This is a genomic window from Pontibacter sp. H249, assembly GCF_037892465.1.
Lineage (GTDB): Bacteria > Bacteroidota > Bacteroidia > Cytophagales > Hymenobacteraceae > Pontibacter.
Genome location: NZ_JBBKTR010000010.1, coordinates 115,343 through 172,436 on the forward strand (window position 1 = coordinate 115,343; position 57,094 = coordinate 172,436).

The 57,094-nt window shown below is 44.9% G+C and carries 51 protein-coding genes and 1 pseudogene (1 of these 52 only partly in view); 21 read left to right on the forward strand and 31 right to left on the reverse strand.

Features of this window, described 5'->3' with window-relative positions; genetic code table 11:
* Window positions 1–747 carry the 5' portion of an MFS transporter gene (locus WG943_RS13405; protein WP_340409718.1) on the reverse strand. Its footprint begins 453 nt before the window's first position, so the window shows 747 of its 1,200 coding nt (coding positions 1–747); it begins with the start codon at window positions 745–747; its stop codon lies beyond the left edge, outside the window.
* Window positions 748–857: 110 nt separating this feature from the next.
* Window positions 858–1,352, reverse strand: a complete 495-nt coding sequence (locus WG943_RS13410) for a hypothetical protein (protein ID WP_340409720.1) — start codon at window positions 1,350–1,352, stop codon at window positions 858–860.
* Window positions 1,353–1,697: 345 nt separating this feature from the next.
* Between WG943_RS13410 and WG943_RS13415 the strand changes: the two genes are divergently transcribed.
* Window positions 1,698–3,638 carry a peptidylprolyl isomerase gene (locus WG943_RS13415; protein ID WP_340409721.1) on the forward strand — a complete coding sequence of 647 codons (1,941 nt, stop codon included), beginning with the start codon at window positions 1,698–1,700 and terminating at the stop codon, window positions 3,636–3,638.
* 264 nt (window positions 3,639–3,902) lie between these two features.
* Here the strand turns inward: WG943_RS13415 and WG943_RS13420 are convergent, their stop codons facing one another.
* Window positions 3,903–4,562 carry a thioredoxin family protein gene (locus tag WG943_RS13420; protein WP_340409723.1) on the reverse strand — a complete coding sequence of 220 codons (660 nt, stop codon included), beginning with the start codon at window positions 4,560–4,562 and terminating at the stop codon, window positions 3,903–3,905.
* 569 nt (window positions 4,563–5,131) lie between these two features.
* On the opposite strand from WG943_RS13420, the gene WG943_RS13425 reads away from it, so the two are divergent.
* The 4 genes from WG943_RS13425 to WG943_RS13440 all read left to right on the forward strand — a co-directional run bounded on the left by WG943_RS13425 (window position 5,132) and on the right by WG943_RS13440 (window position 8,557).
* Window positions 5,132–5,371, forward strand: coding sequence for an ArsR family transcriptional regulator (locus tag WG943_RS13425; protein WP_340409812.1), 240 nt, complete (start codon window positions 5,132–5,134; stop codon window positions 5,369–5,371).
* Between the two features lie 153 nt (window positions 5,372–5,524).
* A complete protein-coding gene (locus WG943_RS13430; RefSeq protein ID WP_340409724.1) occupies window positions 5,525–6,934 on the forward strand; it encodes an alpha/beta hydrolase family protein in 1,410 nt (469 codons plus the stop codon).
* A gap of 135 nt (window positions 6,935–7,069) precedes the next feature.
* On the forward strand, window positions 7,070–8,113 hold the full coding sequence (locus WG943_RS13435) for an alpha/beta hydrolase (protein ID WP_340409725.1): 1,044 nt from the start codon (window positions 7,070–7,072) through the stop codon (window positions 8,111–8,113).
* A 102-nt stretch (window positions 8,114–8,215) separates the two neighbouring features.
* The gene (locus WG943_RS13440; RefSeq protein WP_340409726.1) at window positions 8,216–8,557 is read left to right on the forward strand and encodes a zinc ribbon domain-containing protein YjdM; all 342 of its coding nucleotides are present in this window, start codon (window positions 8,216–8,218) and stop codon (window positions 8,555–8,557) included.
* A 173-nt stretch (window positions 8,558–8,730) separates the two neighbouring features.
* Here the strand turns inward: WG943_RS13440 and WG943_RS13445 are convergent, their stop codons facing one another.
* The 3 genes from WG943_RS13445 to yidD form a co-directional block, all read right to left on the reverse strand.
* Window positions 8,731–9,426 (reverse strand): ABC transporter ATP-binding protein, encoded by a 696-nt coding sequence (locus WG943_RS13445; protein WP_340409727.1) that lies wholly within the window; start codon window positions 9,424–9,426, stop codon window positions 8,731–8,733.
* 29 nt (window positions 9,427–9,455) lie between these two features.
* Window positions 9,456–10,934 carry a DUF5687 family protein gene (locus WG943_RS13450; protein WP_340409729.1) on the reverse strand — a complete coding sequence of 493 codons (1,479 nt, stop codon included), beginning with the start codon at window positions 10,932–10,934 and terminating at the stop codon, window positions 9,456–9,458.
* A gap of 152 nt (window positions 10,935–11,086) precedes the next feature.
* Window positions 11,087–11,308, reverse strand: a complete 222-nt coding sequence (yidD, locus tag WG943_RS13455) for a membrane protein insertion efficiency factor YidD (protein ID WP_340409731.1) — start codon at window positions 11,306–11,308, stop codon at window positions 11,087–11,089.
* Between the two features lie 99 nt (window positions 11,309–11,407).
* Here yidD and WG943_RS13460 point away from each other — a divergent pair, with 99 nt between their 5' ends.
* Window positions 11,408–13,738, forward strand: coding sequence for a S46 family peptidase (locus WG943_RS13460; protein WP_340409733.1), 2,331 nt, complete (start codon window positions 11,408–11,410; stop codon window positions 13,736–13,738).
* A 10-nt stretch (window positions 13,739–13,748) separates the two neighbouring features.
* On the opposite strand, the gene WG943_RS13465 is transcribed toward WG943_RS13460, so the two are convergent.
* On the reverse strand, window positions 13,749–13,991 hold the full coding sequence (locus WG943_RS13465; RefSeq protein ID WP_340409735.1) for a hypothetical protein: 243 nt from the start codon (window positions 13,989–13,991) through the stop codon (window positions 13,749–13,751).
* Between the two features lie 243 nt (window positions 13,992–14,234).
* Between WG943_RS13465 and WG943_RS13470 the strand changes: the two genes are divergently transcribed.
* A complete protein-coding gene (locus WG943_RS13470; protein ID WP_340409737.1) occupies window positions 14,235–15,074 on the forward strand; it encodes a hypothetical protein in 840 nt (279 codons plus the stop codon).
* Here the strand turns inward: WG943_RS13470 and WG943_RS13475 are convergent.
* Window positions 15,071–16,318, reverse strand: coding sequence for a cation:proton antiporter (locus tag WG943_RS13475; protein WP_340409739.1), 1,248 nt, complete (start codon window positions 16,316–16,318; stop codon window positions 15,071–15,073). The genes WG943_RS13470 and WG943_RS13475 overlap by 4 nt on opposite strands.
* A gap of 83 nt (window positions 16,319–16,401) precedes the next feature.
* Here WG943_RS13475 and WG943_RS13480 point away from each other — a divergent pair, with 83 nt between their 5' ends.
* Complete coding sequence (locus WG943_RS13480) at window positions 16,402–18,492, forward strand: hypothetical protein (RefSeq protein WP_340409741.1); 2,091 nt, start codon at window positions 16,402–16,404, stop codon at window positions 18,490–18,492.
* Window positions 18,493–18,521: 29 nt separating this feature from the next.
* On the opposite strand, the gene sigZ is transcribed toward WG943_RS13480, so the two are convergent.
* The 4 genes from sigZ to WG943_RS13500 all read right to left on the reverse strand — a co-directional run bounded on the left by sigZ (window position 18,522) and on the right by WG943_RS13500 (window position 23,727).
* Window positions 18,522–19,136 carry an RNA polymerase sigma factor SigZ gene (gene sigZ, locus WG943_RS13485; protein ID WP_340409743.1) on the reverse strand — a complete coding sequence of 205 codons (615 nt, stop codon included), beginning with the start codon at window positions 19,134–19,136 and terminating at the stop codon, window positions 18,522–18,524.
* Between the two features lie 91 nt (window positions 19,137–19,227).
* The gene (locus WG943_RS13490) at window positions 19,228–19,650 is read right to left on the reverse strand and encodes an ArsI/CadI family heavy metal resistance metalloenzyme (protein WP_340409744.1); all 423 of its coding nucleotides are present in this window, start codon (window positions 19,648–19,650) and stop codon (window positions 19,228–19,230) included.
* A 134-nt stretch (window positions 19,651–19,784) separates the two neighbouring features.
* The gene (locus tag WG943_RS13495; protein ID WP_340409746.1) at window positions 19,785–21,638 is read right to left on the reverse strand and encodes a DUF3857 domain-containing protein; all 1,854 of its coding nucleotides are present in this window, start codon (window positions 21,636–21,638) and stop codon (window positions 19,785–19,787) included.
* 136 nt (window positions 21,639–21,774) lie between these two features.
* Window positions 21,775–23,727 carry a DUF3857 domain-containing protein gene (locus WG943_RS13500; protein WP_340409748.1) on the reverse strand — a complete coding sequence of 651 codons (1,953 nt, stop codon included), beginning with the start codon at window positions 23,725–23,727 and terminating at the stop codon, window positions 21,775–21,777.
* 223 nt (window positions 23,728–23,950) lie between these two features.
* On the opposite strand from WG943_RS13500, the gene WG943_RS13505 reads away from it, so the two are divergent.
* Entirely contained in the window at window positions 23,951–24,655 is a 705-nt protein-coding gene (locus WG943_RS13505; RefSeq protein WP_340409750.1) for a hypothetical protein, read from the forward strand.
* A gap of 56 nt (window positions 24,656–24,711) precedes the next feature.
* Here WG943_RS13505 and WG943_RS13510 read toward each other — a convergent pair whose 3' ends face one another.
* The 4 genes from WG943_RS13510 to WG943_RS13525 all read right to left on the reverse strand — a co-directional run bounded on the left by WG943_RS13510 (window position 24,712) and on the right by WG943_RS13525 (window position 27,540).
* Window positions 24,712–25,080 (reverse strand): hypothetical protein, encoded by a 369-nt coding sequence (locus WG943_RS13510; protein ID WP_340409752.1) that lies wholly within the window; start codon window positions 25,078–25,080, stop codon window positions 24,712–24,714.
* Window positions 25,081–25,258: 178 nt separating this feature from the next.
* A complete protein-coding gene (locus WG943_RS13515; protein ID WP_340409754.1) occupies window positions 25,259–26,035 on the reverse strand; it encodes a TIGR03915 family putative DNA repair protein in 777 nt (258 codons plus the stop codon).
* A 7-nt stretch (window positions 26,036–26,042) separates the two neighbouring features.
* The gene (locus tag WG943_RS13520; protein WP_340409755.1) at window positions 26,043–26,258 is read right to left on the reverse strand and encodes a hypothetical protein; all 216 of its coding nucleotides are present in this window, start codon (window positions 26,256–26,258) and stop codon (window positions 26,043–26,045) included.
* A 16-nt stretch (window positions 26,259–26,274) separates the two neighbouring features.
* Window positions 26,275–27,540 (reverse strand): putative DNA modification/repair radical SAM protein, encoded by a 1,266-nt coding sequence (locus WG943_RS13525; RefSeq protein WP_340409757.1) that lies wholly within the window; start codon window positions 27,538–27,540, stop codon window positions 26,275–26,277.
* 233 nt (window positions 27,541–27,773) lie between these two features.
* Here WG943_RS13525 and WG943_RS13530 point away from each other — a divergent pair, with 233 nt between their 5' ends.
* The 7 genes from WG943_RS13530 (at window position 27,774) to WG943_RS13560 (ending at window position 36,189) form a co-directional block, all read left to right on the forward strand.
* On the forward strand, window positions 27,774–29,672 hold the full coding sequence (locus WG943_RS13530) for a hypothetical protein (protein WP_340409759.1): 1,899 nt from the start codon (window positions 27,774–27,776) through the stop codon (window positions 29,670–29,672).
* Between the two features lie 78 nt (window positions 29,673–29,750).
* Window positions 29,751–30,389, forward strand: coding sequence for a Dps family protein (locus tag WG943_RS13535; protein ID WP_340409761.1), 639 nt, complete (start codon window positions 29,751–29,753; stop codon window positions 30,387–30,389).
* Between the two features lie 271 nt (window positions 30,390–30,660).
* Entirely contained in the window at window positions 30,661–31,503 is an 843-nt protein-coding gene (locus tag WG943_RS13540; RefSeq protein ID WP_340409763.1) for a CvfB family protein, read from the forward strand.
* Window positions 31,504–31,570: 67 nt separating this feature from the next.
* Window positions 31,571–34,072: a DUF5916 domain-containing protein gene (locus tag WG943_RS13545; RefSeq protein ID WP_340409765.1), complete on the forward strand. Its 2,502-nt coding sequence runs from the start codon at window positions 31,571–31,573 to the stop codon at window positions 34,070–34,072.
* Between the two features lie 10 nt (window positions 34,073–34,082).
* Complete coding sequence (locus tag WG943_RS13550; RefSeq protein WP_340409767.1) at window positions 34,083–34,754, forward strand: oxidoreductase; 672 nt, start codon at window positions 34,083–34,085, stop codon at window positions 34,752–34,754.
* A gap of 41 nt (window positions 34,755–34,795) precedes the next feature.
* Window positions 34,796–35,581, forward strand: coding sequence for a methyltransferase domain-containing protein (locus WG943_RS13555; protein WP_340409769.1), 786 nt, complete (start codon window positions 34,796–34,798; stop codon window positions 35,579–35,581).
* Between the two features lie 113 nt (window positions 35,582–35,694).
* A complete protein-coding gene (locus WG943_RS13560) occupies window positions 35,695–36,189 on the forward strand; it encodes a hypothetical protein (protein ID WP_340409771.1) in 495 nt (164 codons plus the stop codon).
* Between the two features lie 582 nt (window positions 36,190–36,771).
* Here the strand turns inward: WG943_RS13560 and WG943_RS13565 are convergent.
* From WG943_RS13565 to cmk, 7 genes are all read right to left on the reverse strand, one after another.
* Window positions 36,772–37,713 carry a succinylglutamate desuccinylase/aspartoacylase family protein gene (locus WG943_RS13565; protein ID WP_340409772.1) on the reverse strand — a complete coding sequence of 314 codons (942 nt, stop codon included), beginning with the start codon at window positions 37,711–37,713 and terminating at the stop codon, window positions 36,772–36,774.
* Between the two features lies 1 nt (window position 37,714).
* Complete coding sequence (rimK, locus tag WG943_RS13570) at window positions 37,715–38,617, reverse strand: 30S ribosomal protein S6--L-glutamate ligase (protein WP_340409774.1); 903 nt, start codon at window positions 38,615–38,617, stop codon at window positions 37,715–37,717.
* 7 nt (window positions 38,618–38,624) lie between these two features.
* Window positions 38,625–39,098, reverse strand: a complete 474-nt coding sequence (locus WG943_RS13575; protein WP_340409776.1) for an ATP-dependent zinc protease family protein — start codon at window positions 39,096–39,098, stop codon at window positions 38,625–38,627.
* Between the two features lie 132 nt (window positions 39,099–39,230).
* The gene (locus WG943_RS13580) at window positions 39,231–40,046 is read right to left on the reverse strand and encodes an alpha/beta fold hydrolase (protein WP_340409778.1); all 816 of its coding nucleotides are present in this window, start codon (window positions 40,044–40,046) and stop codon (window positions 39,231–39,233) included.
* A 157-nt stretch (window positions 40,047–40,203) separates the two neighbouring features.
* Window positions 40,204–40,746: a DUF502 domain-containing protein gene (locus WG943_RS13585; RefSeq protein ID WP_340409779.1), complete on the reverse strand. Its 543-nt coding sequence runs from the start codon at window positions 40,744–40,746 to the stop codon at window positions 40,204–40,206.
* Between the two features lie 80 nt (window positions 40,747–40,826).
* Complete coding sequence (locus WG943_RS13590; protein WP_340409781.1) at window positions 40,827–41,717, reverse strand: 4-hydroxy-3-methylbut-2-enyl diphosphate reductase; 891 nt, start codon at window positions 41,715–41,717, stop codon at window positions 40,827–40,829.
* Window positions 41,714–42,436, reverse strand: coding sequence for a (d)CMP kinase (gene cmk / locus WG943_RS13595; RefSeq protein WP_340409782.1), 723 nt, complete (start codon window positions 42,434–42,436; stop codon window positions 41,714–41,716). Before cmk ends, WG943_RS13590 begins: the two co-directional genes overlap by 4 nt.
* Window positions 42,437–42,699: 263 nt before the next feature.
* Here cmk and ade point away from each other — a divergent pair, with 263 nt between their 5' ends.
* On the forward strand, window positions 42,700–44,334 hold the full coding sequence (ade, locus tag WG943_RS13600; protein ID WP_340409783.1) for an adenine deaminase: 1,635 nt from the start codon (window positions 42,700–42,702) through the stop codon (window positions 44,332–44,334).
* Window positions 44,335–44,381: 47 nt separating this feature from the next.
* The gene (locus tag WG943_RS13605) at window positions 44,382–45,230 is read left to right on the forward strand and encodes a sulfite exporter TauE/SafE family protein (protein ID WP_340409784.1); all 849 of its coding nucleotides are present in this window, start codon (window positions 44,382–44,384) and stop codon (window positions 45,228–45,230) included.
* Window positions 45,231–45,329: 99 nt separating this feature from the next.
* Here WG943_RS13605 and WG943_RS13610 read toward each other — a convergent pair whose 3' ends face one another.
* On the reverse strand, window positions 45,330–45,752 hold the full coding sequence (locus WG943_RS13610) for a response regulator (RefSeq protein ID WP_340409786.1): 423 nt from the start codon (window positions 45,750–45,752) through the stop codon (window positions 45,330–45,332).
* Between the two features lie 201 nt (window positions 45,753–45,953).
* Window positions 45,954–46,937 (reverse strand): annotated as a pseudogene (locus WG943_RS13615) (PLP-dependent cysteine synthase family protein); the annotation flags it as partial.
* Between the two features lie 329 nt (window positions 46,938–47,266).
* On the opposite strand from WG943_RS13615, the gene sucD reads away from it, so the two are divergent.
* Window positions 47,267–48,157, forward strand: a complete 891-nt coding sequence (sucD, locus tag WG943_RS13620) for a succinate--CoA ligase subunit alpha (RefSeq protein ID WP_340409788.1) — start codon at window positions 47,267–47,269, stop codon at window positions 48,155–48,157.
* A 105-nt stretch (window positions 48,158–48,262) separates the two neighbouring features.
* Here the strand turns inward: sucD and WG943_RS13625 are convergent, their stop codons facing one another.
* Window positions 48,263–48,736, reverse strand: coding sequence for a Dps family protein (locus WG943_RS13625; RefSeq protein WP_340409790.1), 474 nt, complete (start codon window positions 48,734–48,736; stop codon window positions 48,263–48,265).
* A gap of 160 nt (window positions 48,737–48,896) precedes the next feature.
* Here WG943_RS13625 and WG943_RS13630 point away from each other — a divergent pair, with 160 nt between their 5' ends.
* Window positions 48,897–49,838 carry a hydrogen peroxide-inducible genes activator gene (locus tag WG943_RS13630; protein WP_340409791.1) on the forward strand — a complete coding sequence of 314 codons (942 nt, stop codon included), beginning with the start codon at window positions 48,897–48,899 and terminating at the stop codon, window positions 49,836–49,838.
* Between the two features lie 141 nt (window positions 49,839–49,979).
* Here WG943_RS13630 and rny read toward each other — a convergent pair whose 3' ends face one another.
* From rny to WG943_RS13655, 5 genes are all read right to left on the reverse strand, one after another.
* Window positions 49,980–51,545: a ribonuclease Y gene (rny, locus tag WG943_RS13635; RefSeq protein ID WP_340409793.1), complete on the reverse strand. Its 1,566-nt coding sequence runs from the start codon at window positions 51,543–51,545 to the stop codon at window positions 49,980–49,982.
* 120 nt (window positions 51,546–51,665) lie between these two features.
* Entirely contained in the window at window positions 51,666–51,953 is a 288-nt protein-coding gene (locus WG943_RS13640) for a cell division protein ZapA (protein ID WP_340409794.1), read from the reverse strand.
* Between the two features lie 78 nt (window positions 51,954–52,031).
* On the reverse strand, window positions 52,032–52,328 hold the full coding sequence (locus WG943_RS13645; protein ID WP_340409796.1) for a hypothetical protein: 297 nt from the start codon (window positions 52,326–52,328) through the stop codon (window positions 52,032–52,034).
* Window positions 52,329–52,332: 4 nt separating this feature from the next.
* Window positions 52,333–54,750: a phenylalanine--tRNA ligase subunit beta gene (gene pheT / locus WG943_RS13650; protein ID WP_340409798.1), complete on the reverse strand. Its 2,418-nt coding sequence runs from the start codon at window positions 54,748–54,750 to the stop codon at window positions 52,333–52,335.
* Window positions 54,751–55,741: 991 nt separating this feature from the next.
* Window positions 55,742–56,362, reverse strand: a complete 621-nt coding sequence (locus WG943_RS13655) for a DUF1684 domain-containing protein (RefSeq protein WP_340409799.1) — start codon at window positions 56,360–56,362, stop codon at window positions 55,742–55,744.
* A gap of 146 nt (window positions 56,363–56,508) precedes the next feature.
* Between WG943_RS13655 and WG943_RS13660 the strand changes: the two genes are divergently transcribed.
* Window positions 56,509–57,094: hypothetical protein (locus tag WG943_RS13660; protein WP_340409801.1), on the forward strand; the 586-nt coding region annotated here is incomplete at its 3' end.

Below are 57,094 nucleotides of genomic sequence, written 5' to 3' on the forward strand. Positions count from 1 at the left end.
GGTGAAGAAAAGCCCCTTGTTTTTTATACCCAGGTAAGCACTAAAGTCGGGGATAATGGTAAGTATAGTGCCAAAGGCGAAAGTTGAGAAGAGCATCACAAAAGATGGCCCCCAAACCCGTGGCTCAAAAATCTCTTTCCGGGAAATGCGCAACAGGCCCATCCTGAAGCGGTGCGGGTTGTCCAGTGTTTCGTGCATACGCACCAGCACTGCCACCGACAGAAAAGCAGCCACCGAAGAGGAATAAAACATGGTATTAACAGAAAACTGATTGGCAATGGCACCACCTAAAGCAGGACCTGCAGCCATGCCCAAACTCCCAGATAAACCAATTAAGCCCATCGCCTCTCCCCGCCGCTCTACAGGCACCACATCAGCAACGTAGGCAGAGGTACCCGTAGGCGTAAATCCAGTTGAAAAACCATGCAGGAAACGCAGCAAAAGAAAGGCTGCTACAGAACCAGTTACCGGGTAAATAAAGCCTGCCAGTACACATACAGCCCCGCCAACCATCATCACCGGAATCCGCCCTATCTTATCGGCAAGCTTCCCGCTAAAAGGCCTTGATAGGCCAGCCGTTAATGTAAATAGAGAAATAATAAGGCCTTTATACTCTTCGCCGCCCAGGCTGGTAAGATAATCCGGGAGCTCCGGAATAATCATGTTGAAACTGGCAAAAAACAGGAAAGAACTCAGGCACAACAACCCGAACTGAAGCCCATAAACCCGCGTGATCTGCTCTGCCATACTTTACCTTTCAGGGTGCAAAGGTGGGAAAGCTTAGGCTTTGATGCCAACAAAAGCTAGATTAAAGTATAAATGAGGAGGCAAGGCACCCGGAGCAGGCAACGCTATACTTATGCTACAGAATTGTGTTTTGCAGTTTGAACACCATTTATAACAATGCCTTTTTCCAAAGCAGCCAAATGTATGCTTCTTGATACGTGCAAGGCCACCTCATCGTGCTGAATATGACCCAAACGCATTTTGATGTTCCTCCCGGATGTAAGATTATAAATTACAGCATGAGCAGATATCTCCAGTGCCTCTACGTCTTTCCAGAAAATAACCTGCTCCCTTGCAAGCAGCGCAAGCCTGTACTTTATACACTCAGGACTCATCGAAAAGTATGCTTCTCGTATGATATGGCGATTAGATCCGATTACAAAGCACGCAAAACCAGCAAGTAAAATCACCAGACCACTTATAGCCCAGCCCACTCGTAAAGAGTCTGATAGCAGTAATTCTCTGATGAGTGCATAAACTCCTCCTGCTGTTAAGAACATGCCTAGTAGCCCTACAAATTTTACACTTTTCTGAAGCTGCTTATGTGGATATAGATTGACGTACATGGTATATAAATTTTACATGTTTGCCAGCCATTACTTTTATTAAGTACCGTTGGCAACTATAGTGTCTTATTGTGCTAAAACTGAAAATGGAATTTAGCTGCCATATAGCGTCGGCAGACATAAATTAAGATAAACAATAATCGCGAATTTTTTATTAATCCGCCTTAACTTTTTGATTTAACTTAGAAGGTAGAATTCCATATGAGCAATTCCTGAAATCTATATTATGTGCTATACTTTATGAAATACACAAAGGTTTAAATATTTATATTTATTTTTGCATTTATCTTATAAATATAAGATCGCCTATAAATTGACTATATTGAGGTGCAAAATAGCTAATTCATGAAAAAGTATATTATAGTTGCCACTATGTTTATGACTACGGCTGCCTGTCAGCAGGTACCGCAGCAAAGCACAGAGGTTTCGGTCAACAAATTCTCAGACACCAATTTACAAAAAATATATACCCTGCAAGATAAGCGTAACACAGCTGAGTTACTACCTTTCTTACACCATAGCAAAGCTACTTACCGAAAAGAGGCTGCCCTAGCCTTTGCATCAGTACAAGATACCCTGGCCATACCTGACCTGTTAGGCCTGCTTACTGATACGACCACGGCTGTACGTAAGGCAGCGGCCTACTCGTTAGGACAAATTGGGCACAGCAAAGCAGAAAGCAGCATAATAAAACACATGCCACAAGAAGGCAAACCCGAAGTACAGGCAGAGCTGCTAGAGGCTTTAGGTAAAATAGCGACTACAGCAGGTGTAGAATTTCTCACAGATTATAACGCTACGAACGAGGTCTCGCAGGCAGGACAAACCTGGGGCTTATACAGAGCAGGACTAAGGCAGCAACACACACCTAAGGGAGTAGAACTGGTTGTTAAATCTTTGGCATCGGTAAGGCCCTACGAGGTAAGGTTAGCTGCAGCTCACTTTCTGGCCCGCACCCCACGGCTAGACCTCACCAACTACCGCCAGGCATTGCTTACAGCTGCCACCTCTGATCAGGCTCCGGAAGTACGCATGGCTGTAACCCAGGCTTTAGGCAAAGTAAGGGCAATGGACAAGGCGCAGTTTCTGTCTAACATAGCGCAAAGCGATCCGGATTACCGGGTAAGGTTAAGTGCAGTTCGTGCTATGTCGGGTTTAGAGTTTAGCCAGATAAAACCGGCCATACTTGCCGCCCTTCAGGATAAAAACATCAACACCGCTGTTGCTGCCTCTGAATTTATACAGGCTAACCCCGCTGGTGTAGAAATTGATACGCTGCTACAACTGCTGCCACAGCTACAGGATGCACGCGTACGAAGCGGTGTGATTTGGGTAACGCTGCGCAACAGCCAGCCCCACAACCGGGCGCTGCTAAACCTCCGCTACAAACAGCAGTACCAGAACCTGCGCAACCCTTACGAGAAGGCATATTTGTTAAAAGCATTGTCCGGCGACGTGGAAAACTACAAGTACATAGCTGAGCAAATGTTCTTGGCAGAGCAGCCTATTCTTGCTACCACAGGCATGGATGCACTTATTAGCATGCGCCAGCAAAGCGATTTCCCAAGAAAATTTGAGACTGAGTTTGCAGATATCTTTAAAAAGGCTGTTGGCACCGGCGATGTAGCATTGGTAGGCATGGCAGCTGCTGCCATACGCGATCCGAAACTTAACCTGCGCAGCCAGTACAAAGAGCATAGCTTTTTAGCGCAGGCACAACAAAAACTACAGCTGCCCCGCGATATGGAGACTAATATAGAGCTGCAGCGCACTATTGATTACCTGAATGGCAAACGCGAAAGTATAACTCCTGAGAACCCCTTCACCCACCCCATTGACTGGACCTTAGTAAAGCGAATACCGGAGGGGCAGCAGGTGCTGCTAAGAACAGATAAGGGCACTATTGTGATGCAATTGTTTTTAGAAGATGCGCCTGGTTCGGTGGCTAACTTTGTAGAGCTTGTAGAGAAGCGGTTTTTTGATGATCTATACTTTCACAGGGTAGTGCCAAACTTTGTGGTACAGGGTGGTGATAAGCGCGGAGATGGTTGGGGTAGTTCTGATTACTCCATCCGCTCAGAGTTCGCACCATTAAATTACCGCGAAGGATATGTAGGTATGGCATCGGCTGGTAAAGATACCGAGAGCAACCAATGGTTTATTACCCACTCCCCTGCCCCACACCTGGATGGCAAGTATACTATTTTTGCCAAAGTAATAGACGGCATGGATGTAGTGCACCAGCTGGAGGTAGGCGATAAGATATTAGAAGTAAGCCTGAAGTAATATACATGAAGTATGGCCAGTTGATTTATAGGTGGTTCAGGTACAAAATACCTGGCCAATAGATATACTTCAGGAAACAGGATGCTTTTACTTGCAGGATATCAGGCTCAAAATGTTAGGTTCTTTTAAAAGCTATAATATCTATGACGGGGAAACTCTGATAGCTAGCGCGTAGTGTTGATGCCTACAATAGGTATAAACTAAAAAGAGGCTGCACTGGGTGCAGCCTCTTTTTGTATAAAGTATACTTTTAGGCTAAAAAGTTTACGAGCAACGCTCTACCAGTTGTTCTTCCGGAGCTACCAGCATACCTAACTCTGGAATTAGCTGTACAAACTCCTGCTGCAGGGCACGGCTACGGTCTTTGGCATACCAGCCGTGCAATTTCTCAGCCATCTCCTTAAAAGGCATGTTGCTTTCTTTCGCCTGCATCACCAGTTTTTGTGCAGCTGCAGGTCGCGGCCCCCAAGTGCCAAGCACTTCTAAGGTTTCTGCATGCAGTGCAATAAGCTTTGGTATAGAGCGGCCACCGTTTGTAAGGTAAGCATCCATTATAGCAGGGTGTTCGTCGCGGAGCAGCAGTTTTACTTCTACAACCGGAGAAGCATCCGCAATTTTAACAATGGCCGGAATATTCTGTGCCGCATCGCCGCACCAGGCCTCGGTAAGTATAACCCACACCATAGGTGTTTGCAGGCTAAGCATTTTCTGCACCAGTTCGTCCTGCAATACTGTGGTTTTCTCTACCCTTCTCATGCGTTGCATGTTCATACGGGTATACTCTACCATGCTATCAGAGTGGTCGGTGCCGGTAGTTTTGTTTTCGGCCAGCAGCTTGTCTATTATTTCACGGTACTGCGTGTAGCTGATGGCGTTGTTTAAAATGTCTCGGGTAATCAATGTATTTGCTTTTGTATCTATCATAATCAGATTTTGGTTTTAGGACTTAGGTGTTTGTGGCAAGTATAGCACCACTTATATATTACAAATACAGCATATAAATAGTTCCTCTGCTCCTGCTTTTGCTGCAGCCTGATGATAAGCCAACTCGTCTTTATAAGTTGTTTTATAACTGAATTACAAACAATTAGCTACTACTCTACTAAACCAGACGAGCATAAATTTTTCCTTAAAGCAGACTCCTGAAAGACAAGCTTCCTTGCATTATCGCATAAAAAATCATAGAGCAGCAAATGCGTTATTGCAGGAACAAGTGCTGCAGCAACATGCTAGCAAGCAAACCTGAAGAAACTGCCTCTCCGGTAGCTGCAGTTTAACAATAACACAGTACTTAGGGCAGTAGGAGGACTTGCGGAAAATATACTTACACTTCAGTATTATCCTAAAGATAGCTCTTAATTTGCACTTTTACAACTTTCGCAATTTCTGAAGCTACATTTTTGAAGCCTGCACTTAAACTTTATAAAGTTATAGTTGCATAATTCATAATTATTTAGACATTTGCCTAAATACTTAACAGTACCGTGAACAAAGTGTTTAAAGCCTTAAATGACCTCATTCGACGAAACACTCTGGATCTGCTGAAGGAGAGATATTTGACTGCTGTGGAGATAATAAGGGCTTTCAAAATTACCAAACCAAGCATTTCGTACCACTTCGACATACTAAGCCAAGCCGACTTGGTTAACTCGCAGAAGCAGTTTGTGATCTATTCGCTAAACACAAGGGCGCTTGATGCAATATTAACTTTGATGAAAGCCCTTATGAGATAGCACGATGAAAAACAGAAACGACCAGACTATACACCTAATCGTTTCCTTGGCCGCAACAATGGTAGCGCCGATAGATCACTCTTTTATAGGGCATCGCAAAGAACGCCATCAGACAACTTATTAAAAGTATAAAACACGAAAACATACCCATCTATGAAGCGATACCTACTTTCCTTCACCCTGCTGCTTGCCATCAGTTGCAGTCTGTTTGCACAGCAAAAAAGCGATGTTACTGGCAGTTGGAACGGTGCCTTGAACGTTGGCGGGGCAAAGCTACGGCTGGTTTTTAACATCAGCGCTACCCCAGACGGTAGCCTTACCGCTACCATGGACAGCCCTGACCAGGGCGCCAAAGGTATACCGGTTACATCGGTAAAGCTGGTGCAGGATAGTTTATACTTGAACATACAGGCCATACAAGGCTCGTACGCAGGTAAGCTAACCGGTCCCGAAAGTATAGACGGTTATTTGAAACAGGCTGGCCAGCGTATGCATATACCGCTTACCAAAGGCGAGGCCGAAACAGCTAAACGTCCACAGCTGCCTTTAAAGCCTTACCCCTACCAGGAAACTGAAGTAACCATAGCCAATAAGGCGGCAGGCATCCAGTTGGTAGGCACTCTTACTTTGCCGAAAGATAACCCAAAGGCCCCTGCAGTTATACTTTTTACCGGCTCCGGCCCCCAAGACCGCGACCAGACCATTATGGGGCACAAGCCGTTCCTGGTGCTAGCCGATTACCTTACCCGCCAAGGCTTTGCCGTGCTTCGTTTAGATGATCGTGGTGTGGGTAAATCGGGAGGTAACTTTACTACTGCCACCACCGAAGATTTTACCTCCGACGCCGAGGCTGCTTATACTTACCTGAAGAACTTTAATGGTGTTAACAATAAAAAGATTGGCTTGATTGGGCACAGCGAAGGAGCCCTAGTAGCTGCCAAGGTAGCTGCCAAACACCCTGATGTAGCTTTTGTTATGTTGATGGCAGGCAACGCCGTACCAGGTACAGAGCTACTCGTAGCCCAAAACGAAGCCTTACTAAAAGCGGCAGGAGTGCCGCAGGAGCAACTACAGAAATACCTGCAACTGCGCAAAGCACAGTTCGAGATAGCCGCCACAGAAGCTGACGTATTTAAAGCCTCTGAAAAAATAAGGCAACTGGAGCAGGAAACAAAGGCAAAGCTAAGCGAACAGGAACAGAAACAACTTGGCCTTACACCCCAAAGCGAGCAGACACTTATCGCCCAACTCAGCTCCCCCTGGATGCGCTACTACCTGGCTTACAACCCTGCCCTAACGCTGCAGAAACTGAAAATGCCTGTGCTGGTTCTGAACGGTACCAAAGACCTGCAGGTGCCTCACCAGCAAAATCTGCCTGCCACCGAAAAAGCCTTGAAAGCCGCTGGCAATAAGAAGTATACCATAAAAGAACTGCCCAACCTGAACCACCTCTTCCAGACGGCTACAACCGGAGGTCCAGCAGAGTATGGCCAACTAGAAGAAACATTTGCCCCTGCTGCTTTAGAGATCATTGGAAGTTGGATGAAGGGAGTAGTGAAGTAGCTTGTTAAGCTATTATGTTTAGCCTCCCGATTTGGAGGTATAAGCTTAAGTTGTTACGTTTATCCCTTTATTGAAATAAATATGTATAACCCATTATCCACAGCTACATCTATCTATTCCGAAACGAAATTATATATGAACTATAAGATTTTTCTGCTGCTTCTCACTTTAGCTTTAGCTCCCTTAGCTGCCCATTCCAACCCCATCAACGAGGCTAAATTTGTTTCCATTGGTGGTATAGAGCAATGGGTAACCATTAGCGGAGATGACAGGTCTAAACCTGTTGTTCTGTTTCTGCATGGTGGGCCGGGCAGCACCATGAGTCAGTATGATGACGCCATTTATGGCTACTGGAAAAAAGATTTCGTCCTGGTGTACTGGGATCAGCGGGGCGCAGGAAGAACTTTTGGCCGGAATGCCCCCAAAGTTATAAGCGAGGATTATTGGATCGAAAACCCGCTAACGGTAGAGCGCATGACAGCTGACGGAATTGAGCTTTCAGAATACCTAATTAAACATTTGGGGAAGCAGAAGATAACCCTTGTAGGAACCTCGTGGGGATCGGTGCTGGGAGCCAATATGGCCTTAAAGCGCCCGGACCTATACTCTGCTTATATAGGCCATTCCCAAGTGGTTAATGGAGAAGCTGGATTTCTACATGCGTACAACACCGTGGCCAAACTAGCTCAGGCTGCCAAAGACCAAGAGTCTTTAGACAAGCTGAAGCTCTTAGGCCCACCTCCTTATGGCGATGCCAGAAAATCAGGCCAGCTTATGCGTATTACCAAAAAGTATGAGCGAGAGAACTCGACACCTGCCCCTGCATCCTGGTGGAAGGTGAAAAGCGAGTACGACAATGAGAAAGATGCCGATGACAGGTATAACGGGGATGACTATTCTTTTCTCTATTTCGCTGGCCATAAGGCCATGGGGATAGAGTCAATGGAAGCCGGGATCAACTTTATGAAGAATGGACTGCGTTATAAGATCCCAGTTTATTTCATTCAGGGAGAAGAAGATATCTTGACTCCTAAAGAGCTTACTAAAGCGTATTTTGACAAGGTAAAAGCCCCGAAGAAAGAGTTTGTACTCGTGCCTGGTGCGGCACACGGGCATAATCAAGCTGTAGTTGATGCGCAGTATAAAGCTATCAGAAAAGCCCTAAAAATTCAGGAATAGTAAAGGCAATAATACTAGCTACAACCACACCATAAAGTAGCTTCACTACCTATTAGCTAAGCCGCCCTACACTCAATCAACATAATAAAATAATCTAATATCATGTCTGAAGAAATGAAACAGTGCCCGAAATGCAACTCTCCTTACGGTTACGCAATGGGTGAAGAAACATACGCTTGCCCGGAGTGTGGAAATGAGTGGAACCCGAACGAAGTTGAAGAAGAGGCAGGGTTGAAAGTATTAGATGCTAACGGAAATGTACTTCAGGATGGAGACTCGGTTGTTGTAATTAAGGATTTGCCGGTAAAGGGTGCTCCGAAACCTGTAAAGGCTGGCACAAAGGTAAAGAACATACGCCTGACGGACGGGGACCACAACATTGATTGCAAGATTGACGGCTTTGGCTCCATGGGGCTTAAATCGGAATTTGTAAGAAAGGCTTAAGCAGTCTGTAAATTTAAAACGCGGGGTACCTGCAGCGTTAGTTCTTAACAGCGCATTTTACATCATGCTGACCAACTGGTTCATGAGCTGTTCAGCAGTAAACTAACCTCATACTATAAAATAAGAACGGGGGCCTAAATAGCCCCCGTTCTTATTTTATACTTTAGCAGAAATTATACAGTAAAATAAGTCTCTAGCTCGCGCAGGGTGTTTTCGTTGGTTTGCATATCCTGCACCACTTGTCCTTTCTCCAAAATAATAATGCGTTCGCACACATCAATCACGTGGCTCAGGTCGTGGCTTGAGATCAGCATGGTTATACCCTTACGCTCACGAAGTTGCTTAAGCAGGTTCTTCAGGCGGATCTGAGAACTTGGATCCAGGTTGGCAAAAGGCTCGTCTAGTATAAGCAATTCCGGGTTAGAGAGTGCAGCGGCAGCAACGCCAATCTTCTTCTGGTTACCCTTGGAGTAGTCGCGGATATATTTGCGCTGGTTCAGTATTTCGCCGTTAAACAGGTCCATAAAAGGCAGCAGGCGCTCTGTGATGTCTCCGTCAGATAAGCCGTGCAGGTCGCCTATAAATTTAAAGTATTCTTCGGTGGTTAGGTAGTCGATCAAAAATCCTTCATCCAAGTATGATCCGGTGTATACTTTCCAGTCATCAGACTGCATCACGTTAGCATCCTTAGAGAAGACCTCTCCTTTGCTTGGCCTGATCAAATCCAGTATCATCCGGAAAAGAGTGGTTTTACCGGCTCCGTTGTTACCCACAAGCCCCACCGACTCACCGGCTGTTATGTTTAGTGCGGGCACATTTACTACTGTAGTGCCATTGTATACTTTCTGTAGATTATTTATCGTTAGCATTGTTCGCGTTTTATACTTGTTAAAGATGATTAAGCTGATTGACGGAAGCCGGCTGCCAGTTTATACTTGTGCTCCACAAACCGGTTTGCAGACATTTGCAGCAACTGCTTCTGAAAAATGATGCCCAGCAAACCCAGTCCGCCAATGGCAGCTACACCGGCATAAGGCACACCTAATAAACCGAAGGGTAAGTAAATAAGTATGGGCAGCACCATGGCCGGCAGTATCATCACAAACTTAGAGGCGCCTACCCCCTGCCAGTTGAAAGTAGCGCTTTTGCTCAGGTCCAGTCTGTCTTTGTTATACACCGAGAAAAAGAAGATCACGAACACATTAACGCCAATATTATACAGCAGCGTAGCCGTGTTTATGAGGATGATCTTGTACCCGAAAAACCCGTAAGGCAGCGTAAGTACGTAGGCCAGCACCATAACAGGCACTACCATCCAATACTTGGCTCTGTAGAACTGGTAAGGCGAAATGCGCTGTGTTAGCAAACCATCAAAGTGGGCACTCTGCCAGCCCGGCAAAAACTGACCGTAGTTAAACATCGGCATACCAGAAAGTATAACTCCGACAAATATCAGAAAGCCAAAGCCTTCCAGGTAAGTATCGTTTCGGTAAAAGATAAGGCCGTAAAAGAGAAAGAAAACCGATAAGGTCACGATAGATTTGGTACGCTTGTGCCGCCAGATCAGCTTTAACTCTAGTTCTATCAGTTTACCGATCTCACCGAAACGATTCAGGAAAGTAATAGTGGAGCCAGTAGCGGCAGCAGCTTTGTGCACCTTAAGCTCTTCCGGGTAAGTATGTCCTCTTAAAAAACTATAATTAAGCATATAGGCACCCGTCAGCAAAAGCACAGGCACTACCAGCAACCAAGGCTGTTGTAACAATGCCCCAAACATAGCTTTAGATACCACCTGCAGTTGCAGCACGCCAATGTAATCGAGCAGCATAAGCAGTGCAATGGCAAAGCCAAAAGCCAACGTATAAAGTGGCTTAGTGCTCATTTGGCGCTTAAAGTATAGCAGCAGGTAATTATTAAGTAACGTTATCACAATAAGTGCAATCAACCATACTACAGCCATACTTTGCCCATGCGCCGGTACTACCGCTGTCACCATAAATGGCACAATCAGCAGGAAGGGCAGCAGGTTAAAAAAACTCGGAATTGATTTTAACAGCAGGTAGTGCACCAGTTTGTTTTTTTTGATGGGCAGGTGCAGGTATGGCTGCACTGCCAGCACCGGCAACTCTTGCAACAAAAACCGGAAGAATAAGTCTATAAGGAAGTAATACAAAAGCCCTCCGTTAAATAAGACTACTGCATCCTGTCCCGGAAACATCTTCAGTAGGATATCATCGAGGTAAAAGCCTAGGAAAAGAAAAATACCACCAAAGTATAAAATAAGAAGCCCCAGGATAATGTTTAGGACAAGGCTTTTCTTAAAAACAGAAGATCGCAGCTCGGATTTCCATTGGTGCGTGAGTAGTGTTAGGATCATAGGCAATTGATAAGCAATAAGTATATACTTTTCTAAATGTACCTAAAAACACGCTAAAGCTCAACCAACACTGCCGCTAATTAGACTAACACAGGATAAATTAATACTTAGCGGTCTGAATTGCCGATAAACCTGTTAGCCTTAAAGTATGGCTATGGCACCGGGTCATACCCACTTTCGCCCCAGGGGTGGCAGCGGCCAATACGCTTTATAGCCATCCAGCCACCTTTAAAAGGGCCATACTTGTTAATAGCCTGCACCGCATAGGTAGAGCAAGTAGGCGTATACCGGCAAGTGGCAGGCTTTAGCGGCGAAATCAGGTGTTGGTATACCCAGATCAGTGCCAGCATTATTTTCTTGAACATCCAGGTCATGGTAAGGTATTTGCTCTAAGCATTAACTAACCTAACATACGTTAGGTGCCACAAATTTTATTAAATTTGCATCAGTTTAACTCATTTAAACAAACATTCATGCTAAAAAGAATCCTTTCACTTGTGCTTTTAGTCTCGCTAAGCGTGCCCTTTGCCGCTAAAGCCGACGAAGGTATGTGGCTGCCGATGCTTATCAAACGTCTGAACTATACAGACATGCAAAAGCAAGGCCTTAAGCTTACTGCCGAAGAAATTTATTCTGTAAACAACTCCAGCCTTAAAGATGCTATCGTGCAGTTCGGTGGCTTCTGTACTGCTGAGTTTATCTCTCCGGAGGGTCTGTTGCTTACTAACCACCACTGCGGTTACGGCCAGATTCAGTCTCACTCTACACCTGAGCACGACTATTTAACAGATGGTTTCTGGGCTACTTCTAAAGACAAAGAGTTGCCTAACGAAGGCCTTTTTGTTGACATCCTGGTGCGTATGGACGACGTGACTGGTAAAGTGCTGGAAGGCATCAACGCTAACACAACAGAACAGGAGCGTGCCCAGTTGGTAGGCCAGCGTATGCAGGCTATCGCTAAAGAGGCAAGCAACAATGGCCAGTACGTATCTTATGTGCGCGACTTCTTTAACGGTAACGAGTTTTACCTGTTCGTGTACGAGCGTTTCAACGACGTGCGTTTGGTAGGCACTCCTCCATCATCAATCGGTAAGTTTGGCGGTGATACTGACAACTGGATGTGGCCACGCCATACTGGTGACTTCTCTATGTTCCGCGTGTACATGAGCCCAGACGGCAAGCCAGCAGCTTATAGTAAAGACAACGTTCCTTACAAGCCAAAGCACCACTTGCCAATTAACATCGGCGACAGAGAAGTTGGTGATTTCTCGATGGTATTTGGTTTCCCGGGCCGCACGAAGCGTTTCATGACATCTCATGGCCTGAAACTGGAAGTAAACCAGCTGAATAAGTCGCGTATTAAACTGCGTAATGACAAACTGAACCTGTGGAAAGAAGAGATGGATAAGAGCGATGCTACCCGTATTAAGTACGCTTCTAAGTATGCCTCTACATCTAACTACTACAAATACTCTATCGGCCAGAACGAAGGTATTAAGCGTATGCGCACCATTGAGGGCAAAATTGTAGACGAGGACAAGTTCCAGAACTGGGCCAATGCCGATGCTACACGCAAAGCTACTTTTGGCAACGTACTGAACGACATTAACGAAGCTTATACTAACATCGAAAAGTATAACTTGGGCAACGTTTACCTGAACGAGGCTGTGCTTGGTACTGAATCACTGCTGATGGCTTACCGCCTTGCTCCGCTTCACAATGCATTAAAGTCTAATAACCAAGCAGCTGCCAACAAAGCTGTAGAAGACCTGAAGCCGCGTGTAGATGCGTTCTTTAAAGATTATTACATGCCAGCTGATAAAAAGGTATTTACAGCTTTAATGAAGTACTACTACAACGATATTGCCAAAGACCAGCAGCCAGAGGCTTTCAAAGCGATGGTGAAAAAGTATAACGGTAACTTCGAGAAACTGGCAGATTACGTGTACAGCAACTCGCTTGTAGTGTCGCAGCAGAAGATGAACGATTTCCTGAGCAACCCAACTGCTAAGAAACTAGAAAATGATCCAGCTTTCCAGATCGTTTCTTCTATCATCGATAACTACAGAAACAATATTGCTCCGAAGCTTGCTGAAAGCAACGCTAAGTTAGACAAAGCTAACCGCCTGTATGTAGCTGGTCTGCGCCAGATGAACCCTGACAAAGTGTTCTACCCGGATGCAAACTCTACACTGCGTTTAAGCTACGGATCGGTGCAGGATTACAGCCCACAGGATGGCGTGCGTTACGACTATTACACTACCCTTGAAGGCGTAATGGCGAAAGAAGACCCTAGCAACGAAGAGTTTGTTGTACCAGCTAAACTTAGCCAGTTGTATCAATCAAAAGACTACGGCCAGTATGCCAACTCTAAAGGCGAAATGGTAGTAAACTTCATCACTAACAACGACATTACAGGTGGTAACTCTGGTTCTCCTGTAATAAATGGTAAAGGTGAATTAATCGGCCTTGCTTTCGACGGTAACTGGGAAGCGATGACTGGTGACCTTGTGTTTGACCCGGACTTCAAGCGTTGCATCAACATGGACGCTGGTTACATCTTGTTCATCATCGACAAGTATGCAGGTGCTCAGAACCTGATAAACGAAATGACGATTGTAAAAACCAACAGCCCAGGCTCTGAGGACACTACTGCAGCCGCTGCTGCACCAGCTACACCTCAGGCTGAACTTCTAGATGCTGCCGTGCAGGAAGCCAACGAGCAACTGCGTGCCGGTAAAACAGAGTTTAAGGTTGATAAGAAGAAAGGTAAAGCAAGAGTTAAGCTTCAAGTAAAAGACTAAGTACAACTTGCTATACTTTTGAAAGGGCGCTGGAGAAATCCAGCGCCTTTTTTTGTTGTTTGCCATACTTCATTTTCATGGCGCCAGCATCCAACTGGTGACGCAGGGAAATCTTCCAAGTTCGAATTTTTACCCCACACTGGCTCACTACCAAAAACACGGAAGGCTCTGCTATTGCTTCAGATAAAGAACCAGTTTTACAACAACTGTTACACATCCCCTTCCCTCCTTCAAAAGTAATAATCCCCACCATTGCTTTAATAGAATTTTATACTTCGTAGCATATGCCACCGCTTAGAAAGATCGCGACCCAATGACAGTTTCGCTTTAACTTGACAGCATTAGGTCTTGACCTGTCCCTAAAAACAGCGACTATACTGTAACGAGAGTGCGTTATTTCTATTCCGGCAAGGCCGCTCCTGCGACTACCATCAAACCCTAAACCCCTGATCATCCGTAAGGTATACTTCAAAAAATGCAACCCAACTAACCGAATGTGAAGAACAGACTTTTACGCTTTTACCTATACTTTATACTTTACCTCTCTCCTGCCCTGGCCTTTGCACAAGCTGATGTACCTGCTGGTGCACGGGCGGCTGCACTCGGCAACGCATCCGTTACTCTACCTGACTTGTGGTCGCTGCACAATAATGTAGCCGGCATTGCAAACCTGCAGCAGGCACATTTTGGTGCTTATGTAGAGAACCGCTTTAGCATGCGCGAGCTTACTACTGTAGCTTTACTGGCTGCAATTCCTACGGCAAAGTATGGCAGTTATGGATTAAGCTTTAGCCGGTTTGGAGATGAGCTTTATAGCCAGCAGCATGCAGGTTTGGGAGTGGCGCACAAGCTGGGGCAGTTTAGTTTGGGTGCAAAACTGGATATATGGCAGATAGCGGCGGAGGGCTACGGCAGCCAGAAAGCCATGGCCTTATCTGTGGGCGGTCAGGCTGAAATAATACCTGATTTATACTTTGGCGCCTATGCCTATAACCTGAACCAGGCAAAGTTGGCTGCTTTTGAAGATGAACGACTTCCCACCATCATGAAAGCCGGTTTATCTTACCGCCCCTACCACAAGCTGCTGCTAGTCGCAGAAACTGAAAAAAACATTGATTACAACGCCACTTTTAAAGCAGGCATAGAGTACCAACTACTTCAGAACAAGTTTATACTTCGCACCGGTTTTCAGTCACTTACCAATAGGGCCACCTTTGGCGCTGGTTTTATTGCACGCCACCTGCTTGTAGATTATGCTTTTGGCTCCACCACACTGCTTGGCACTAGCCATCACCTTTCTGTTTCATACTTATTTAGCAGAAGGCAAGCGAGCTAAGGGTGCATTTTCTGTGATAGTCGCTTAATAAAAGGCTCTATGGTTAAGCCCTGCAGTGTTAGCGATATGAGTACTACAGTGTAGGTGATGGCAACTATAAATTCACGATGCATATCGGTTGTGAGCGAAAGTGCCAGCGCAATAGAAATACCACCCCGCAATCCACCCCACGTCATGATAGGAAGCGTGTTGGGTGCGAAAGTTCGGTTTAGCCGCAAGGTATAGGAAGGAACGGCCAGCGCTATGTACCGTACCACCAGCACAATAACCGTAGATATCAATCCTACAATAATATAGTTACTGTGAAACGGAATAAGCATGAGTTCAAGGCCAATAAGGACGAACAACACAGCATTCAGCACCTCATCCAACATCTCCCAGAATTTGGTAAGATAATCTGCCGTGATTTCACTCATAGCTAGTTGCGTGCCTTGGTTACCTATCAGCAAACCGGCAGCAACCATAGCAAGTGGCCCCGAGAAATGAAAGAGGTGAGCCAGGCTGTATCCGCCTGTTACCACTGCCAGCGATATAAGTACCTCCGTCTGGTAATGATCGATGCGGCGCATAAAGTAAAAGGCGATGTAGCCAATCAGTAGCCCTAAGCCAATGCCACCGCCAACCTCCAGCAGAAAAAGCTCTCCTATAAAAACGCCAGAAATATTTTCTACGCCGCGCTGAGCCACCTGAAATAAGGCAATGAACACCACCACACCTACACCGTCATTAAAAAGCGACTCCCCGGTTATACTTACCTCCAGTTGCTTCGGGATATTCGCCTTCTTTAAAATACCCAGTACAGCAATGGGATCGGTGGGTGAGATAAGAGCCCCGAACAGCAGGCAGTAAATGTACTCGATAGGCTGATTGAGCAACTGTAGCAGGTAGTAAAAAGCGGTGCCGGTTATAAAAGTTGAGATCATCACCCCAATGGTAGCGAATACAAGTATAGGCCATTTGCTCTGCCGCAGCTTTTCGAAATCGGTGTGCAAAGCACCGGCAAAAAGCAGGAAGCTCAGCATAAACTCCAGAAGCACTTCAGAAAAGTCGATCTCGCGAAGCCACCCTTCCACATAAGCCTCAAAACCAGGCGAGACCTCTCCTAAACCTTGTACTAAAAGGGAAATAAGCAAACCCGCAAGCAGTAGTCCTATAGCACCAGGCAACCTGATATACTTCTGGTTGATATAGGCAAAGATGGCAGAGATAACAAGTATAGCCGAGAAGATGTAGAAAAACTCCATGTAACTATTTATAGGTGATGTATAGTAGTGGTAGTACGTGTGTTACACAGGATATTGTTTTTTTGATACTGCTGTAGATGCCTATGATACGAACTTTACTTTCATTCCTGTTCATACTTTTGTTTGCCTACACTGTGCAGGCACAGGATTACCCACGGCAGCAGATCGACTTTGACCTGTTTGTGCAGGAACTGTTTACGCAGCAAGAGGACGACAACATACCCTACGAAGACTTTTACGAGACACTTTTCCAGTACTACCAGCGGCCCATTAACCTGAACAACACCACACCCGAAGAACTTGCCTCGCTGTTTATACTTTCACGGCCACAGATCGCTTCTTTTTTTAAGCACATTGAAGAAAACGGAAAGCTGCTCAGCATTTATGAGCTACAGGCTATTGGGGGCTTTGACCTGCTCACGATTTACCAACTTGTGCCTTTTGTGTATATAGATGATGCAGGCTTAAACGCCGATCAGCGGCCGCTGTGGCAACGGATAGTTGGCGAGGACAACAATGCTTTACTTTTTCGCTACGAGCGTACCCTGCAGCAACGCCGCGGCTATATGCCTATAGATACCAACGGCCGCTCCGGCAGTAGGTATTTAGGTTCTCCGGATAAGCTGTTTATGCGCTATCGTGTAAGCCACACCCGAGATTATAGCTTAGGTATAACAGCAGAAAAAGATGCCGGCGAAGAATTTACCTGGGACCGCAGCACCCGCCGCTATGCCTTTGACTTTTACTCAGCGCACCTGCAGCTTTACAACAAGGGCAAGTTTAAAAGTATAGCCTTAGGTGATTATCAACTGCAAATCGGGCAGGGTTTGTTGCTGTCGTCGGGGTATAGCGTGGGCAAAGGAAGTGAAACCATAACAACCGTTAGTAGGGCAAATCTGGGCATAAGGCCGTATAGTTCGGTGCTGGAGTATGCATTTTTCAGAGGCGCGGCAGCAACTTACACATTAGGTAGTGTTGATGTAACAGGGTTTTACTCGAACAAATTGATAGATGCTAACTTGCAAATACAACAGGATACCTTAAGCGACTTCAACGATTTTTTTACCGGTTTCCAGACCACTGGTTTTCATCGTACCCCAACAGAACTGGCAAACAAAGACCAGATACGTGAGCAAATTTATGGCACCAACGCCAACTATTTATCCCGTAACAGAGCTTTAACTGTTGGTATTACCGCACTTGGTACGCACTACAGTTCACCCATACAAAAGGCCGGCGCAGCTTATCAGCGCTTTGAGTTTGGAGGCACCCATAACTATAACATCGGCACCAACTACAGCTACACCTGGCAGAATGTATACTTGTTCGGAGAAACCGCTATGAGCAAAAGTGGTGGCATGGGCACTGTAAATGGTTTAATTGCCAACCTCTCCAACAAAGTAGAACTGGCCATGGTGTACCGCAATTACGCCCGAAATTTTCATACTTTTTATGGAGGAGCTTTTGGAGAAGCAACCCGCAACATTAACGAACGTGGATTTTATACTGGCATCAAGCTAAAGCCTTTTGCACGCTGGGAACTGACTGCTTACTATGATCGCTTCCGGTTTCCATGGCTGCGATACCGGGTAGATGCGCCCTCCCACGGCGATGAGTACCTGGTGCGCTTATACTTTAAGCCTAACCGACAGAGCAGCCTCTACGCCCAATTCCGTACCGAGAGTAAAGGCCTGAATATGGCAAGCAACAACACCAATATAGACTATGTGGCGCAGGTAATCCGCAGAAACTATTTGCTATACTATGAGTTTGCCCCTACCAAAACTGTTACACTAAAATCAAGAGTGCAGTTTAGCAGCTACGAGCAGGAGTCGCCGCAACAAACGGGTTACCTCATTGCACAGGATATAAACTTTAACTTCGGAAACATCCGCCTCAGCACCCGCTACGCCATTTTCGACACCGACAGCTACGACACCCGCCAATACGCTTATGAACGGGACGTACTATATGCTTTCTCTATTCCGGCATTTAGCGGCAAGGGCACCAGGCTATATGGTTTACTTCAGTTCGGCCTGTTCAGGAGTATGGATGTATGGGTAAAGTATGGCCTCACGCATTATCGTAACCAGGACAGTATTGGCTCTGGTCTAGAGACGATTGAGGGACCGAGAAGATCAGATGTGAAGGCGCAGGTAAGGTATAAGTTTTGATAACAGGTTTAATCTATACTGTAATATTTCTACTGCTCCCTCACCAGACGCTTTAGAGGTTTACAGCTTTCTTTCACGCTGGCGCCGATTACCTGCCCGTCGTGGCTGAACTCCAGGTGGCAACACTCCATGAAAAGCGCCTTGAGTTTTTCACGGCCGCGCTGCACCCTGGATTTTGCTCCTGAATAGGAAATCCCCAGCCGCTCCGCGATCTCTTTCTGGCTTACTTCTTCCAATTCGCTCAGGCGAAGTGCTTCAGCATACTCTGGTGGCAGCAGGTTGATAAGTGGTTCTACGAGCGCCTCCACCTCGTAGCGGGTATCTTCGGGCAGTTCACCTTCTGTTAGTTCCAGGTCAGCTATACTTTGGCGACGGCTGTTCTCCCGAAAAAAATCATAAACAGCATTGCGGGTGATCTGGTACAACCAGGCTTTGGTGTTCTTTACTTCCTGCAGTTGCTCACAGTTTTTGTATACTTTAAGATAGAGCTGCTGCAAAATATCATTGACTTCGTCTTTATCGATAATGCGCTTCTGTACAAAGCCTTTTAATTGGGCTTCATAAGCCAGAAACACAGGGGCCACCGCCGAACAGCTGTCGGCTGGCTGGCTATTGGGCTCGGGAGTGTTGCAGCAGTTTTCCATACTTAAATAAACGAATAATATAGAAATAAAGCGAGATCGGCAGGTATAAAGTATACCTGCCGATCTCGCTACAACTATGTTTTATTTTGTACTAAATGGCTTGTGCTGTTTCTGGTTTTGTTGTTTTGGCATTTGCTCCTTCTCCATATACCGTAGCCTCCCCGAAAGTATAGAAAGCTTCCCAGTCTACGCCCTGTGGGTCTGTAATCCAAGATTTTTCTGATTTTGCATAGCAGCAGGTGCACTTGCCTTCTTCACGAATGGCACCTTTTGCTTCTTTAAGTCGGCCATATACTTCTGCCAGTTCTTCCTCGCTCTCAGCTTGTATGCCCAGATGCTCTATACCGGCATTCTCAGGGTGCAACGAAATGGCGAAGTTAATGCGTGGGTCTTCCAGCATCCATTTAGCATAATCTTCTTTTAGCACGGTAGGGATAGTACCAAACAGGGCAGTGTAAAACGCGGTTGACTCCCGCAGGTTCTTTACTCTTACATTAACGTGAAATCTTTTCATGGCTTATCTTTTATGAGTGTTTCAGTTTGATTACACCCTGATGACGAAGCCACTCTGAAAAAGACGCAGCCCTTTGTAAAAAAAATTACAAAGGGCTGCTTAAAGCTTAAAATAAGTATAGATAGCTGCTTTTACTAAGGTATATTCTTTACAAACACCACCTGCTGTGCATCGTTTTTGATGATCTGGTTCAGAAACTCCAAGTACTTCGGGTAAAGCTCTTTGCTGTAAGTGCCCTTGCTCATCTCCAGCGACCGCACATAGGTAACTTTTTGTCCGTCTACTTTAACACTGCTTTTATACTCTCCAAACTCTGTTTTTACAGCAACATCATGTGGTTTATACTCCAAGGCGTAGCCAGCTGGTAACTCGTAAGTTATGTTATCTATATCCAGAAAAGCCATGGCTCTTATGACTTCTGTTTTGCGGCTTTCCAGTGGCTCTGGTGCAGACGTCCACTTATTCATCAGGTTAGCAGTTAAGAACATGCGCTTACCACTAATAGTAGCACTCTGCCGCAGGTCTAGCTCCAGCTTCTCAGTTATAGCAGGCAAACTTTCTTTCTTTTCTGTCAGTGAAAAGCTTGTTATCTCAAAGGACGGAATTTTTGTCTGCTGATATATCCACTTTTTCTGATCCTCTGGTTTATAATGATGCAAGATGCCATTCCTGGACTCCTGCTGTAAACCTGTGTAATAGGTTAGAACAGATGCTTTACCGTTTCCTTTTTCATCGAGCTTTACAGAAGCCGTGCGCTGCTGCACATTATCTTTAGCACTATAATCCGGGGTTTTAATAAGCTTTCCCCCTTCTGGCGTGATCAGTAATGCATGCCGGCCTCCTGTGTGACTACCAGCATATCCAGCTGCCACTTCCTGGCTTGTACATTCCAGCCAGATACCTTCTTTATCGGTAGGCACATAAAGTACTACGTGATTGAATTGGCTGCTCGGGAACTCGGTTAAAATATCTGTTTCATCGTCGCCGGCACGTATCAGCGCCTGGTACGAATCTATACCAACCACCTTTAGCATTGCCTGCGTGTAATTTGTAAGAGCCTTACAATCACCGTAACCTTTGGTATCTACAAAGCTAGCCTCGAATGGCTGCCACCCTCCGATACCCAATTGTATGGAAACATAGCGGGTTTTACTTTGCAAGTAATCATACACTATCTGAATCTTCTCTTGAGGTGTTTTAGCACCTGCCACCTTGGTTTTCAACATTTGAGTGGTCTCGGCAGGCAATACATCACGGCCCTGGTTCAGCTTATGCATAAACTGGCCGTAGCTTTCCCAACTTTCCATATTCCCCTGGTATCCATCTATCTCAAAAGCAACAGGGGCTGTGCGCACAATCGGCACCATATTTTTTAAGCCAGGTCCGTAAGGCTCTATGCGTACAGGCAATAAGTTCTGCACCTGCCATTGGTATACATCATGTGTAGAAGTATGCGCTAGCTTTACTTTATCAGGCACATTAGACTCGTGGTACCTTAGCTTCATACCTTTGGGCATCTCAACCCGCAGACTTGCATTTTCTACTGACAGGTTCTCCCCATCCAGCGGCGCCCAGGTGGGATAAAACATCATGTTTTTTGAAGTTATCTGGTACTCGAACTCCACAGTGTAGGGATACGTAATGTGCACCAAGTCTGCATACTTTACCCTATTGTCATCAAAAAGCGACACACTCGACACGGCACTTACATCCTTAATATCGTTGTTCTTCAGGTGCTTTACCTTTTTCCCGGTCGCATCATAAAGTATACCTTTCACATAATTAACCTTGCTCAATTTATCGTATGGAATATAAATTTTTGCACGGTCATCTCCATTGGAGTTATTAATTGTAATTCTGGCTTTGAATGTGGTAGTGGCGTTATCAATGGCATTAACAGTAAAAACTGTTTCCTCAGATCGTATAACTGCACTTGATTGTTGAGTGGATTTGTCTTCTGCATTTGCTCTACCGGATGCTACTAGCATTAGGCAGGCAAATAGTAATGCTAAAGTATAAGTGCGCTTCATATTGCGGCGTAAGTATAAAGATGAAGTGGTGGGAGCCTGAGTTATACTTTAAGCATCCACCTCATTATTTTATTAAAATCTTTTAGTTTCAGCGTTACAGCTTCTTGATCACCAATTGTTCAGCATGTTTGGCTACTATCTGGTTGTAAAACTCCTTCAGGTAAGGATATTCTGGAGCGTAGAAAATAGTTTTATTAATACTAATCTTGCTCATTATCTGCACTTCGTTACCATTTTTTTCTATATAGTAGACAAAGCGCCCCTGGCCTTCCGGTAAGTTTACCGCTATATTTTTAGGAGCCTCATCAACATCATATCCATCTGGCAAAACAAAGCGGCAGATATACGTTTCGTCTATAGGCATACCAAAATCAACAGGATACATGCGCTCCTTCAGCTTAAATGGATTTTCTTTTTCGCCATGCCCCATCATAGGGTTAAGGTATATGACATCATTTACCTGGCCACTACCACCTGCAGTTATGTTATAAGTAATGTTAAGTGCTCCGTTTATGTTGTTCAGGTTTTCAATCTTAGGCTTCCCTACCTTCAGGTTACCTACCTCTTTAGCCAGTTTTTCCATGTACTTATCTTCGCCCTCCTCTTTGATAGATTTGCGCATTATGAGGGCATTATAACCACCAGCTGACTCGGTGCCGGTGCCAGTAATTTCTCCTTGGTTATTAATAGTAAGATCTGCGTTGAAGAGCTTTATGTAATTGTAATTCGGTTTAATGTCTATCCAGCGGTGGTCCGTTTTTTTCACAATCCTGCCTAAGCCATTTAGGCACCTAACCGGAAGCATACCTGCTGGCAGTAAAGGCTCAGTTGCATCCAGGAAGTATTCTTTTTCTCCAACCTTAACATGTGTTACTACATAGTTAAATTTGGTAATCATTGGTGGGCCCTGCCTCACCTGGCCGTTATCACGGGTACTTAACAAAACCGGTGCCGCATCAAGCCCTGCCTCTAACAGCATTGAAGTCATTAGCAGGTTTATCTCGGCTGCACTGCCAGTGCCATTGTCGTATACTTTACGGATAGGGTCGTTTGTGTAAATGCCATACTTCCCGTTCCAGGTCATTCGCTTTTTTACAAGCTCGTAAACAGCATTCATTTTCTCCGCAGGCTCTTTATTTTCCGTTACAATTGTAGCTATGTCTGCTTTAAAGAAGCTACTTCTGTTTAGCTGTGTGCCAAAACTCTCATTTTGCAGCAGCTTTGTGTTTACTTCATCCCAGTTACCTGTCATGGTGCGTGCAGCTTCTCCCGGAAACCTCACCAGCTCCAGCTCAAACTCAATCTTAGATTGGTAATCGCTTAAAGACGTGATATACTTTTCACTCTTAAGTGCAGGTACGTCTTTCATTACCCAGTAGTACTCGTTATTCTGCACATTTGTATTAGCCCCTGTAGATTTGTTCTGCTTTGTATCGTCTAACGCCTGATAACCTTGCATCAAAAACTTATAGTCGAAGTATTCTGGTATTTGGGCCCGATACTCGCTGTGTATTACTGGAATACTATGTTGGAACTCCCACTCCCTCATCGTGTAGATAAAATCTGAGAAAATGGTATAGGTGATGTCCAATACGGAGCCTTCTTTTACATTAGGCATGGTAAACTTTTTCAAATGCCTGTATTCCGTCTGCTTTTCATCAAAAACATCTTTCGTTTCCAGTTTGTCCTTTTGTTCTTTACCGTCAGCAGAGTTAAATGTATAGGCTTTTATATTAGAAACTCTCTCTTTTGTAGTACCATTTATGAAGTATGGAACAGATACATTTGCCCAGTCGTAACCAGACTTTTTAAGAATTTTGATGCGGATGTGGCGCTCAAATACTACTTGTACTTTTTGGTTGAATTCAAATCTGGTTCTACCAAAGTCATAAAGAATAACAGCTGCCGCACTCGTATCTTGGTCATAAGATTTCATTTGCAATTCGGCTTCCTCTACTTTACCAAACTTTTTCAGAGGATTTTGCGCAAACCCTATCAGGCAGCAAAGAGAGAGAATAAATGAGAGGGTAAAAGTTCTTGCTTTCATAGGCAATTCAGAAAATTAGGATAGATTTAAATTACTAGTGGCTCCGGCAACCTTGTTAAATTCAGATATTTATAGAGTCCGTTATTATTATATAAATAAAGACAAATATTTCTCCATAACAAACTAAATTTGAGCATATAGTCTCCTTAAGCTATATAATTCAACTTTTGTTACTAGTTGATTTATTTAAGCTTTATAATACTTAACTCCACATACCCACATTATGAAAAAGGTTTTAACTCTTCTGCTATTGCTCAACTCTTTTGTTGCTCATGCACAGCATTCCTATTCTGTTTCCGATAAAAAAGCAGCAAACGTAAAAGCTGCTATGGTGAAAGCAATGGGTGGCAAAAAAGCTCTAAAAGCTATTAATTACTTCAGCTATACTATACTTCGGACGTCGTATGGCACCGACACAACCACAACTCGCTCGAGCTATACTTTAAATCTCAGGAAGCAATACATACAGGAAAAGCAGTATGTTAATGGTGGTGCTGTTACAAAATGGATAGGAGAAGACGGCGCTTGGGCAGTAGAGAACGGCATTAAGACAAGCTTACCGCAAACTGAGAAACAGCGGCTACAAAGAACCTTTTACACTAATTTTGTTCCTATGCTACAGAACAAAGAATTAGTGTATGAGCACAAGTATGAAACAGTGTATAAAGGCAGACCAGTTGATATAATACGGGTGTACGCGCCACAAAAAAAGGACTTGATTATGGATCTCTTTGTAGACTCTGATAATGGTAAAATATTGACCTCTTCCAAGCCTGACATAAAAACCGGAGAGTATTTATACTTTGCTGATGAGCTGGATTACCAAGCTGTTGGCAAAGGCGTTATATTCCCATTAATTTACCAAGTATGGGTTAAAGGCAAGCTAGTATCGGAGGGTAAGTTTGTGGATATAGAGGTAAAGCAATAATGGGGCGGCTGCTAAGGGTGGGTAAAATATAACGTATGCAGTCGCCCCATATTAAACTATAGAAAGGATGAATAATTTACCTTATTTTTCCAAAAGTTGCGGCAGGCATCACGCTGCTCTTCAATAAACTGAGCGTCGCGCTTTAATTCTTTCCAGTTGCCTAGCCCGAGGCGTTCGCATAACCTGAAAAAGCTATCGCCTTGGTTCTTCTGGCCCTTTACATGCACCAGGCTGCTTAGCAAAGGTCGCCCTTTTTTATACTCGCTTTCCGAAATTTCATCAATTACTTCTGTCAGCATTGATCTTTCGTGAGAGTTTTCAAGGTTTAAACCAAGTTCTGCTTCATAAATAAGGTTTTGGTAGGTCATCAGGTTAGCCCTGCCGCGAGCTACTTGAATGAGTTTCTTTCGTACGCGTGTGTTCATGGTGTGAGTAGTTTTTTTAGAAAAGGTAAGCTATTGCAATAACCATTGCGCTATTAAGCAAACCCTTAGTACAATAAAAGATCTATATATTGTTTTAAACGTATTTTTAGAGGAATAAGTTTCGTAACCAGCTCAAATTTTGGGGCTAGTCATACGCGAACCACCTTTAATGGTTATTTTAAGGCAAAAAAGTTCGTGGCTGTTTTTCCGACAGGTATTTCCAGTAGCGTTTTGGGACATGCCTTAAGTGCAATTTCGGATTTTTACGCTCCGGTATATTTACATGGTCAAAATACACCTGCCACAGCTGCTTATACTTATCTTCTTCTTCTGCAAAAACAGCAGTTACATCTTTTTGTCGGGGTGCCTCCTCCAGGTTTATAAGAGAGACATTTTGTAGATCGTAGTAAGCACCGTATTTGCGCTTAGTATCATAAATGGCCCACCTTTGGTCGGCATAGCGTTTTTCGAAGTGCTGTATAATTAGGGGCAGCACATTAAAATCTGGAGAGATGGTAGCGTAGTATAATTCGTCGGCTGTTTTCTGAAACCGCACAAAAGCTTCCATGCGGTGCTTTTCGCGAAACATTTGCTTTGCCGCCTGCTGCACCTGCAATACACATGAAGCTGCGTAGTTATCCTCTATACTCTGTTTTGAATCGAAGGCCAGCTTTATATAGCTGAAGATAAGCATTTCGAAACCTGGCTGCTCCCATAGGTAAGTATGGTATAAAGCCTTTAAAGCTCCAACTGACAGCTTTTTTTGAAGTCCCTTCCATACACGGCTTAACTTATTCTCATCGGTGGTTACGGTTACAGTTTGCCCAAACATAATGGGCTGGGCCAGGTGCTCCTGTTCTATGGCAGTTGGCCATGCTTTGCGCTCGTAGGCCTCAAACACTACCGTCAGCAGCCCCTCAAAAGTGCCGTCGTAAGTATAAAGGCAGATGCTCAACCTGTTATTATTTATGGCTGTTTGCCCCTGTTCTGTTTTTCTCTCCTGCTTCTGCCTGCATTCTCGCCGATAAATTCTTGAGCTGTGGCACTAGCATGTTCAGTTTGCAATAAAGCGATACACGGGCAACTTTTTGATTCTTTCTCATTACTATTACTTTCTTAGCTTGTATGCTTGGATTAGAATTACTTTTACTTGTCGGTTTCTTTTTACTTGAGGCCATGGCACTAAAACTTAACTCAGCCTACATTTTTAAACAGATCGAGCTGCTGCGTTAACAATGCACTTCTTACAGAGCCATCTCCAAACAAGATGCGGCGCTTCAGCGTTTGGGAGTCAAAGTCCTGACGGTACATAGTTTTGGTCTGGCAGGTGATAAAGTATTTTGCTCGCTTTAGCACCACTCCCATCTGGCGCAGGTTATCAAAGTTCAGCTGTGTAAACCGCCTTGCCGAAACGATCTTCTGCGCTGACTTAATCCCTATACCCGGCACTCGCAAGATCATTTCGTAATCAGCACTGTTAATTTCTACCGGAAAGATGTGGCGGTTGCGCAATGCCCATCCCAGCTTAGGATCTATATCCAGGTCGAGGTGCGGGTGCTGCTCATCCACTATCTCCTGCACGTTAAAGCCGTAAAAGCGCATCAGCCAATCTGCTTGGTAAATGCGGTTTTCCCGGATAATGGGCGGCTCTGTAATAATCGGCAACCTGTTATCGCTGCTGATAGGCACATAACCTGAATAGTACACGCGTTTTAGACTGTAATCTTTATACAGCTGGTTCGATAGCTGAAGTATCTGGTGGTCGTTTTCTGCCGAGGCACCTACTATTAGTTGAGTGCTCTGCCCTGCCGGAGCAAAGGCCGGCGCTGATTTAAACAGCTTCTTCTCCTCTTTGGCTAATACCAGCTGGTTTTTGATGCTGTCCATTGGCAGCAGTATTTCGGTGTAGTTCTTCTCTGGCGCCAGTTGCTGCAGGCTCATTTCTGAAGGCAGCTCTATGTTCACGCTTAGCCTATCGGCATACAAGCCTGCTTCTTTTATCAGTTCGTCGCTGGCACCTGGTATTGTTTTTAAATGGATGTAGCCGTTAAACTTCTCCTCCTGGCGCAGCTTTTTTGCCACACGCACCAGGCGCTCCATGGTATAATCGGCATCCTTAAAAATACCAGAGCTCAGAAATAATCCCTCAATGTAATTCCGGCGATAGAAGTTTATGGTAAGGTCTACTACCTCCTGCACTGTAAAGGCTGCACGCTTTACATCGTTGCTTCTGCGGGTAACGCAATAGGCGCAGTCGTAAATGCAATGGTTGGTAAGCAGTATTTTCAGCAGCGATACGCAACGGCCGTCTTCGGTATAACTATGGCATATACCCATACCCTCGGCGTTACCTAAGCCTTTATTCTCGTTCTTGCGTTTACCCCCACTAGAGGAGCAGGAAACATCATACTTCGCAGCATCTGCTAATATTTTTAGTTTCTCTGTTATCCTACTATTCATATGCTTAAGGCTTTGTTACTAAGATGGTTTAAAGATACTACTTATAATAGCAACAACCCAATTTTATTAGCAATTATTTATCAACCATGTTATCAACACATATGCAATACTAAATTTATTAGCAAGTAATAAAACTGATCAAAATGCCCTATTTGCGCTAAAACAACTGTAAACACCACTTCAACACAGATAAATCGTTATATTAGAAAGCTTTTTTATTTCCTTCTGAATCTATGCACCCATTACACCCTTACAACAAACAGTGGCTCCTTACTTTAATAGTAAGTGCACTGCTGTTCTGTACACAGGTGTGTTATGCGCAAGACCCCATTAACTCTAAACCGGACACCACCGCAATACAGCAGGATACTGTAAAACAGAATTTTGACCAAAGGCTGATAGAGAATCTGCGGCGCATATCGAAACGCAAAACCATAATGGGCAAACTATTGGATGCCATACTTGATTTTGATCGAAAAGAAGAGGATGTGTATGGACTAGATGCGGAACTGATACAGCGGGAGTATGAAAAACACAACTACAAGATTGTAAGGCGTCTGGATATCGTTACCCTCGATGCTTTTGGATACTCCTTAAACGACTCTACCAGGGTGCCGCGCAATATCTTGGAGAAAGCCGGAAACGCGCTGCATGTAAAAACCAGTCGTGGCTTGGTACGCAACCAACTCCTGTTCAGAAGAGACGAAGCTTTGGAGCCACTTGCACTAGTCGAGTCGGAACGATTGCTGCGCCAGACACCATACATATTAGATGCCCGCATAGTTGTAAACAACCTTACCTCTACCGACGACAGCGTGGATGTTTTTGTGCTGACCAAAGACGTGTTTAGTTTAGGCGGCTCAGGATCTTACTCGCCATCCTCAGGTTCAGGCAGAGTAAGCCTGCGCGAATTAAACTTTCTGGGCCGTGGACACCAGGTAAGGGGTTCGTATCGGTTTAATATGAATCGGCCCCGGCCCTGGGAAGCATCTGGCGCTTACTCTATACAAAGTATAGGCAGGACTTATATTGGAGCAGACTTGGTATACACCAATGAGAATTTCTACAAAGAAAAAAGCGCTTACCTGCACAGAGACTTTTTTGCAACCAATACCAAGTATGCAGGCGCTGTAGGCTACGCAGCCATTGAAGAGCAACTACTGCTACCACGCGCCCCCGAAGATACCATACCACTCTATGGAGACCTAAAGTATAACCGCACAGATGTATGGCTGGGAAGATCATTCAAATTTAAGTCATACCTGCTAGGGTATGAGCCTCGTGGCCGTTTAATTGTGGGCCTTCGGATGATTGACACCGACTACACACAAACCCCAACCGATAACTTCCAGAGCAATACTCTGACGCTGGGAAGTATAGGCTACAGTGTGCGTAAGTATTACAAAGACCGGTACTTGTTTGGCTTTGGTAGAACAGAGGATATTCCGGCGGGAGCACTTATATCTCTAACTGCAGGCTATGAAAAAGGCGACATTACAGAGAGAAAGTATTTTGCTGCCTCTACATCGTTTGCCAGGTACCGCACCCAATCGGGCTACATTTACGGCAGTGCTACCTGGGGCTCTTTTCTGCGCGACGACAGGTGGGAACAAGGAGTGCTGGAACTGGAAACATTGTATTTCACAAAACTAAGAGAGTGGGGCAATTGGAAGCTAAGACACTACATACAAGGCCGTGGCACCTTTGGCATTAACCGCAACCCGGAGGAGCTGCTACCCATAAATAACGAAAACGGCCTGCGAGGTTTCCGGTCAGACCTGCTACGCGGTTCACGTAGGGTTACATTTAACTATGAAGCCAATTTGTACACTCCGTTCTCACTTTTGGGCTTTAGGCTGGCTGCTGTAGCCTTTGCTGATATGGCATGGCTATCTACAGGCAATAAGAGCTCTCCTTTTCAAAACAAACCCTACAGCGGATATGGGTTAGGCGTGCGTTTCCGAAACGAGTATTTGTCTTTCAGCACCATTCAAATTTTGATTGGCTACTACCCCAAAGGCCCATCATTTGAGGAGGATTTCAACAATTTTAGAATCCTAGAGTCCTCTCGCCCGTACTATGACTTTACAGACTTCCGTTTTTCACGCCCTGGCGTGGCAAACTTCAGGTAAGCGGCAAAAGTACAAACTTACCTTACCGGCGTCTGTTATGGTAGTATGTTTCACAGCTTAACAAAGCACCTTACAACTATGAAAAAACTTAGAGATAAATCTGAATACGAAGGAAATCCGGTTGGCTTAACTAAAGATACCGCCACCAAAATGGCTAATGAGTTAGACCGCCATCTGGCATCATTCATCACCCTATACAATCAGTACCACAAGCACCATTGGATGGTAGAAGGACCACAGTTCCGCGACCTACACCTGTTTTTTGAGGAACATTATAACCAGGTGCACGAGCAGTACGATGCCATTGCGGAGAGATTAACAGTTATGGGCTGCGTACCTACCTGCCATCCGGCTAACCAACTGGAGCTATCCTACATCGAGCATGAAGAAGAAGGCGTGTTCAGGATTAGAGAGATGCTGCAGAAAGATATGGAAGATGAAAAGCAGATTGCCGTAGAGCTGCGCAAAAGTATAAAACTGGCCATGCAGCACGAAGACTTCGCAACAAAAGCATTGCTTGAAGGAATTCTTATAAAAACAGAGGACCGCTGCCACCACATTGAGCACTTCCTGGGAGAAGACAGCTTGTCTATCGGGCTGACCACAAGACCAGAAGAAATACTGGATGAGGAGACTAAAGCGGCGCCAGGCAAAAAATCCTCAACCTTACGAACTAGCACCAAAAAGGCAAGTTCAACAACAAAGGCTAAGGCATAAAGAACTATTAAGTAACTAAAGTATAAAGGCAGCTCAGTGGCTGCCTTTATACTTTTATACATCTAGCAGTATCCCTGCTTGCAAAGTATAAATCTTTATAATCCAACTAAAGCTATTCTATATAGCCAATAAGTATACTTAACTCACTCTGGTTTATACTTTAAAGCTATTCTATACATATCTGGCATCAATCAAAATTAAGACCTTTTAATGCACCCCTCTTTTTGTTAGATTTGTAAAGCAGCACATCACTGAATAAATAAGACTAACAATGGTAGAGCTAGGCGATTACAACGAACTAGAAATTGCACGCGAAGTAGATTTTGGGGTATACTTAACCTCTGAAGACGGGGACATTCTGCTCCCTACAAAATATATACCGGAGGGTGCCCGTGTAGGAGACAAAATACGCGTGTTTATTTACCGCGACTCCGAAGATCGAATGATCGCCACCAACCTAGAGCCTTTCGCTACCGTGGGCCAATTTGCCTGCCTTACCTGCACCGATGTAACTCCATTTGGCGCCTTCCTGGACTGGGGGCTGGAGAAAGACCTGCTGGTGCCGCTTAACAACCAGAAAGACAAAATGCAGGTGGGTAAGAAGTACTGCGTTTACTTATACTTAGATGAGGCTTCTGACCGTGTGGTGGCAACCTCTAAACTGGGCAAGTACCTGCATAATGAGCACATAGAGCTAACCGAGGGCGAAGAAGTGCAGTTGCTGGTAGCAGGCTATACAGACCTGGGCATTAAAGTGATCATCAACAATGCTTACATGGGTATGCTTTACCGAAACGAGGTGTTCCAGGACCTGCGCCTTGGCGATAGCACTACAGGCTACATCAAGCACATCCGCCATGATAATAAGATAGATGTAACGCTGCGCAAACCGGGTGCCACTCAGAAAATGGAATCAGAGGAAGCATCTGATAAACTACTGAGACTACTGAAAGAAGGCCGTGGCTGGCTGCCTTTGTCCGATAACAGCTCACCGGAAGATATCTACCAGACGCTGGGCATGAGCAAGAAAACCTTTAAACGTGCCATCGGTGGTTTATACAAAGCCGGACTAATTACCATTACCGAAGACAGTATCCGACTGAAACAAGAATAGCAACCACGCCAAAAACTGACCTAACTAACCTTTACCTGCTGCGTTTCACCTGGCGCAGCCAAACATTATGCCTTACAAAATACTTTCGCTTGTAGTTATACTTTGTGCATTTACTGCCAGTGCGCAAGCCGGAAACGGCAACAACGAGGAATCGCTTACCAAAGTAAAAACCACTAAAGCCATACGCACACCTCAGGCGCCTGTGCTGGATGGAGTGCTGGAGACAGAAGTATGGCAAACAGTTGCGCCGGCTACTAATTTCGTGCGCTACGACCCGCTAAACGGAAAGCCATCGTCGCAGAAAACAGAGGTATACATGCTGTACGACAACGATGCCGTATACATTGGTGCTCAACTATACGACACTGCCCCCGACTCTATACTTACCCAGCTGGGCGAGCGTGACTCCGGCGAAAATAACTCCGATCTGTTTGGGGTATACCTGGATACTTACAACGACAAGCAGAACGCGTTTGCCTTTCTGGTTTCGGCAGCCGGTGTACAAACCGATATTAAAATATCGCAGGGCAGCGAAGACCGTAACTGGGATGCCGTGTGGGCCAGCAGCGTAAAACGCCACGACAAAGGCTGGACAGTAGAGATGCGTATACCTTACGGAGCCATTCGTTTCCCGAAGGCTGAAGTACAAACCTGGGGTGTAAACTATATGCGCATCATCCGCCGCACCCGCGAAAAATCATACTGGAACCATGTGGATAATTCTGTGTCAGGTTTTGTGAATCAGGAAGGTCGCGCCATTGGTATTGAGAGTATAGAGTCGCCGGTGAGGCTGCAGTTCACCCCTTATGTGTCGGGTTATGTAAACCACTTTCCTTCTAACGTAGAGGGCAAAAGCAACTACAGCCATTCTATTAACGGGGGCATGGATGTAAAGTATGGCATCAACGATGCCTTTACCCTTGATGTAACTCTTATTCCGGATTTCGGGCAGACCCAGTCGGATAACCAGGTACTTAACCTTTCCCCTTTTGAGGTGAAATTTGCTGAGAACCGCCAGTTCTTCACAGAAGGTACCGAACTCTTTAACAAAGCAGGTCTTTTCTACTCACGCCGCATCGGGGGCACTCCGCTATTATATAGCAGTGCAAGAACGTATATAAATGAAGGCGAAACACTGGAAGAGAACCCTAACCTGAGCAGCCTTATAAATGCGGCAAAAGTATCGGGCAGAACCCGCAAAGGCTTAGGTATAGGTATATTTAATGCCGTTACCCGCAACATGTTTGCAAAGGCTAAAAACGAAGAAGGCGAAACACGTGAGATATTAACTGACCCTGCCACCAACTACAACGTTTTTGTACTGGACCAAACACTGCGAAACAACTCCTACATCACCTTTACTAACACCAATGTTACCCGAAGCCAAGGCTTTTACGATGCCAACGTATCAAGTATAAAAGCACGCTTTGCTGATAGATCAAATACTTATGCCGTAAGTGCGGGGAGCAACGTAAGCCAGTTGTTTGGCTACAAAGGAGAGGACTTAACACTTGGGCACCAATACAACATTAGCCTCGCAAAAATAAGCGGCAACTTTTTGTACAGCCTTAACCACAATGTAGAATCAGACAAGTATAACATCAACGACTTGGGCTATTTGCAGAGTAATAATGAGGTGTCTACATCGGCGCAGGTAAACTACAATTTCTATCAGCCGATCTGGAAATTCCTGAGCTGGAGCAACCGCCTTAGTATTAACCATAGCATGCTGTACGCTCCACGCGAATTTGCAAACTGGAGCTTCGGGGGTGGCCACAACATTAAGTTTCGCAGCTTTACCAGCGCCTACTTTAACTGGTCGGTTAGGCCAACAGATGCTTACGATTATTTCGAGGCACGCATGTTCCCGCAGGTACAAGTATTTATCAGGCCAGCTGCTTTTGATGCCAACATCGGCATCTCTACAGATTACCGCAGACGCCTTGCCGTAGATGCATCGCTGGGCCATTGGGAATCACATGATCGAAACCAAAGTGACTGGTGGGGCAGCTTTAGCCCTCGCTTCAGGGTAAATGATAAGCTACTACTAGTTAACGGCAATAACTACAGCACCAACCATCACAGCATCGGGTTTATTAGCAATATTTCTGATAAAGAACTAAACAAGAAATATATCGTTTTCGCTGACAGGGAGATTAAAACATTAACTACCACTTTGACTGGCGCCTATATTTTTAATGAACGCACTGGCTTAACCTTAAATATGCGCCACTACTGGTCTAGGGCAGAGAACAACTCGTTTTACGATCTGCAAAAAGACGGCAGCATTCTACCGAGAACAGCCTCACATGATAGCGACAAAGCAAGGTTTAAAGACATCAATTTGAACTACTTTAATATAGACTTGGTATACAGCTGGCGCTTTGCACCTGGTAGCGAACTGCGTGTAGTATGGAAGAACGCGATACAGGAACGTAATAATACTGTTTCTCCACTATATTTTGAGAACCTTTCACGTACCATACAGGCCCCTCAGAATAATAATTTCTCGGTTAAGTTATTATACTTCATAGACTATATAGCAATTAAAAACGTACTTTCTGCATAAGCCATTACGAATGCAAAAAGTACGATATGCACTTATAGTCGGGGCCAGCGGCCTTGTGGGCAGTCATTGCCTGGAACAGTTACTTAAAAGCGACAGGTACAGCCATGTAATATCTGTGGGCCGCCGCGACTTACCCCTGATACACCCCAAGTTGGAGCAGAAAAAGGTCGATTTTAATAAACTACGCAGCTATGCCGCAGACCTGGAAGCTGACGATGTGTTCTGCTGCCTGGGCACCACTATAAAAAAAGCTGGATCTAAAGAGGCTTTCTATAAAGTAGACCATACGTATGTGGTAGAGCTGGCTAAAATTACGGCGGGCAAGGGGGCCGCTCAGTTTTTGGTTATATCAGCCATGGGTGCGGATGCCGGTTCAATGGTTTTCTACAACAAAGTAAAAGGCGAGATGGAGCGCGATGTGCAGCAACAGAATTTTAACGCAGTATACATCTTCAGGCCATCGCTGCTGCTAGGCGAACGCACTGAGCACCGCACCGGCGAGGAGTTTGCAGCCAAAGTAATGAAGCCGCTCAGCAAACTGATGGTTGGCCCACTAAAAAAGTATAAACCCATAGAGGCTGAAACAGTAGCCAAAGCCATGGTTTATGTGGCAGCGCAACAGCAAAATGGCACCCATATTTACCCATCTGATGAAATAGCTGAACTGGGAGCCAAACTATAGCCTTTGTTAAGCCGTAAGTTGCTTGCACATATACTTCTATTATGCACGCTAAGCAATTATACCACATATTTCCGAAAGCCTCGCAATACGACCCAGAGTGGGTGCGCAAGCATTCTATGGGCGAGAACGTTCTGTTTAACCTCGAAAGCCTTACCAAGTCCCTGGACCTGAAGCCCGGTATGCGCGTGCTCGATCTGGGCTGCGGCAAAGCCATCAGCTCTATTTTTCTGGCCGAAGAGTTTGATGTAAAAGTATGGGCTGTAGACGAAGCTGTATCCGCCAGCGACAATTACCAACGCATCAAGGACGAAGGCCTGGAAGACCACGTTTTCCCGATCGAGGCTGATGCCCGCGCCCTGCCTTTTGCAGAAGAGTATTTTGATGTAGTAATTGTGGTGGACTCTTATACTTACTTTGGCACCGACGAGAAGTACTTACCCTACATTGCACGCTTCATAAAGCCCGGCGGCTACATTGCCATCGTAGATGTTTGTTTTACCCATGAGATCGACAGCCTGGACCAGGTGCCGGAATTTCTGCGGAAAGATTATCAAAACTACTGGTACTTTGTGCACACCATAGACTGGTGGAAAAAACTATGGGAGAAAACCGGACTCGTTAAAATAGATGCTGCGCAACTACTAGAGGAAGCTGAGTTGGTAAGAGAACATTATATTAAAGATTTTAAAGAGGCTGATGAGGAAGATCCCTTTGCAAGAGCAATAGAGCGTGACAAAGAACACTTTATATCTTTTTTTAAGCTAATAGGCCGCCGCACTAAAAAAACTGTGTACCTACAGGACTACAAAATTGAACTAAAAAATTAGCCTATCTTATACAATATCCGTTCACAACTACGTTAGAAGTATTAATTTTGCCCGGCCAAAGCCCGTTTTTTGGCAATAAGGCGAACAAAATCTTTCAACATTTTTATAATTAAATGAAAAATTTACTTCGAATCACATGTGCATTGGCTGTAATGCTATGTGTTTCTATCGGAGCGCAGGCACAAAGCGGCTACTCTACAGGTATCGGTTTGAGAGGAGGCGTTGCTTCAGGTCTTACCATCAAGCATTTTATTAAAAGTGATGCCGCTATCGAGGGTATCATCAGCACCAACTTCAGACACAGAGGTGCTGTGATCACGGTTCTTTACGAGAAGCACGCACAGGCTTTTAACGCCAGAGGCTTGCTGTGGTACTATGGCATTGGTGGGCACGTAGGCTTTCACGATGGCCACCATTACTATGATCGTGGCCACAGGCACTACCACGACGATCGTGTAGTTGCTTTAGGTGTTGATGGTGTACTTGGCCTGGAGTATTACATCCGCGACATACCGTTTACCATCGGCGCCGACATTAAGCCATACATTAACATACCAAGCGGTGGTGGCTATTGGGACAGCGCCTTGCATGTGCGTTATGTGTTCTAATCCACTTATTAATTGCAGAATTGTTTTAGCTGTTTAAATACTCAGCTGTTAATCATAAAAAGGAAACCCTTGCTGTAAGTTATAGCAAGGGCTTCCTTTTTATACTTTGCCTCAGCAATTAATGGGCAATATGGTAAAGCAACTCACCCACAGCTTCTCCTGCATAATATATAGCAAGTATAGCAAAAGTCACTACCACAGCACAAGACAGTTTGCTCTCCTTGCTCGAGCAATGTTTTATAAGCTGCATTTGAAGTTAATTTGAGTCTGACAAAATTACCCTGCTTTTTAGTTAGTGCGTGATATTATAAATAAACCTACCCACTGACTCTCCTACCATTAAGCCAGCACAAAATAATATCACAACAACTGCAAGCAGAATAGGAAGTGAAAATCTGGTTTTACTCGTACTACAGCTGTTTAAGAACTTCAACATCTTTTGTGTTTATATGTCAGAATAAATTTTCTGATCTGTGAATGATTATATTAATTATTTAAATATAGGATTTTTAAATTAATAAAAAAAGGGGAAAGCTGTTCCTTATGGATAGCTTTCCCCTTTCCTAGTTAGTATAGATTCCTCTAAAACGCGATATGCAACAACGCATCGCCTTGGTTCACAACTGGCATATTATTTAAACCTACTATATAACCGTTAGCCGGTGAGTTAAGTCTTACCTCCATCTCCCCATATGGGTCGGTTATGGTCCCTATCTGCTGATTCTTTTTAACATACTCTCCTATTTTGATCGTAGTGCGCCACAAACCAGCATTTTTAGCACGAAGCCATATGTCTTTCATGCACACAACCGTTGGCTCGGAAGGCTCAGAGCAATTGGCCATCATGCCCAAGTGGTGCAGTACACGGCAAGTACCTTCCATACCCAGTTGGATGCCCTTTTCATCAAAACGCAGACTTTCGCCGGTTTCATATACAAGTATGGATTTACCCAACTTACCTGCCTCTTTACGCAAAGACCCCTGCCTGTAAGATGCGTTCATTATAAAAGGAGCAGCGAAAGCTTTAGCCAGCTCATCGTTTCGATGATCGCCAAGCACACACCGTATCTGCGGGTAGTTGGCACGGCTGCTGCCCCCAGTATGGAAGTCGAGGCCATAATCCACGTAAGGCATTACCTCTTTCATAAAACGGTGTGCTACACGGCTTGCAAGAGAGCCATCGCGGTTACCTGGGAAGCTGCGGTTTACATCCTTGCCATCCGGCACCTCCCTCGAAAAGTTAAGGAAACCATAAATGTTGAGCACCGGAACCGCGATGATAGTACCCTTCAGGGGGTAGAGCATTTTCTTGGTGAGCATCCTGCGGATGATCTCGGTGCCGTTTACTTCATCGCCGTGCATACCGGCCATTAGCAACACTACCGGGCCATCATGCACAGAGCGGAAAACATAAACAGGTATTTCTATAACAGTGCCACTGGGTAGTTTACTGATTACCAGTTTTGTGAGCACTTTCTCTCCACGGTCTATACTTTTGCCGTTAATAACTATAGTTTCGGGCATGCTATTCTTTAACTCTCTTCTTTGGCTTCTTCTTAGTTAGCCCTTCCACGTACTCAATAACTTTTGCAGCTATGTCTTTCTGTGTAGCTTTCTCAATACCTTCCAATCCTGGCGAGGAATTAACTTCTAAGATAAGCGGCCCACGTTTAGACTGCAGCAGGTCTACGCCTGCTATACCTAAGCCAAGTGATTTAGCAGCCAAAAGTGCAGCAGCTTTTTCCTGGCGGGTTAATTTAATAAGCGAGGCTTTACCGCCACGGTGCAGGTTAGAACGAAACTCGCCTTCTTTACCCTGTCGCTTCATGGCACCTACTACCTCGCCATTTACAACAAAAGCACGGATATCTGCGCCACCTGCCTCTGCAATAAACTCCTGCACAATAATACGTGCCTTCAGGTTATGAAATGCCTCTATTACCGATTCTGCAGCCTTTCTCGTCTCAGCCAGCACTACGCCCAAACCTTGCGTACCCTCTAATAGCTTTATCACTAATGGTGCTCCGCCTACTTCTTTTACCAGTTCTGATGTTTCTTTAGAGTAGTTGGTAAAGGCAGTTTTTGGCATACCAAGTCCTGCGCGGGAAAGTATCTGCAAAGAGCGTAGCTTATCTCTGGACCGCACAATGGCTTGAGAATCCACGGCGCTTTTTACCTTCATCATCTCGAACTGGCGCATTACTGCTGTACCATAAAAAGTAACCGAAGCTCCGATGCGAGGAATAACGGCATCAATATCTGTTAACCTTTCGCCCTTGTAAAGTATGTGCGGGTCGCCCTGCTCAATTACCAGGTCGCAACGCAGGTGGTCCAGTACGATGGCTTCGTGCCCCCGTTGCTCAGCAGCTTCTACCAGGCGGCGGGTAGAGTATAGCTTAGGGTTACGGGAGAGAATGGCTATTTTCATATAATGTTTATTTCTGCTTTTGTTTAAGTTTATACTTCCGGGCAACGTTTTTACGGGAAACGTCAACAATAAACCGCCCTTTTAATAACTTTCTTCCGATAAGTACCGGATACTTCATGTCGCTTCTGTCTGAGAGGGAAAACTCAGCCTCTATTACCTCATCGTAAAGCTTGATCTTGGTTTTGATAACGTAACGTTCCTGCTTCTCTCCTATCGAGCTTTTGATCTCGCGTAGCTCATACGCTGCAAACCATAGCTTTTTATGGTTGTACTGTGGGTGAGATGGGTCCAGCAGATCAAGGCAGATAACTGTAGTGCCGTCGGGCCTGGTTTCCTCATGTATATCCGAGCAATGTATAGCCGAAGTATAAGCTCCTGTGTCTACTTTAGCTTCTATCTCTTCAATATCCAGATCAGGGAATGAAACTAACTCTCTTCTCCCGATCAGTTTTTTCTCAGCTTTAGGTTTGTCTGTTCTCATCAAAGGCAAGTTAGTAATTACTAATTATCAATTGCGAATGATCAATTAGAATTTAGGTACAAGGCACAATTAAAGCTTAATCCGGCTTTAAACTTAACTACAAGTATACAGCTGTCGCAACAAAAGTATAGTTTAGTTAAGTTTACTAGACATACGTTTTTTATGCAGCAATTCTGCTACATCGCTCAGCAAGTTAGAATGCCCCGCCTTTAATATCACCAGTTCTCCCTGGTCCAATGCCTTTACAAATACGCCTACACGTTTCGGAGAGATAATCTGATCGTATTCTCCCAGGAACATGATAACCGGAACTTTATACTTATTCAGCAGATTTACAATCAGGCGGATATCGAAGTTAAGCTCCCGAAAACCTATCCAGCTGCGGTACACACGCAGGCGCTTTGGAGTGCTATCCATCTGATAATGGGCAAAGCGAATAAGGCTTTTATGTATCATATTATACTTATCCAGCATCCGCAATAAGCCAAAAAACAGCTCCGGCTTTAGCACCGTGCGTTTAAATAGCTGTTGCAACCAGCCAGGGTAAGTGGCGATATTATACCAAAAGCTGGTTTTGATACCATCCGGCGCAATCAGAAACAACTCCTCAATACGTTCGGGCATTGTCTCTATTAAAGTGAGCGCAAACTTACCTCCCATGCTAAATCCCATCAGGGAAAAACGCTCTATGCCATACTTTTCCAGGAAGTGCTCTATAAATTCTTTCAAGTATGTTTTAGAGAGCGGCAGATCATTTTTATGTAGTGTGCTGCCTCCATGAAAGAACAGGTCGAATGCATACAAAGTATAGTCGTTGCCGATTGCCTGTTCCATACTTTGGTAATATGCACTGCTCTGCCCATACCCATGAAAGGCCAATAGCACCTTCTCTCCATGTCCGATAACCCGGTACTTAAGCTTTGATCTGTCTTTGAGGATGAAAGGCATTTGAGTTAGAGAGTTTGGGAGTTTGTGTGAGTTAGAGAGTTGTACTGAGTTTTGAGGCCAAAAGGTTTTCAAGGCTGGAAGGTAAATTTAAAGCAAACTTAAAACTCTTACTGCTCTTTTCACTTACCTCACAAACTCTCTAACTCATATAACTCTCTCAGAGTTTAGACACTCCCCCCGATACGATAAACTTCATCACTTCGCTGCTTGGGGCATCAAGGAAGGTAACGTTGCGTAGGGGCACCAGAAAAAGCTCTCCTGAAAAGTTGTAGGAGTGCGGAAAGTATACGGCTACTTTATCCTGGCAATCCACTCTTACAATGTTTTCTTGGGTCACAAAGCCAAGCTTGCAGTTATCAGAGTCTTCCGACATCTTCACCATCACCGGCTTGTTAAATTTCTGGTTGTCGCCTACAAAGGCATCAAACAAGTCTTTTATACTTGAGTAGATAATACTTACCAGTGGCACTTTATGAAACACCTTCTCTGTAAGCACAAAGAAAGGTTTTACAAGCAAAGAGGATCCAATAAATCCTACTACAGTAAGCAACACCACCATTAGTAAAATACCGAGGCCGGGTATGCCTATGTCAAAAAGTCCATCAAGCCAATCTATTATGGCTACTACAATCCAGACGGTAAGGGTAAATGGGGCAATTATTAATAGCCCGTTAAGAAAATATCGAAATAAACGTCTCATGTTTTATTGATCACAAAAAAGGCTTTGCCGAAGCAAAGCCTAAATGTAGCGAAAAATGCTTTATAGTATAAATGCTATATTTATGCTTCGGCCATACTTAGGTTTTCAATGTGTGTGGCCACCTGTTGCATCAGCCACATAGGCGTAGAGGTTGCACCGCAAATACCTACAGTTTGAGCATCGGCAAACCACTCTGGTTGCAGCTCCTGCTCATTCTCTACAAAGTAGCTGTTGGGGTTATGCTGCTTGCATACGCTGTAAAGGGCTTTTCCGTTCGAGCTTTTCTTTCCGCTCACAAATACCAGCACATCATGCTCTGTAGAGAACTTAGCTAACTGCGGCTCACGGTTAGATACCTGGCGGCAAATGCTGTCGTTGGCATTAAAGTTTGGCTGTGTACTGTCTTCGTTTGCCTGCTTTATGCGCTCTTCAATCAGTTCTTTAATATGATAAAAGCCTTTCGTGCTCTTGGTTGTCTGGCTAAACAAGGTCACCGGGCGCGTAAAGTCAATTTTATCCAGATCTTCTTCTGTGGTAACAATGATAGCCTCATCACCTGTTTGTCCTGCTAAGCCGATTACCTCAGCGTGGCCCACCTGACCATAAATTACAATCTGGCCTTTTTCTTCACGGTTGCTATCGTAGGCATGTTTTACGCGGTTTTGCAGTTTCAGTACTACCGGGCAAGATGCATCAATCAGTTCAATGTTGTTTTCCAGCGCCAGCTTATACGTTTCAGGCGGTTCGCCGTGTGCTCTTATTAAAACTTTGCAGTTGCGTAATTCTTTTAGCTGCTCACGGTCTATTATGCGCAGGCCTTTCTGGTAAAGGCGCTGCACTTCCATACTATTATGAACAATATCGCCCAAGCAATAAAGCTCTTCGCAATTTTCCATTTCGTCCTCGGCCATTTGTATGGCGAATTCCACGCCAAAGCAATAGCCCGAGTTTTTATCTATGGTTACTTTCATAATCTTTCGCTCAAGTCCTGTTTTACAGCTTTCTCTTCTTCGCTGATCAAAGCAGATGTTACACGCTCCAACACAAAATCAACCTGCTCATCAATCGTCATGTGCGAGGTATCCAGCAAGGCGGCATCCTCAGCGCGGCGCAGCGGACTTTCGGCTCTTGTAGAGTCTATGTGGTCGCGCTTTTGCAGGTTCTGTTTGATTTCGCCTAAGTTAACTAACTGCTTCTTTTCCAGCAACTCTACCTGTCTACGTTTTGCACGCGTATCTACGTCGGCAGTCATAAATATTTTTACCTCAGCGTCCGGAAACACAGCTGTACCAATATCACGACCATCCATTACCACACCGCGTTTTTTACCCATCTTCTGCTGCTGGGCTACCATGGCACGGCGCACCTCTGCTACTACACTCACCTCACTTACCTGGTTAGAGATGTACATCTTGCGTATCTCATCTTCAACATTCAGGCCATTCAGGAAAACTTCGTTTCGTTTAGTTTTCGGATTATAATGGAAATCCACATCGATGTTATCCAACGCCTCCTTTATTTCTTTAGGGTTGGTAAGCGACACATGATGATCTAGGAAGTATAATGTAACCGCACGGTACATAGCGCCAGTATCAATATAAGCATAGCCAAGGGCCGCTGCCACCATTTTTGCCGTAGTACTTTTACCGCATGAGGAGTAGCCATCGAGTGCGATTACGATCTTCTTCATAAGAGAAAAACTAATAGGAGGTTAATTTGAGTCGCAAGGGCAGGGTTGGTTACCGCGCTTGCTCTTTTTTTGGTACTTAGCCGTTTTTTTCTGCTGAGGTGTTTTGGTAGAGCAACCAGCTAATGGACCGGTAGCCAGAATGCCCGCTAAAATCAGATATGAAATATACTTTCTCAAAACGACAGAATTTAATGCAAATATAAAGTAATTTACCGTTTCAAGCCTTACAGCTAGGCAATAAATCACAACAAAAACATAGTACCATGCATGCAGACTTTTCCGTTTCCGGACATATTATAGACATACAGCAACAAGAAATCTACACTGGCACTGTTCATGTTTCAAACGGCCACATTTCTAAAATAGTTCGTGAGGCAACAGAGAGCGGCAATTATATTTTACCGGGTTTTGTTGATGCCCATGTGCACGTAGAAAGTTCTATGCTGGTGCCCTGTGAGTTTGCCCGGCTGGCTGTTCCGCACGGTACGGTGGCTACTGTTTCGGACCCACACGAGATTGGCAACGTGCTTGGCCTGGAGGGTGTGGAGTACATGATTGAGAACGGCAACAAGGTGCCTTTCAAGTTTTACTTTGGTGCCCCATCTTGTGTTCCAGCCACTCCTTTCGAGACTGCCGGCGCAGAGATAACGGCTGCCGATATCGAGAAATTGTTTCAGCGCGATGAAGTAAAGTATTTGGCTGAGATGATGAACTGGCCCGGTGTCCTGAACCGCGACCCGGATGTGATGGAGAAGATCGCCCTGGCACAAAAGTATAACAAAGCTGTAGACGGACACGCGCCGGGCTTGAGAGGCGAACAGGCAGCACAGTACGCAGCAACCGGTATCACCACCGACCACGAATGCTTTACCGCTGAGGAAGCCTTAGACAAACTGGCCGTTGGCATGAAGATACTCATACGTGAGGGAAGCGCCGCCAAAAATTTTGAGGCACTAATCCCGTTGTTGCCTGAACACTACCAAAACATCATGTTCTGCTCCGACGACAAGCACCCCGACAACCTGGTGGAGGGGCACATAAACCTGCTGGTAAAACGCGCGCTGGTAAAAGGCAACGACCTGTTTCATGTATTACGGGCAGCATGTGTTAATCCGGTGCTGCACTACAAACTAGATGTAGGCCTGCTGCGCGAAGGTGACCCAGCCGATTTTATACTAATTGATAACCCAGACAACTTTAACATACAAGCTACCTACATCAACGGCCAGCTGGTAGCGGAGCAGGGCAAGTCTAAAATAGAATTTACACCAAGCAACGAGATCAACAACTTTAACACCGATACGAAAGTAGCACAGCAGTTCGAGGTTCCTTTGGGCGATGCAAACAAAATTAGAGTAATCGAAGCTTATGATGGGCAACTGATTACAAAAGAAGTATGGGCTGCACCAAAGGTACACAATGGCTTTATAGTATCGGATGTGGAGCATGATGTGCTTAAAATGGCTGTGGTAAACCGCTACGAAAACACTATTCCGGCTGTGGCCTTTATTAAAAATGTAGGCTTAAAAGAAGGCGCCATTGCCTCCTCTGTGGGCCACGACTCGCATAATATTATTGCTGTGGGCGTAGATGATGAAAGTATAGCCAGAGCCGTTAACCTGATCATACAGGCAAAAGGCGGAGTAGCAGCTGTAGGTTTGGGAAAAGAAGAGTTGCTACCGCTACCGGTGGCAGGCATCATGTCGGCGCAGGATGGCTACAAAGTGGCACAAGCTTATTCGGCTATAGATAAAATGAGCAAAGAAATGGGCAGCAAACTGGAGTCTCCGTTCATGACGCTTTCGTTTATGGCGTTGCTGGTTATACCTTCGCTTAAGCTAAGCGACAAAGGTTTATTTAACGGAGATGCCTTTCAGTTCGTACCAGTAGCAGAGTAGCACTATAGCAAAGTATAAATCTAGTTGGCCTTGCAGGGCTGCGGTAAATGGAGGAGCTTATCCTTTTTCTGGTTGGCGTTTTAGTTAGCGCATTCGGTACGATCATTGGGTTTGGTGGCGGGGTGTTTATGGTGCCTATCCTCATCATCTTCTTCGGCTTTAATATTGAGATTGCTATCGGCTCTACCATGGCAGCCTTAGTGCCGGCCTCTGTCATTGCCTCTGCATTTAACCTCCGCGATAGAAGTATAGATTATGTGGTAGGCACACTGATACAGTTGCCGGCTGTAGCCGGTACGGTGATAGGAGCATTTATGGTAGCCTTTATGCCCGTGTTTAAGTTGCAGTTTATTTTTGCGCTTTTTGTAGTTGCCATAGGGGCCACTATGTTTGCTCCCAAAAAGAAAAAAGCAAGATCTAAGCGCTCTGGTGTCATGTATCGCATGCGCAGAGTACCCACTTCCTTTATCCGCAAAAACAGGGCTAAGCATTTGGCATACAGAATTAACGGAGGCTTAGTATCGGCTTTCGGTTTTATATCAGGCATTATGGCAGGCTTATTTGGCATTGGCGGCGGCTTCGTGCAAACTCCGGCTATGATCAAGCTCTTCCGGATACCGCCTCAAATTGCCACCTCTACCTCGCTATTTATACTTGTTATTACCAGCTTTACCGGCCTTATAAGCCACTTTTTGCTAGGCAACGTTATCTGGAGCCGCTGCCTGCCTTTAGTAGCAGCTTTTGCCCTTGGTGCTGTTGGTGGCAACATCATCAAGAAAAGAAGAAGCCCTCAGGGCCTCAAGATGGAGAAGTTAATTGGTATAGGTCTTTTTCTTGCAGGATTTGGCGTACTGCTCAACATGGCGATTAAGTCTAATTTTGGATTCTCATTTTAAGCTGGGAATTTATATTGACGGCATAACTGCTGAGATCATAAAAATAAGAAAGCCAACTGCTGTCGCGGTTGGCTTTCTTATTTTTATACTTTATCTGGCCTAGCTTTCAAAGTGCTTATCCAGCAGGTTCTTTACTTTTTCTATACTCAGCGGTTTTGTAAGATACTCCGCAGCATAACGCTTTGATGTTTCTGTATCCTGTGGGTGCGTCGAGCTTGTCAACACGGCCATTACTATATTCTTCCTGAATTCCGGATCAAGACGTTCATACAGGTCCAACATCTCAAAACCATCCATCACGGGCATATTGATATCCAGAAAAATCAGCTCGGGCTGGAAGTAGTCCCGATTGGTTAAGTCATAGTTCTGGTTGCTGATGTTATACAAATAATCGAATGCCTGTTTGCCATTAACGAAGGAACGTATATTATCTGTTACCTCCAGTTTTTCTAACAAACGGCGGTTCAGGAAATTTGTCGTTTCATCATCATCTATGAGTAGTACTCCTGATAACTTTTTCATGGCAGAAATTTACACTATAACTATTGCTTGCAACACCTGAATTCAGGTTGCATCGAAAAAGCAAGTATAACAAATCTATACATAAATACTTAAAATGTAAGAAGTATCTACAGTATAAAAGTCCTATTGCTTTTTACGCTTAACTAAAAAGGCCTGAACTACACATCCAGGCCTTTCCAGATTATATTTTATGTTAATTTAGTCGATATAACCTTGGGCACGCATCCAATCGTCGTTGTAGATTTTGCCAAGGTAACGGGTACCGTGGTCTGGCAACAGGATTACCACCACATCTTTTTCTGTCAGGTTATTTTCACGAACATACTCCAATGCACCGTATACAGCCGTACCGCACGACCAGCCTACAAATAAGCCTTCCTCTTTTGCCAGTCTTCTAGTCATCACGGCGCCATCCTTGTCCGTTACTTTCACAAACTGATCGATAACGTCAAAATCTACGTTCTTTGGCAGAATATCTTCACCGATACCCTCTGTGGCATACGAGTAAATCTCGTTCTCGTCAAAAATCCCTGTTTCTTTATACTTCTTGAAAACAGAGCCGTAGGTATCGATGCCGATTGTCTTTATTTCCGGGTTCTTCTCCTTCAGGTACCTTGAAATACCGGTAACTGTGCCGCCTGTTCCTACACCAGTAATAAAGTGCGTAATTTTTCCTTCCGTCTGCTCCCAAATTTCCGGACCAGTAGTCTCATAGTGAGCTCTCCAGTTAGACATGTTGTCATATTGGTTCGGGTAAAAAGAGTTCGGGATTTCCTCGTTCAGGCGCTTGGCAACAGAGTAATATGAATCTGGATGGTCCGGTGACACATTTGTTGGGCACACTATTACCTCAGCTCCTACTGCACGCAGGATATCCATTTTCTCTTTGCTTTGCTTATCTGCCAGGGTAAAAATACACTTATAACCTTTGGCGATGGCAGCCAGCGCAAGGCCCATACCTGTGTTGCCCGATGTTCCTTCTATAATAGTACCGCCTGGCTTAAGTATACCGGCTTTCTCGGCATCCTCTATCATTTTAATTGCCATACGATCCTTAACAGAGTTGCCTGGGTTCAGGTACTCTACTTTGGCCAAAATGGTAGCCTTAACATCTTTAGAAACGTTATTAAGCTTTACTAAGGGTGTGTTACCGATTGCCTCGGTAATATGATTCAAATATTTCATTAAGCTCAGTTTTTGAATTTGGTGCAAAGGTAAGAATTTAAAAATAAATGCAGTAAAGCATAGTATTTAACCTATACTTTTTAGAAACTTATACTTTACAAGCTTATGCTGTTACAGAAGCCCGCATTAAAACCATATTCTGCTGCAATTGGTTGCAGCGTATTTTGCAGCCATACCTAATTAACAGACCAATAGCTACATCTTGTTCCGGCCATAACCATGGTAGCTTTGTATATTAGCATTAACTATTTTTTGTATGCCCCACAAAAAAGCCTATTTTTGCACATCCTTATAGTACGACTTGTTTATACAAACTAAAAAAGATACACATGAGTGTTTTAGTAAATAAAGATTCGAAAGTGATCGTGCAGGGCTTTACAGGCTCAGAAGGTTCTTTCCACGCATCTCAGATGATTGAGTACGGCACAAACGTTGTAGGTGGCGTTACTCCGGGTAAAGGTGGCAACAACCACTTAGACCTGCCGGTATTTAACACAGTAGCTGAAGCTGTAAAAAGAACCGGTGCTGATGTATCTATCATTTTTGTACCGCCGGCTTTTGCTGCTGACGCTATTATGGAAGCTGCGGACGCAGGCATTAAAGTTATCGTGTGTATTACAGAAGGTATTCCTGTAAAAGACATGGTGGCTGCTAAAAACTACATCAAGTCTAAAAATGTAACGCTTATCGGACCAAACTGCCCGGGTGTTATTACGCCAGGAGAGGCGAAGGTTGGTATTATGCCAGGTTTCGTGTTCAAATCAGGTCGTATCGGCATCGTGTCTAAGTCTGGTACTTTAACTTACGAGGCTGCAGATCAGATTGTGAAAGCTGGTCTTGGTATTTCTACTGCGATCGGTATCGGTGGCGACCCAATTATTGGTACGCCTACAAAAGATGCGGTTCAGCTACTGATGGAAGACCCTGAGACTGACGCGATTGTGATGATCGGTGAGATTGGTGGTAACTATGAGGCAATGGCTGCTCAATACATCAGCGAAACTGGTAACAAGAAACCAGTAGTTGGTTTCATTGCTGGCCAAACTGCTCCAGCTGGTCGTCGTATGGGCCACGCAGGTGCTATTGTTGGCGGTGCTGACGATACGGCTGCTGCTAAAATGAAGATCATGCGTGAGAACGGAATCCACGTAGTAGAGTCTCCTGCCGAAATCGGTGAGGCGATGGTAAAAGCGCTACAGGAAGCTGGCATCTCTGCTTAACCTGAAAAATATACTTACAAAGTATAAAACATTAAAAAGGCTGCCCTGTAAAGGCAGCCTTTTTAATGTTTTATACTTCTGTTTAGAGTAAGCATTACGTACGCCTTAGCTCAGGAAAGCATTTAGCATCCAAAGCGTCTTCTCATTCTCGTTTATATCTTCGCTTATTAAAGCCACGGTACCTTCATCGCCAGTTTCTGCGGCCATACTTAATATCTCCCGCTCCAGGCTAAGCAGCAGTGTCAGGTTTTCGTGCGTAGCTCTAACAGTTTCTACATCGCCGCTTAAGTTGCCTTTCTCTTTTATACTTGCCACGCGTACATAGTCTGAAAAAGTATGTAGTGGCGTTTGTCCTATCGTCAGGATACGCTCTGCAATTTCATCTATCCGTGTAAGAGCTGTATTGTACAACTCCTCAAACTTAGCATGCAGCTGGAAGAAGTGCACACCCTTTATGTTCCAATGGAAACCGCGCAGGTTCTGATAATATAAATGATAATTAGCCAGTAGTTCGTTTAGCCTCTCTCCTATTTCTTTACTGTCGGTTTTCTGTAATCCGATTTGAGTTAACTTATCCATAGTTATTTTTTACTTGTGAATGTTCTTAGTGTGTTTCAAAAATGTTTAAACTTGCTTTATAAATCAAATTGATATAATTTATACTATCATTCATAAACACTATAAATCAAATTTATACTTGCCTTAGCCACAAGTTTAGTATACTCTTCTCTATAAAAAAATGACATTAGTACAGTTAGAATATTTGGTAGCCGTAGATACACACCGGCATTTTGCCACCGCCGCCGAGCACTGCTTTGTTACGCAGCCTACGCTAAGTATGCAGCTACAGAAGCTGGAAGAAGAACTTGGAGTGCAATTGTTTGACCGTAGCCGTGTGCCTGTTAGACCAACTGAGATAGGCAAAGAGATTATAGCACAGGCGCGCATTGTTCTGGCAGAGTCTAAAAAGATTCAAGAAATAGTGCAGGACCAAAAGCAGGACCTATCCGGTGAGTTGAAGATTGGAGTAATACCGACACTGGCACCGTACCTGATTCCGCTGTTCATTACCAGCTTCCTGCAGAAACACCCCAACGTGCATGTGGTGGTACAAGAAATGCTAACGCATGAGATAGTAGAAAAACTAAAACACGAACTGCTGGATGTAGGCCTGCTGGTTACACCACTTGAAGATAAAAGTATAAAAGAATTACCTCTTTTTTACGAAGCATTTGTGACCTATATAAACCCTAACCACCCGCTGGCTAATCAAAAAAGTATAAAACCAGATCAGTTGGATATGGATGAGCTTTGGGTGCTAAATGAAGGTCATTGCTTCCGAAGCCAGGTATTAAATATTTGCAACCGGGGAGGTGGCTCAGCCTCGCCAAGCAGCAACTTAGACTATAAAAGTGGGTCTTTGGAAACACTAAAGCGCATTGTAGAAACACAGCATGGCCTTACGCTACTGCCGGAGCTATCGGTGCTGGAGATGCCAGATTCTAAGCGCCAGCTGGTACGTTTATTTCAGGAGCCACAGCCACTGCGTGAGGTAAGTCTTGTGGTGCATCGCAGCTTCTTAAAAAAGAAATTGATAGAGGCGCTTCAGCAGGAAATACTAGCCGCACTGCCAGAAGACATCCGAAACAGGAAAAAGGAGCAGGTAGTGCCGGTTGGCTAATCTCTATTAGTGATTAATGTATTTAATCAATTGCGGAAAAAAATTCTATCGATTCGATTCACTTACTCTATGGTCAAAAAGAAACCGCCTGCCACAGAAGTAGCAGGCGGTTGATCCTTAATTTATACTTAAGCTAAAAAATTACTTGGCGTAGCTGATGGCGCGCATCTCACGGATAACCGTAATTTTGATCTGCCCAGGATACTGCATTTCTTTCTCGATCTTTTGCGAGATGTCGAAAGAAATTTGTGCTGCCTTGTCATCAGAAACGTTGTCTGCATCTACCATTACACGTAGCTCACGGCCAGCTTGGATGGCATAGCACTGGTTTACACCTTCAAATGAGATAGCAGTTTCTTCCAGTTCCTTCAGACGCTTGATGTAAGACTCCATAATCTCGCGGCGTGCACCTGGTCTTGAACCGGAAATAGCATCGCAAGCCTGTACTAATGGAGAAATCATTGCAGTCATTTCCACCTCATCGTGGTGGGCACCAATGGCATTGCAAACATCCGGATGCTCTTTATACTTTTTGGCAAGCTCCATACCGATGATCGCGTGCGGCAATTCTGGTTCGTCTGGGGTTACTTTACCAATATCGTGTAGTAAGCCGGCGCGTTTTGCATGCTTCACATTCAGGCCAAGCTCTGCAGCCATCGTAGCGCAAAGGTTAGCCACTTCACGTGAGTGCTGCAGCAGGTTCTGGCCATAAGACGAACGGAAACGCATACGTCCTACCATCTTGATCAGCTCCGGGTGCAGACCGTGGATGCCAAGATCAATGGCAGTACGCTCACCGATCTCTACAATCTCTTCCTCAATATTTTTACGGGTTTTAGATACAACCTCCTCAATACGAGCCGGGTGTATACGACCATCAGCTACCAGGCGGTGCAACGACAGACGCGCAATCTCACGGCGAACCGGATCAAAGCCAGAGATGATAATCGCCTCAGGAGTATCATCTACAATGATCTCGACACCAGTTGCAGCCTCTAGTGCACGAATGTTACGGCCCTCACGACCAATAATTTTACCTTTAATATCGTCGCTTTCGATGTTGAATACCGACACGCAGTTCTCAATAGCGTGCTCAGCTGCTGTGCGCTGAATGGTTTCGATAACGATCTTCTTAGCTTCTTTGGTAGCGGTAAGCTTAGCCTGTGCTACAATGTCTTTGATGTGCGATGATGCCTGTGTCTGGGCCTCGTTCTTAAGCGCCTCTACCAGCTGCTCACGCGCCTCGGCTGCAGTAAGTCCGGCAATTTTCTCCAGTTGTCCAACAACCTCCTCGTGCTGCTGCTCAACTTCGTCTTTGCGCTTCTTCAGGTGCTCCAGCTGCGTGTTCAGGTGCTCTTTTTCTTTGTGCAGTTCGTTTTCTTTGCGCTTCACCTCCTCCATCTGCTTGGAAACGTGCTGCTCGCGCTGCTTCACTTTGTTCTCGTTCTGGATGATGATGTTTTTCTTCTTGTTCATCTCATCCTCGAACTCCGACTTCAGCTTCAGAGACTTTTCTTTCGCCTCCAGAATACGGTCTTTCATGATGCTCTCGCCGTTGATCTCGGCTTCGCGAATGATGTTTTTAGCACGCTGGCGCGCGGCATCCTCCTGCTGCTTGTACACCTTTTGCAGCAGCGAACGGCCAATGTATACGCCCACTCCGAGCGCTACGACGGCCGTTACTATAATATAAAGGATATTGGGCATAACTATAAGTTTTATGGTTGATAAAAACGTACAGCCGGTGCCTGCAAAAAGATAGGGATAAGGCTCAGGGCCCTAAACGAAAGTATAAGCTATATCTGAAGTATAAATTTACTCTATAGCCTATTTATTTGTCGATGACAGGAGATCGTCGAGTACGTTAAGTTGCTGGCCCACTTTAGCGAGGTGAGCAGATTTCTCTTCCTCCATCTTTAGCTTCTCCACCATGGTTTCAAAAGCTACCATAGCCAGCAGATCTTGCTTGTCCTGGATACCGAACTGGTCCTTAAAAAAACGTAGGCGCTCGTTCAGTAATTTCCCGACAACTCTTAATCTTTCCTCTTCCTCCTCTTTTACCCGCATCGGATACTCGCGTTCCGCGATGCGAATCTTTATAGATAATTCACCCATCCGTTGCGTCTTTTATGGTGATGCTTACTCTGCTTAAGCTTTCTAATCCAGCTCTAAAGGAGCTTTATTAGCTGATGCTTAATCTTGTAAGTAAGCGATACACTTATCGATTTCTCTAATGTATTCGTTTAGTTTGAGCTTTAACTCTGTCGAATTTGCAGGATTTCCTGCTATCGCATCTACAATTTTAACAATATTATCCTGATTTTGAAAATTTTTTATTTGCAGCTCTTTCTCTTCTACCACACCTTCCAGAAATTTAATTTCATCCTGGGCCTGCGCCAGCTTCTGCTGCACATCGGCGTAGCGTGAGATCAGCTTGCGAAGTTTATCTTCAATATGCTGGAGTTGTTGTAATTGCGCTTCCTTTGCCATAACACTATTTGCGGATAAAAGCTCCCAGTTGTTTCTCAAATTGCTGCATCAGGCGATTCATCACACTATCAATCACCTTATCGGTCAGGGTTTGCTGTTTATCCAGCAACGTGAAGCTAACGGCGTAGGCTTTCTTGCCTGCCTCTATTTTGTCGCCTTCATACACGTCAAACACGTTCACATCCTGCAGCAGTTTACGCTCGGTGCGCAGGGCAATCTGTTTTACCTGATCAAAGGTTATATTTTTGTCCAGTACCAAAGAAAGGTCGCGTTGTACTTCCGGGAACTTCGGCAGCTCTTCGGCTACCAGCTTGTTTTTATACTTCTTCAGCAGGTAATCCCAGTTTAGCTCGGCATACCATACCTGCTCTTTTACCTCCATAAACTTGCAAAGCCCAGCATCCAGCAAACCCAGTCGGGCTATTTCGGTGCCGTTTTTCTGGTAAGAGATACCCTGGCGCATGTAGTTGTTCTGCTCCAGGTTCTGTACTTCAAACTCAGCGGCATTTAACTTGCGCAGCACATTCTGCACCACACTTGCCAGGTCGTGGAAAGCGGTTTTCATACTTGGCTGTTTCCAGCTTTCGGCAGTTACATTGCCTGCCATATAAAGGGCAAGCTTGCGGCTTTCTTTATACTCACCGTCTATCTGCTCGTATACTTTACCCAATTCTACCAGCTTAAGGTCGCGCTGACGGCGGTTAATGTTGCGGCGCAGCACCTCCAGGCCAGAGAAAACCATACTTTTACGCAGAACGTCCAAGTCTTCAGAGTTATAGTTCAGCACTTTTACCAAACTCTCTACCTCTGCATCGCCAGCTGGCTTGTAATAATTGGAGTTGGTAATAGAATTAGTGATGATCTCGCTGAAACCGTTGGCAGTGATGTAGTTCATGATGGTGTCTGTCACATCTTCAGCGTACGGCGTAGCGAACTTGGCCAGAAAAGTAGTACCCAGGTTCTCGTCCATCTCGATGTTGTTGAAGCCGTAGATGCGCAGAATCTCTTCCACTATGTCTGCCTCGCGGGTAACATCCACTTTAAACGGCGGCACCGACAGGGTTAAATCTGTTTCAGTTTCTCTTATAATCTCGATGCCCAGCGATGTAAGTATACTTTTGATACGCTCCACACCAATGTGCTGGCCAATCAAAGTATGGGTACGCTCAATGTTCAGCTCAATTTCGCGGTTCTGGATCGGTGTCGGATACACATCCACTACCTCAGAAGACACTTCGCCACCTGCAATTTCCTGCACCAGCAAAGCAGCACGCTTTAAGGCAGTAATTACCATGTTAGGGTCGGTACCACGCTCAAAACGGAAAGAGGCATCGGTTTTTAAACCATGCGCCATACCTGTACGGCGAATCCAATCCGGAGAGAAGTATGCGCTTTCGATGAAAATACTGGTTGTTTCTTCAGACACGCCGGAGTCCTCTCCACCAAACACGCCGCCTATCGCCATTGGGCCTCCCGCGTCGCAGATCATCAGGTCAGTTGCTTTTAGTTTGCGCTCTATACCATCTAAGGTTTTAAGTACAGAACCTTCTGGCAGCGTTTTAACTATGATTTTACCGCCTCTGATCTTATCTGCATCAAAAGCGTGTAGCGGCTGCCCCAGTTCGTGCAGCACATAATTTGTAATATCTACTATGTTGTTAATTGGAGAAAGATCGATAGCACGCAGGCGCTTCTGCAGCCACTCCGGCGACGGTCCAACTTTTAAACCTGTTATAGTTACACCAGCATAGCGCGGACAGGCTTCTGTGTTCTCCACCTCTACTGCAATAGGCTTGGAGGTATTATTTACTTTAAAAGCATCTGTAGCCGGAAGTACAGCCGGCATATCTAGCAAAGCTTGCAGGTCGCGGGCGACTCCATAATGCGAAGCGGCATCAGCACGGTTTGGTGTTAAACCAATCTCAAACACTTTATCAGAGCCTAACCCAAAGAACTCAGCAGCCGGTGTTCCGTTTGGCAGGTCGGTATCGAGCACCATAATGCCGGCATGCGACGTACCAATGCCAATTTCATCCTCGGCACAGATCATACCTTCCGACACCTGGCCACGAATCTTAGACTTCTTGATCTTAAAGGATTCTCCGCCTGCTGGGTAAAGTGTGCTGTTTACGGTTGCCACTACCACGCGCTGACCAGCCGCCACATTGGGAGCACCACACACGATCTGGCTTGGTGCACCATTGCCAATATCTACAGTGGTCAGACTTAGCTTATCTGCATCCGGATGACGCTCACAAGTAAGCACCTCTCCCAGCACAATGCCTTCTAAACCGCCCTGCACCTGGTCAAAAGTATGAATAGCCTCTACCTCCAGGCCTGCGCCTGTTAATAAAGCACCTACTTCTTCTGCGGGTTTATCTGTATGTATAAGTTGTTTAAGCCAGTCGAATGATATCAGCATGTTATTGTTCTGTGTCTGTTAAAGTATAGCTTCTGTAGCAAAAGCCAATGTTCTCCAAAATTAAACATTATTCTGTTTAGTGTCGCAAGGGAGGGGAAATTATGATGATGGTTTATAGTTGGTGAAGTAAATTAAGCAATAGTAACTCTGCTATTCTATCGAGATGGTTTTACTCCTTAGTGTTACATGACTATACTTTCTGCTATTCTATTGAGCTAACTTTCATCCTCAGTCTTAGTTGCGTCTTGTTTCATCTCTGGCTTTGGTGTGCTCAAGGCCGCAAAGCCTCGTCCTCGGGCATCGCGCTGTCTATTGAAGCTGCTCCGGGGGTAGGGGCCCTCTTTTAGCTGCGCTGCGGGCTGCCTCACTCCGTTCGGCACCGCAACAATAGAAGGCGCTCAACCCAAGGACTGGGAAGGACACTTCTTAGCTAGCGGCTGTTGCGATTGGAGACAAAGTATAAATAACCGTTGATACTATAAAATGACGGCCTTAGCCAGGTGCACAAACGACGGTCCACTGTCTGAGCGTTCAGCGAGTTTGGAGCGTCTTGACTTTTTTGCCTACTTTTTGTGTCAAGACAAAAAGTAGGGCCCAGCCGGCCAGGCGAAAAGCCTGCAAAAAGTAGACACGTTTCATTCAGGAGAGGTTTCTTTTCATAGCCATTACTTAACCTCCCTTCTACCAAGATCCTTACAGGATGACAACAAAAGAGGAAATGATACTTCTGCAAGCTCAAAGAAAGATCAGAATCGATTCGGGAGAGGAACTAGGAGTGATTGGTATCGGCGCTGCAATCACGGGGACAAGGATGTCCCTGCAGATTGGTCCGAAACTGTGAAGCCCCGAACAGCAGAGATAATCTAATTCTGTATTATAGATAGGCGAGTCTGAAGACTCGCACCCACCCAAAGTCACGGGCTAGATACCCGCGCCAGTATCAGGAGCAAAAAAAACTCCCTCCCCTATTTTTAGGAGGGCTGGGGAGGGGTTACTCAGGCTTCTCGTACGTCTTCTCCCCTGCCGGAATGGCTATACTTAAGAAGTTATCCTTTGGCGGCACCGGGCAAACATATTCCGGATTATAAGCGCAGAAAGGGCTGTAGGCGCGGTTAAAGTCCAGCACAACGGTTTTGGCTCCCTCCTCAAAAGGTACATCCATGTAGCGGCCACCACCATAAGTCTCGAAACCATTGGTTTTATCGGTAAACGGCACGAACAGCTGATCTTTTTTTTCGCTTAGTTTTTTGTAGAGCGTGAGCTGTTGCGGCCCCCCTTGTACTTCAAATTTGGCTAAAGCGTATCGCAGGTACGGTTCGTAGCTGCCATTGGTAAGTGGCATTAGCAAGGTATCCTGCTTCACCAGCTGCTCTACCTCTGCCCTAATGCGGTAATCCAGGTTTGGCTCGTAGTATATCAGATTCTTAAAATTACGCCGCTCATCATCACTCAAAGGAGAATTAGCCTGGCCTCTGAATGAAAGATCTTTGTCTTCACGCTCTTTTAACAAAGGCTTCGTGTAGTTCTCCTCGTTAAAAAAGGCATCCTTCATAAAATAGAAAAGCACCAGCACCACGCCGGCAAGTATGATCAGCTTATGAGCTCGTTTCATGATTGGCAATGTTTATACTTGCAAAGGTCGGAAATTTTTGATGAGGATGTAAGTATAAATTGTGCAGGAGGTTCTGCTTTTACTTTAGATTTAAAAGTGGTAACTAGTATGTGGGATCTGGCTTATACTATTGTTACTCTTCATTTATGAGATTAATCTATACACTTATACTTTTCTTGGTCGCTATACAGCAAGCCATAGCTTGCACGTGTACATCACCGCCCACAGTAAAGAAAAACTGGGAATGGTCTAATCAGGTATTTTTGGGCCAGGTGGAAAGTGTAAGTCAGTTTTATACATCTTACGGAACACCGGTTACAGCATCGACCATTCGAATATTAGAATCCTTCAAAAGTAAACATCAGGAAGGTACTGCAATGAGAACGTTTATAAGTTACGGGTCAGGTTCTTGCGATTTTGACTTCGAAAACGGACAGAAGTATCTCATTTATGCAGATGAAAATCCTGACGATAGTTTTCTTAGATCTTCTTATTGCTTAAGGACATCTTTACTATCTAATGTCTCAGAAAATGAGTTAGAAGAACTCAGAGAACTTAATAAGAATACAACAACTTTGAAAGAGCACAATACGGGTGCGCCTAAACTAGATGTTTATAGACAATTAGAGGATCAAGAGCGCGAATTAACCACTTTAAGGGAGCTACAGGGGCAAAGTACTCACATCTTTAGTCTTTTTGTGTATGTAGGTTCAGCAATTATTACCATTCTGA

Coding starts and splice junctions, on each gene's coding strand:
- cmk (WP_340409782.1), bottom strand. CDS start 42,436: ATGAAGAAGATCGTAATCGCACTCGATGGCTACTCCTCATGCGGTAAA.
- WG943_RS13520 (WP_340409755.1), bottom strand. CDS start 26,258: ATGGCCTCAAGTAAAAAGAAACCGACAAGTAAAAGTAATTCTAATCCA.
- WG943_RS13430 (WP_340409724.1), top strand. CDS start 5,525: ATGAAGCGATACCTACTTTCCTTCACCCTGCTGCTTGCCATCAGTTGC.
- WG943_RS13450 (WP_340409729.1), bottom strand. CDS start 10,934: ATGATCCTAACACTACTCACGCACCAATGGAAATCCGAGCTGCGATCT.
- sigZ (WP_340409743.1), bottom strand. CDS start 19,136: ATGGAAAACTGCTGCAACACTCCCGAGCCCAATAGCCAGCCAGCCGAC.
- WG943_RS13540 (WP_340409763.1), top strand. CDS start 30,661: ATGGTAGAGCTAGGCGATTACAACGAACTAGAAATTGCACGCGAAGTA.
- WG943_RS13550 (WP_340409767.1), top strand. CDS start 34,083: ATGCAAAAAGTACGATATGCACTTATAGTCGGGGCCAGCGGCCTTGTG.
- WG943_RS13545 (WP_340409765.1), top strand. CDS start 31,571: ATGCCTTACAAAATACTTTCGCTTGTAGTTATACTTTGTGCATTTACT.
- WG943_RS13460 (WP_340409733.1), top strand. CDS start 11,408: ATGCTAAAAAGAATCCTTTCACTTGTGCTTTTAGTCTCGCTAAGCGTG.
- WG943_RS13640 (WP_340409794.1), bottom strand. CDS start 51,953: ATGGGTGAATTATCTATAAAGATTCGCATCGCGGAACGCGAGTATCCG.
- yidD (WP_340409731.1), bottom strand. CDS start 11,308: ATGACCTGGATGTTCAAGAAAATAATGCTGGCACTGATCTGGGTATAC.
- WG943_RS13465 (WP_340409735.1), bottom strand. CDS start 13,991: ATGGTGGGGATTATTACTTTTGAAGGAGGGAAGGGGATGTGTAACAGT.
- ade (WP_340409783.1), top strand. CDS start 42,700: ATGCATGCAGACTTTTCCGTTTCCGGACATATTATAGACATACAGCAA.
- WG943_RS13530 (WP_340409759.1), top strand. CDS start 27,774: ATGCACCCATTACACCCTTACAACAAACAGTGGCTCCTTACTTTAATA.
- WG943_RS13645 (WP_340409796.1), bottom strand. CDS start 52,328: ATGGCAAAGGAAGCGCAATTACAACAACTCCAGCATATTGAAGATAAA.
- WG943_RS13510 (WP_340409752.1), bottom strand. CDS start 25,080: ATGAACACACGCGTACGAAAGAAACTCATTCAAGTAGCTCGCGGCAGG.
- WG943_RS13565 (WP_340409772.1), bottom strand. CDS start 37,713: ATGCCCGAAACTATAGTTATTAACGGCAAAAGTATAGACCGTGGAGAG.
- WG943_RS13490 (WP_340409744.1), bottom strand. CDS start 19,650: ATGAAAAGATTTCACGTTAATGTAAGAGTAAAGAACCTGCGGGAGTCA.
- WG943_RS13590 (WP_340409781.1), bottom strand. CDS start 41,717: ATGAAAGTAACCATAGATAAAAACTCGGGCTATTGCTTTGGCGTGGAA.
- WG943_RS13630 (WP_340409791.1), top strand. CDS start 48,897: ATGACATTAGTACAGTTAGAATATTTGGTAGCCGTAGATACACACCGG.
- rny (WP_340409793.1), bottom strand. CDS start 51,545: ATGCCCAATATCCTTTATATTATAGTAACGGCCGTCGTAGCGCTCGGA.
- WG943_RS13580 (WP_340409778.1), bottom strand. CDS start 40,046: ATGCCTTTCATCCTCAAAGACAGATCAAAGCTTAAGTACCGGGTTATC.
- WG943_RS13575 (WP_340409776.1), bottom strand. CDS start 39,098: ATGAGAACAGACAAACCTAAAGCTGAGAAAAAACTGATCGGGAGAAGA.
- WG943_RS13500 (WP_340409748.1), bottom strand. CDS start 23,727: ATGAAAGCAAGAACTTTTACCCTCTCATTTATTCTCTCTCTTTGCTGC.
- WG943_RS13495 (WP_340409746.1), bottom strand. CDS start 21,638: ATGCTAGTAGCATCCGGTAGAGCAAATGCAGAAGACAAATCCACTCAA.
- WG943_RS13625 (WP_340409790.1), bottom strand. CDS start 48,736: ATGGATAAGTTAACTCAAATCGGATTACAGAAAACCGACAGTAAAGAA.
- WG943_RS13560 (WP_340409771.1), top strand. CDS start 35,695: ATGAAAAATTTACTTCGAATCACATGTGCATTGGCTGTAATGCTATGT.
- WG943_RS13505 (WP_340409750.1), top strand. CDS start 23,951: ATGAAAAAGGTTTTAACTCTTCTGCTATTGCTCAACTCTTTTGTTGCT.
- WG943_RS13585 (WP_340409779.1), bottom strand. CDS start 40,746: ATGAGACGTTTATTTCGATATTTTCTTAACGGGCTATTAATAATTGCC.
- WG943_RS13555 (WP_340409769.1), top strand. CDS start 34,796: ATGCACGCTAAGCAATTATACCACATATTTCCGAAAGCCTCGCAATAC.
- WG943_RS13535 (WP_340409761.1), top strand. CDS start 29,751: ATGAAAAAACTTAGAGATAAATCTGAATACGAAGGAAATCCGGTTGGC.
- rimK (WP_340409774.1), bottom strand. CDS start 38,617: ATGAAAATAGCCATTCTCTCCCGTAACCCTAAGCTATACTCTACCCGC.
- sucD (WP_340409788.1), top strand. CDS start 47,267: ATGAGTGTTTTAGTAAATAAAGATTCGAAAGTGATCGTGCAGGGCTTT.
- WG943_RS13440 (WP_340409726.1), top strand. CDS start 8,216: ATGTCTGAAGAAATGAAACAGTGCCCGAAATGCAACTCTCCTTACGGT.
- WG943_RS13655 (WP_340409799.1), bottom strand. CDS start 56,362: ATGAAACGAGCTCATAAGCTGATCATACTTGCCGGCGTGGTGCTGGTG.
- WG943_RS13445 (WP_340409727.1), bottom strand. CDS start 9,426: ATGCTAACGATAAATAATCTACAGAAAGTATACAATGGCACTACAGTA.
- WG943_RS13410 (WP_340409720.1), bottom strand. CDS start 1,352: ATGTACGTCAATCTATATCCACATAAGCAGCTTCAGAAAAGTGTAAAA.
- WG943_RS13610 (WP_340409786.1), bottom strand. CDS start 45,752: ATGAAAAAGTTATCAGGAGTACTACTCATAGATGATGATGAAACGACA.
- pheT (WP_340409798.1), bottom strand. CDS start 54,750: ATGCTGATATCATTCGACTGGCTTAAACAACTTATACATACAGATAAA.
- WG943_RS13420 (WP_340409723.1), bottom strand. CDS start 4,562: ATGATAGATACAAAAGCAAATACATTGATTACCCGAGACATTTTAAAC.
- WG943_RS13525 (WP_340409757.1), bottom strand. CDS start 27,540: ATGAATAGTAGGATAACAGAGAAACTAAAAATATTAGCAGATGCTGCG.
- WG943_RS13475 (WP_340409739.1), bottom strand. CDS start 16,318: ATGGAGTTTTTCTACATCTTCTCGGCTATACTTGTTATCTCTGCCATC.
- WG943_RS13605 (WP_340409784.1), top strand. CDS start 44,382: ATGGAGGAGCTTATCCTTTTTCTGGTTGGCGTTTTAGTTAGCGCATTC.
- WG943_RS13480 (WP_340409741.1), top strand. CDS start 16,402: ATGATACGAACTTTACTTTCATTCCTGTTCATACTTTTGTTTGCCTAC.
- WG943_RS13415 (WP_340409721.1), top strand. CDS start 1,698: ATGAAAAAGTATATTATAGTTGCCACTATGTTTATGACTACGGCTGCC.
- WG943_RS13435 (WP_340409725.1), top strand. CDS start 7,070: ATGAACTATAAGATTTTTCTGCTGCTTCTCACTTTAGCTTTAGCTCCC.